General features: G+C 59.7%; 43 protein-coding genes (2 of these 43 cut by a window edge). 21 read left to right on the top strand and 22 right to left on the bottom strand.

The window, feature by feature from the left end; translation table 11 throughout:
* Positions 1–382 carry the 5' end (the start) of a glycosyltransferase gene (locus KGA88_RS02935; protein WP_223588825.1) on the bottom strand. Its footprint begins 911 nt before the window's first position, so the window shows 382 of its 1,293 coding nt (coding positions 1–382); it begins with the start codon at positions 380–382; its stop codon lies beyond the left edge, outside the window.
* Between the two features lie 73 nt (positions 383–455).
* Complete coding sequence (locus KGA88_RS02930; protein WP_110658436.1) at positions 456–818, bottom strand: response regulator; 363 nt, start codon at positions 816–818, stop codon at positions 456–458.
* A gap of 258 nt (positions 819–1,076) precedes the next feature.
* On the opposite strand from KGA88_RS02930, the gene KGA88_RS02925 reads away from it, so the two are divergent.
* The 5 genes from KGA88_RS02925 (at position 1,077) to KGA88_RS02905 (ending at position 7,621) form a co-directional block, all read left to right on the top strand.
* Complete coding sequence (locus KGA88_RS02925; protein ID WP_223588822.1) at positions 1,077–4,568, top strand: response regulator; 3,492 nt, start codon at positions 1,077–1,079, stop codon at positions 4,566–4,568.
* Entirely contained in the window at positions 4,568–5,401 is an 834-nt protein-coding gene (locus KGA88_RS02920) for a CheR family methyltransferase (RefSeq protein WP_223588820.1), read from the top strand. Before KGA88_RS02925 ends, KGA88_RS02920 begins: the two co-directional genes overlap by 1 nt.
* Positions 5,398–5,991 (top strand): chemotaxis protein CheB, encoded by a 594-nt coding sequence (locus KGA88_RS02915; RefSeq protein ID WP_110658433.1) that lies wholly within the window; start codon positions 5,398–5,400, stop codon positions 5,989–5,991. The genes KGA88_RS02920 and KGA88_RS02915 overlap by 4 nt, the downstream gene beginning before the upstream one ends.
* Positions 5,985–7,166 carry a hybrid sensor histidine kinase/response regulator gene (locus KGA88_RS02910; RefSeq protein WP_223588818.1) on the top strand — a complete coding sequence of 394 codons (1,182 nt, stop codon included), beginning with the start codon at positions 5,985–5,987 and terminating at the stop codon, positions 7,164–7,166. The genes KGA88_RS02915 and KGA88_RS02910 overlap by 7 nt, the downstream gene beginning before the upstream one ends.
* Positions 7,167–7,243: 77 nt before the next feature.
* Positions 7,244–7,621 (top strand): response regulator, encoded by a 378-nt coding sequence (locus KGA88_RS02905; RefSeq protein WP_110658431.1) that lies wholly within the window; start codon positions 7,244–7,246, stop codon positions 7,619–7,621.
* Between the two features lie 4 nt (positions 7,622–7,625).
* Here the strand turns inward: KGA88_RS02905 and KGA88_RS02900 are convergent, their stop codons facing one another.
* The 3 genes from KGA88_RS02900 to KGA88_RS02890 all read right to left on the bottom strand — a co-directional run bounded on the left by KGA88_RS02900 (position 7,626) and on the right by KGA88_RS02890 (position 11,964).
* The gene (locus KGA88_RS02900; RefSeq protein ID WP_223588816.1) at positions 7,626–9,296 is read right to left on the bottom strand and encodes a response regulator; all 1,671 of its coding nucleotides are present in this window, start codon (positions 9,294–9,296) and stop codon (positions 7,626–7,628) included.
* Positions 9,293–10,795: an ATPase domain-containing protein gene (locus KGA88_RS02895; protein ID WP_223588814.1), complete on the bottom strand. Its 1,503-nt coding sequence runs from the start codon at positions 10,793–10,795 to the stop codon at positions 9,293–9,295. Before KGA88_RS02895 ends, KGA88_RS02900 begins: the two co-directional genes overlap by 4 nt.
* 113 nt (positions 10,796–10,908) lie before the next feature.
* Positions 10,909–11,964, bottom strand: a complete 1,056-nt coding sequence (locus tag KGA88_RS02890; RefSeq protein ID WP_223588811.1) for a tetratricopeptide repeat protein — start codon at positions 11,962–11,964, stop codon at positions 10,909–10,911.
* Positions 11,965–12,160: 196 nt separating this feature from the next.
* Between KGA88_RS02890 and KGA88_RS02885 the strand changes: the two genes are divergently transcribed.
* The 4 genes from KGA88_RS02885 (at position 12,161) to KGA88_RS02870 (ending at position 19,825) form a co-directional block, all read left to right on the top strand.
* A complete protein-coding gene (locus tag KGA88_RS02885; RefSeq protein WP_223588809.1) occupies positions 12,161–16,459 on the top strand; it encodes a hypothetical protein in 4,299 nt (1,432 codons plus the stop codon).
* 88 nt (positions 16,460–16,547) lie between these two features.
* Positions 16,548–18,683 (top strand): FUSC family protein, encoded by a 2,136-nt coding sequence (locus KGA88_RS02880; protein WP_223588808.1) that lies wholly within the window; start codon positions 16,548–16,550, stop codon positions 18,681–18,683.
* Positions 18,673–18,873, top strand: a complete 201-nt coding sequence (locus KGA88_RS02875) for a DUF1656 domain-containing protein (protein WP_008001544.1) — start codon at positions 18,673–18,675, stop codon at positions 18,871–18,873. Before KGA88_RS02880 ends, KGA88_RS02875 begins: the two co-directional genes overlap by 11 nt.
* Positions 18,874–18,877: 4 nt before the next feature.
* Positions 18,878–19,825 carry an HlyD family secretion protein gene (locus KGA88_RS02870; protein ID WP_110658425.1) on the top strand — a complete coding sequence of 316 codons (948 nt, stop codon included), beginning with the start codon at positions 18,878–18,880 and terminating at the stop codon, positions 19,823–19,825.
* Positions 19,826–20,278: 453 nt separating this feature from the next.
* Here the strand turns inward: KGA88_RS02870 and KGA88_RS02865 are convergent, their stop codons facing one another.
* Genes KGA88_RS02865 through mexE form a run of 3 tightly spaced genes read right to left on the bottom strand, consistent with a single transcriptional unit; the run spans position 20,279 to position 26,145 of the window.
* Positions 20,279–21,700: an efflux transporter outer membrane subunit gene (locus KGA88_RS02865; RefSeq protein WP_223588806.1), complete on the bottom strand. Its 1,422-nt coding sequence runs from the start codon at positions 21,698–21,700 to the stop codon at positions 20,279–20,281.
* The gene (locus KGA88_RS02860; protein ID WP_223588804.1) at positions 21,700–24,879 is read right to left on the bottom strand and encodes an efflux RND transporter permease subunit; all 3,180 of its coding nucleotides are present in this window, start codon (positions 24,877–24,879) and stop codon (positions 21,700–21,702) included. Before KGA88_RS02860 ends, KGA88_RS02865 begins: the two co-directional genes overlap by 1 nt.
* 12 nt (positions 24,880–24,891) lie before the next feature.
* Positions 24,892–26,145 (bottom strand): multidrug efflux RND transporter periplasmic adaptor subunit MexE, encoded by a 1,254-nt coding sequence (mexE, locus tag KGA88_RS02855; RefSeq protein ID WP_110662490.1) that lies wholly within the window; start codon positions 26,143–26,145, stop codon positions 24,892–24,894.
* Between the two features lie 354 nt (positions 26,146–26,499).
* On the opposite strand from mexE, the gene KGA88_RS02850 reads away from it, so the two are divergent.
* Positions 26,500–27,507, top strand: a complete 1,008-nt coding sequence (locus KGA88_RS02850; RefSeq protein ID WP_223588801.1) for an Ldh family oxidoreductase — start codon at positions 26,500–26,502, stop codon at positions 27,505–27,507.
* Positions 27,508–27,619: 112 nt separating this feature from the next.
* Here KGA88_RS02850 and abaF read toward each other — a convergent pair whose 3' ends face one another.
* The 10 genes from abaF to KGA88_RS02800 form a co-directional block, all read right to left on the bottom strand.
* On the bottom strand, positions 27,620–29,014 hold the full coding sequence (gene abaF, locus KGA88_RS02845; RefSeq protein WP_223588799.1) for a fosfomycin efflux MFS transporter AbaF: 1,395 nt from the start codon (positions 29,012–29,014) through the stop codon (positions 27,620–27,622).
* 68 nt (positions 29,015–29,082) lie between these two features.
* Positions 29,083–30,000, bottom strand: coding sequence for a dihydrodipicolinate synthase family protein (locus KGA88_RS02840; protein WP_102701650.1), 918 nt, complete (start codon positions 29,998–30,000; stop codon positions 29,083–29,085).
* A gap of 126 nt (positions 30,001–30,126) precedes the next feature.
* Positions 30,127–31,155: a trans-3-hydroxy-L-proline dehydratase gene (locus KGA88_RS02835; protein WP_110662499.1), complete on the bottom strand. Its 1,029-nt coding sequence runs from the start codon at positions 31,153–31,155 to the stop codon at positions 30,127–30,129.
* Between the two features lie 137 nt (positions 31,156–31,292).
* Entirely contained in the window at positions 31,293–32,015 is a 723-nt protein-coding gene (locus KGA88_RS02830) for an amino acid ABC transporter ATP-binding protein (protein WP_223588796.1), read from the bottom strand.
* On the bottom strand, positions 32,008–32,658 hold the full coding sequence (locus KGA88_RS02825; protein ID WP_110659585.1) for an amino acid ABC transporter permease: 651 nt from the start codon (positions 32,656–32,658) through the stop codon (positions 32,008–32,010). Before KGA88_RS02825 ends, KGA88_RS02830 begins: the two co-directional genes overlap by 8 nt.
* 10 nt (positions 32,659–32,668) lie before the next feature.
* On the bottom strand, positions 32,669–33,334 hold the full coding sequence (locus tag KGA88_RS02820) for an amino acid ABC transporter permease (protein WP_110659584.1): 666 nt from the start codon (positions 33,332–33,334) through the stop codon (positions 32,669–32,671).
* Positions 33,327–35,105, bottom strand: a complete 1,779-nt coding sequence (locus KGA88_RS02815) for an aconitase X (RefSeq protein ID WP_223588793.1) — start codon at positions 35,103–35,105, stop codon at positions 33,327–33,329. Before KGA88_RS02815 ends, KGA88_RS02820 begins: the two co-directional genes overlap by 8 nt.
* A gap of 10 nt (positions 35,106–35,115) precedes the next feature.
* Entirely contained in the window at positions 35,116–35,934 is an 819-nt protein-coding gene (locus KGA88_RS02810) for a transporter substrate-binding domain-containing protein (RefSeq protein WP_110659583.1), read from the bottom strand.
* A gap of 360 nt (positions 35,935–36,294) precedes the next feature.
* On the bottom strand, positions 36,295–36,978 hold the full coding sequence (locus tag KGA88_RS02805; RefSeq protein WP_095942192.1) for a GntR family transcriptional regulator: 684 nt from the start codon (positions 36,976–36,978) through the stop codon (positions 36,295–36,297).
* Positions 36,979–37,084: 106 nt separating this feature from the next.
* Entirely contained in the window at positions 37,085–37,999 is a 915-nt protein-coding gene (locus tag KGA88_RS02800) for a LysR family transcriptional regulator (protein WP_095942189.1), read from the bottom strand.
* Between the two features lie 268 nt (positions 38,000–38,267).
* On the opposite strand from KGA88_RS02800, the gene KGA88_RS02795 reads away from it, so the two are divergent.
* The 4 genes from KGA88_RS02795 (at position 38,268) to pgm (ending at position 44,520) form a co-directional block, all read left to right on the top strand.
* Positions 38,268–39,290 carry a zinc-dependent alcohol dehydrogenase family protein gene (locus tag KGA88_RS02795; RefSeq protein ID WP_110659582.1) on the top strand — a complete coding sequence of 341 codons (1,023 nt, stop codon included), beginning with the start codon at positions 38,268–38,270 and terminating at the stop codon, positions 39,288–39,290.
* A gap of 553 nt (positions 39,291–39,843) precedes the next feature.
* A complete protein-coding gene (locus KGA88_RS02790) occupies positions 39,844–41,319 on the top strand; it encodes a hypothetical protein (RefSeq protein ID WP_110659581.1) in 1,476 nt (491 codons plus the stop codon).
* A gap of 40 nt (positions 41,320–41,359) precedes the next feature.
* Entirely contained in the window at positions 41,360–42,760 is a 1,401-nt protein-coding gene (locus KGA88_RS02785; protein ID WP_110659580.1) for a PLP-dependent aminotransferase family protein, read from the top strand.
* 113 nt (positions 42,761–42,873) lie between these two features.
* Positions 42,874–44,520, top strand: a complete 1,647-nt coding sequence (pgm, locus tag KGA88_RS02780; RefSeq protein ID WP_110659579.1) for a phosphoglucomutase (alpha-D-glucose-1,6-bisphosphate-dependent) — start codon at positions 42,874–42,876, stop codon at positions 44,518–44,520.
* Positions 44,521–44,750: 230 nt separating this feature from the next.
* Here the strand turns inward: pgm and KGA88_RS02775 are convergent, their stop codons facing one another.
* Positions 44,751–45,446, bottom strand: coding sequence for a pirin family protein (locus tag KGA88_RS02775; protein WP_110659578.1), 696 nt, complete (start codon positions 45,444–45,446; stop codon positions 44,751–44,753).
* A gap of 245 nt (positions 45,447–45,691) precedes the next feature.
* Here KGA88_RS02775 and KGA88_RS02770 point away from each other — a divergent pair, with 245 nt between their 5' ends.
* Entirely contained in the window at positions 45,692–48,166 is a 2,475-nt protein-coding gene (locus KGA88_RS02770; RefSeq protein WP_223588790.1) for a UvrD-helicase domain-containing protein, read from the top strand.
* A 430-nt stretch (positions 48,167–48,596) separates the two neighbouring features.
* Here the strand turns inward: KGA88_RS02770 and KGA88_RS02765 are convergent, their stop codons facing one another.
* Positions 48,597–48,869 (bottom strand): DUF1652 domain-containing protein, encoded by a 273-nt coding sequence (locus KGA88_RS02765; protein ID WP_008050083.1) that lies wholly within the window; start codon positions 48,867–48,869, stop codon positions 48,597–48,599.
* A gap of 265 nt (positions 48,870–49,134) precedes the next feature.
* Here KGA88_RS02765 and KGA88_RS02760 point away from each other — a divergent pair, with 265 nt between their 5' ends.
* From KGA88_RS02760 to KGA88_RS02745, 4 genes are all read left to right on the top strand, one after another.
* Positions 49,135–49,950 (top strand): helix-turn-helix transcriptional regulator, encoded by an 816-nt coding sequence (locus KGA88_RS02760; RefSeq protein WP_110659187.1) that lies wholly within the window; start codon positions 49,135–49,137, stop codon positions 49,948–49,950.
* Positions 49,951–50,000: 50 nt separating this feature from the next.
* A complete protein-coding gene (locus KGA88_RS02755; RefSeq protein WP_223588787.1) occupies positions 50,001–51,407 on the top strand; it encodes an NAD(P)/FAD-dependent oxidoreductase in 1,407 nt (468 codons plus the stop codon).
* Between the two features lie 43 nt (positions 51,408–51,450).
* Positions 51,451–51,792: a cupin domain-containing protein gene (locus tag KGA88_RS02750; protein ID WP_223588784.1), complete on the top strand. Its 342-nt coding sequence runs from the start codon at positions 51,451–51,453 to the stop codon at positions 51,790–51,792.
* Positions 51,793–51,863: 71 nt separating this feature from the next.
* Positions 51,864–52,949 (top strand): polyamine ABC transporter substrate-binding protein, encoded by a 1,086-nt coding sequence (locus KGA88_RS02745; protein WP_223588781.1) that lies wholly within the window; start codon positions 51,864–51,866, stop codon positions 52,947–52,949.
* Between the two features lie 45 nt (positions 52,950–52,994).
* On the opposite strand, the gene KGA88_RS02740 is transcribed toward KGA88_RS02745, so the two are convergent.
* Both KGA88_RS02740 and KGA88_RS02735 read right to left on the bottom strand, forming a co-directional pair.
* Entirely contained in the window at positions 52,995–53,654 is a 660-nt protein-coding gene (locus tag KGA88_RS02740) for an MliC family protein (RefSeq protein ID WP_223588778.1), read from the bottom strand.
* Between the two features lie 162 nt (positions 53,655–53,816).
* Positions 53,817–54,044 carry a YgdI/YgdR family lipoprotein gene (locus KGA88_RS02735; protein ID WP_223588773.1) on the bottom strand — a complete coding sequence of 76 codons (228 nt, stop codon included), beginning with the start codon at positions 54,042–54,044 and terminating at the stop codon, positions 53,817–53,819.
* 209 nt (positions 54,045–54,253) lie between these two features.
* Here KGA88_RS02735 and KGA88_RS02730 point away from each other — a divergent pair, with 209 nt between their 5' ends.
* Together KGA88_RS02730 and KGA88_RS02725 are read left to right on the top strand one after the other, a co-directional pair.
* Complete coding sequence (locus tag KGA88_RS02730) at positions 54,254–55,906, top strand: VRR-NUC domain-containing protein (protein WP_317851651.1); 1,653 nt, start codon at positions 54,254–54,256, stop codon at positions 55,904–55,906.
* Positions 55,903–57,671: the 5' portion of an ATP-dependent DNA helicase gene (locus tag KGA88_RS02725; RefSeq protein WP_223588770.1), read on the top strand. The gene runs 520 nt beyond the window's last position; only the first 1,769 of its 2,289 coding nucleotides appear in the window; its start codon is at positions 55,903–55,905; its stop codon lies off the right edge, out of view. The genes KGA88_RS02730 and KGA88_RS02725 overlap by 4 nt, the downstream gene beginning before the upstream one ends.

Below are 57,671 nucleotides of genomic sequence, written 5' to 3'. Positions count from 1 at the left end.
GGCGTTGATGCCGACCATGCCTGAGACTTTGCAGGTCGCAACTTTCGAGCACGCGCAAGGCATCGGGACACTGCTTCTCGACACGCCAGCCGAACTGTTCCTCCATCATGAATTGATCGAACAGCACGATGTCCGGCGCCAGTTCGCTGATGAACGTGTCGAAACTGCTGTTGTTCAGCTCGATGGGAACTTCGTGAATTCCCATCGCCGTCAGGTCTGCACGTTGCTCGCCGAAGCCCGCCGGGCTGCTGAACGTGACGTCCCAGCCCTGTTGCAGAAAAACCTCGAGAATTTGCATGACATGCCCGCTGGCCGCGGAAGAGCGGGGCTCGGGCCAGACGTAACCAATGACCAGGACTTTGGTTGCGTTGGGCTCAATCATGTACGGGAATTCCTTGAAGCGAAGACAGGGCAGGGACGAAAAAGGCGCGCATTAAACCACAGGGCGCACAGGGTCACCCGAGAATGCTTTTGACCTTGTCGCGCAACTGATCAATGGAGAAGGGTTTGCCGATCAGGTGCATGCCTTCAGGCACTTCAATGTTTTCGGCGTAGCCGCTGGCAAACAGGATGGGAAGGTTGGGGCGTATCGTGCGGGCGTGGGTGGCCAGTTCACGGCCGTCCATGTCCGGCAGGCCAACATCAGTCATCATCAGGTCGATGTCCTGGTTCACGTCCTTGAGCCTCAGCAGCGCCTCTTCGCTGCCATCGGCTTCCAGTACCTTGAACTCCAATTCCTCCAGTACGTCGACGATCAGCATGCGCACGATGGCATCGTCTTCGACGACCAGGATGATGGGGGCGTTGGCGGATGACATAGTGGAATTCCCGATAAAGATTGGTGTTGCCGGTCGTTGAAAATTGCCGGCTTATTGCATGAGTAAGTGGCGGATCCCGACAAGTTCCCAGGACGATGCAAAAAAGAACCTGGCGCAGGTCAGGCTAGGATAACCCGACGCTTTGCGCGGGCGCAGCGCAATGTAGGACCTTGCGCGAAAACATGTCAGAAAATTGGATCAATGTGCCAGTTTTGGGGCAAACTCCCTGCATCCTGACAGTTCGACAAGGCCTGCCCCATGACCTCTGTGTCCACGGTTGATGAGCAACGATTTCGTAAACTCCTGAGCCGCAACATCAGCCTGCCGTTGGGTCTGGGCGTCATCAGTGCCGTGTTCTTCGTGTCGCTGATCACCTATCTGCTGTCGACGATCCAGTGGGTGGAACACACCGACCGGGTGATCAATAACGCCAATGAAGCGGTCAAGCTGACCGTGGACCTGGAAACCGGGATGCGCGGTTTCCTGCTCAGTGGCGACGAACATTTCCTCGATCCCTACGAAACCGCCAAGCCGCGAGTTGCCGTGGCACTCAATACCTTGCTCGAGTTGACCGCCGATAACCCGGTGCAAACCGACCGCTTGCTGCGGTTGCAGGCGTTGCAGTTGGAGTGGACCAGCTATGCGCAGTCGATGATCGATTTGCAGCGCAGCAGCGGTGACTATCGCTCCGCGGTCAAGGCCGGGCGTGGCAAACGCCTGACCGATGAAATTCGCAAGCAGTTCGAGGAAGTGATCGACACCGAACAGCAACTACGCGCATCGCGCAATGATGAGGTGCGACGCACCACGGTCATGAGCATCAGCCTCTATCTGTTGCTCATCGCCGGCGTCAGCGGCTTGCTGGCGTATGTCGGGCGCCGCGATTTGCTCAATCTTTCGCAAAACTACAGCGTCAATCTCGCGGCCCAACAAGCCAGCGCCCATCGCCTGCAGCAACAGGCCTGGCTGCGCAACGGTCAGACCGAGCTCGCTGAGCAGGTACTGGGGCAGTTGAGCTTGAACCTGCTGGGACGCAACATCCTGCAATTCTGCGCGCAGTACCTCGGCACGGCCGTAGCGGCTATTTATGTGCGCGAAGATCACGGCGGCCTCAAGCGCATCGCCACCTACGGGTTTTCTCGTGAGCAAGAAGAGCGTGAACAGCAGATTTACAGCGACGAAGGCATTGTCGGCCAGGTGGCGCAGCAGGCACGACTGATTCGCCTGGACGAGGTTCCGGGGGATTATTTCAAGGTCAGCTCCGGCCTCGGTGACGGTTTGCCGCGCAGTGTGCTGGTGGTGCCGACCAGCGACGACGACCGGGTCAATGGCGTGATCGAGTTGGGCTTTCTGCGTCCACTGATGGACCGTGACATTGAATTGCTGGAACTGATTGCCGGCAACATCGGCACCTCGATCGAAGCTGCACGCTATCGCCAGCGTTTGCAGGATGTGTTGGCCGAAACCCAGCAACTCAATGAAGAATTGCAGGTACAGCAGGAAGAGCTCAAGACCGCCAACGAAGAGCTCGAAGAACAGTCGCGGGTTCTCAAGGAGTCTCAGGCGCACCTGGAGACCCAGCAGGTGGAACTGGAGCAGACCAACGAACAACTCGCCGAGCAGGCCTTGGCCCTGGCCGAACAACGCGACGCCATGGACCTGAAAAACACCGAGCTCAATCTGGCCCAGATCCAGCTTGAGGATCGCGCAGAAGAATTGCAGCGTTCGAGCAAGTACAAGTCGGAATTCCTCGCCAACATGTCCCACGAACTGCGCACGCCGCTGAACAGTTCGTTGATTCTGGCCAAGCTGCTGGCGGAAAACCCGGAGGGAAACCTCAGCGCCGAGCAGGTCAAGTTCGCCGATTCGATCTATTGCGCCGGCAATGACTTGCTCAACCTGATCAACGACATTCTGGACATTTCCAAGGTCGAGGCCGGCAAGCTGGAAATCCGTCCGGAGAACACCAGCGTCACGCGTCTGGTGGAGGGGCTGCGCGGAATGTTCCAGCCCCTGGCCACGGACAAACAGCTGGATTTCCAGCTCGATGTGCGGGACGGCGCGCCGCTGATGCTATTCACCGACCGCCAGCGCCTGGAGCAAGTGCTGAAGAACCTGCTGTCCAACGCCGTGAAATTCACTGAAAGCGGTATTGTCAGCCTGTCCGTCGCCACGGCGCCGAACGACGGCATTGCGTTCAGCATCCATGATTCCGGGATTGGCATAGAGCGGGATCAGCACGAAAGCATCTTTGAAGCGTTCCGGCAGGCCGATGGCACCACCAATCGGCGTTATGGCGGCACCGGGCTGGGTTTGTCGATTTCCCGTGATCTGGCCGCCTTGCTCGGCGGCTCCATCAGCGTGACCAGCACGCCGGGGCAGGGCAGTGCGTTCACCCTGGTGCTGCCTCAGCAGTACGTGGAACCGGGCGATGTGCCTGTCGAACCGATGCGCGCGGCTCCCGTGGCGGCTGCACCAAGTGTATTGCCACCCACGTTGTCGCCACTGATCGCCGACGTCGACATTCCGCGGTTTGACGACGATCGCAACAAGGGTCCGTTTACCGGCCGCTGCATTCTGGTGGTGGAGGATGAGTCGAACTTTGCGCACATCCTCTACGACCTTGCGCATGAACTGGGTTATCAGTGCCTGGTGGCCCACGGCGCCGATGAAGGTTATGACCTGGCCAAGGCGTTCATCCCCGATGCGATCCTGCTGGACATGCGCCTCCCGGATCATTCCGGCCTGACCGTGCTGCAGCGCCTGAAGGAACACGCCGAAACCCGGCACATCCCGGTGCACGTGATTTCCGTCGAAGACCGGGTCGAAGCGGCGATGCACATGGGTGCCATCGGCTATGCGGTCAAACCGACCACCCGCGAGGAACTCAAGGACGTGTTTGCGCGCCTTGAAGCCAAGCTGACCCAGAAGGTCAAGCGCGTGCTGCTGGTCGAGGACGACGACTTGCAGCGCGACAGCATTGCCCGCCTGATCGGCGACGATGACATAGAGATCACTGCCGTTGGCCTGGCTCAGGAGGCGCTGGACCTGCTGCGCACGTCCGTTTTCGATTGCATGATCATCGACCTCAAATTGCCGGACATGCTCGGCAACGATTTGCTCAAGCGCATGTCCACCGAAGACATCTGCTCCTTTCCGCCGGTCATCGTCTATACCGGGCGCAACCTGACCCGGGATGAAGAGGCCGAACTGCGCAAGTATTCGCGCTCGATCATCATCAAGGGTGCACGCTCGCCGGAGCGACTGCTGGACGAGGTGACACTTTTTCTGCACAAAGTCGAATCGCGGTTGTCCCATGAACGGCAGAAGATGCTCAAAGTCGCCCGCAGCCGCGACAAGGTCTTCGAGGGCCGCAGGGTGCTGCTGGTGGATGACGATGTACGCAACATTTTCGCCCTCACCAGCGCGCTGGAGCAAAAGGGCGCAGTCGTGGTCATTGGCCGCAACGGTCGCGAAGCGATTGAACGATTGAATGAGGTGGAAGACATCGATCTGGTGTTGATGGACGTGATGATGCCGGAGATGGATGGTTATGAAGCCACCGTTGAAATCCGCAAGGACCCGCGCTGGCGCAAGCTGCCGATCATTGCGGTGACGGCCAAGGCCATGAAGGACGATCAGGAGCGCTGCCTGCAGGCCGGCGCCAATGATTACCTGGCCAAGCCCATTGACCTGGATCGCCTGTTTTCACTGATTCGTGTGTGGTTACCGAAGATGGAACGTATCTAGTGGAGCGCAATTTTTCAGTGGAGCGAAACAGCGAAATCGAATTGCGGTTGTTGATCGAGGCGATCTACCTCAAGTACAGCTACGACTTTCGTGATTACTCCGGCGCATCGATCAAGCGCCGGGTCAACCATGCGTTGAGCCAGTTCGAGTGCAGCACCATCTCGGCGTTGCAGGAAAAAGTCCTGCACGACCCCACCGCGTTCATGCAACTGCTGCAATTGCTGACCATCCCGGTCAGCGAGATGTTCCGCGACCCCTCGCACTTCCTGGCCATCCGCAAGGAAGTGGTGCCGCTGCTGCGAACCTACCCTTCGATCAAGATCTGGATCGCCGGATGCAGCACCGGTGAAGAGGTCTATTCGATGGCCATTCTGCTGCGCGAGGAGGGCCTGCTCGACCGCACGATCATTTACGCCACCGACATCAATCCGCGTTCTCTGGAAAAAGCCAAGCAAGGGATTTTCTCGATGGAGAATGTCCGCGCCTACACTGCTAATTACCAGCAGACCGGTGGCCAGTGTTCGTTTGCCGACTACTATACGGCGGCCTATGGCTACGCGATTTTCGACAAGACGCTGCGCGAGAACGTCACTTTCGCCGATCACAGCCTGGCGACGGATAGCGTGTTTTCAGAAACTCAATTAATTTCGTGTCGTAACGTATTGATTTACTTCAATAAAAAACTTCAGGATCGGGCGTTCGGATTGTTTCATGAGTCCCTCTGCTATCGCGGGTTCCTGGTGTTGGGCAGCAAGGAAACCCCGGATTTCTCAGCCTTCGGCGATCAGTTCGAGCCGCTGGTCAAACAAGAACGGATTTACCGAAAATCATGAACAGTGCAACGGGTCTGCCAGCGATCGAAGCGATTGTAATCGGTGCCTCCGCCGGTGGCGTCGAGGCGCTGCTGAGCATCCTTGGGCCGCTGCGCGAAGGCTTCGCGCTGCCAATCATTGTCGTGCTGCACTTGCCGGATGAGCGCCGCAGCCATCTGGCGGACGTGTTTTCCCGTCGGGTTGCCCTGCCAGTGCTGGAGGCGTGCGACAAGACCCTGGTGGAAGCCGGCACGCTGTATTTTGCTGCACCGGGCTATCACTTGTCGGTGGAGCGGGACCGCAGCTTTTCCCTGAGCCTGGAGCCTCGAGTGCATCATTCGCGACCCGCCATCGATTACCTGTTCGAATCGGCCGCCGATGCGTATGGCGCCAATCTGGCCGCGGTATTGCTCACCGGCGCCAACCGCGACGGCGCACGCGGGCTGGCCCAGGTCAAACGGCACGGTGGCATGACCATCGTGCAAGACCCGCAAGAGGCTCAGGTCGCCACCATGCCCCAGGCTGCACTGGATCTGCACCAGCCAGACCACATACTTCCCGTACGCGGCATCGGCCGTCTGCTTGTCGAGCTGGAACGAATCGCATGCTAAGTCATATAAAGGCCAAACTGCTGATCGTCGACGATCTGCCGGAGAACCTGCTGGCGCTCGAAGCGCTGATCAAGCGTGAGGACCGGATCGTGTTCAAGGCGCTGTCCGCCGACGAAGCCTTGTCATTGCTGTTGCAACACGAATTCGCCATGGCCATCCTCGATGTGCAGATGCCGGGCATGAATGGCTTCGAACTGGCCGAATTGATGCGTGGCACGGAAAAAACCCGGAACATCCCGATCGTGTTCGTCAGTGCCGCCGGGCGTGAAATGAACTACGCGTTCAAGGGCTATGAAAGCGGCGCTGTGGACTTCCTGCACAAACCGCTGGACATCCACGCGGTCAAGAGCAAGGTCAATGTGTTCGTCGACCTGTATCGCCAGAGCAAGGCGATGAAGGAACAAGTGCTGGCCCTTGAGGAAAGTCGCCGCGATCAGGAAACCCTGCTCAAGCAACTGCAAAACACCCAGCTGGAACTGGAGCAGGCGGTGCGCATGCGCGATGACTTCATGTCCATCGTCGCCCACGAAGTGCGCACGCCGCTCAACGGCCTGATCCTTGAAACCCAGCTGCGCAAGATGCACCTGGCCCGGGATAACGCCGCGGCTTTCACCCTGGACAAGATGCACGCCATGGTCGACCGCGACGAGCGGCAGATCAAAAGCCTCATCCGCTTGATCGAAGACATGCTCGATGTTTCGCGCATTCGCATTGGAAAGTTGTCGATCCGGCCGACGCGGTTCGATCTTTCGACGCTGGTGCGCGATGTGCTGCACAACTTTTCCCAGCAGATCGACGCCGCCGAGACATCGGTCACCCTCGATGCCGAACAACCGGTGATCGGAAATTGGGACGAGTTTCGTATTGAACAGGTCATTTCTAACCTCCTGACCAACGCCTTGCGCTACGGGGCCAAGAGCCCGATCTCGGTGAAGGTATACAGTGAAGGCGGCCAGGCGCTGGTGGACGTGCAGGACCAGGGGATCGGCATTAGCGAAGAAAACCAGAAACGCATATTCCAGCAATTCGAACGCGTATCGGCCAAGCACGCCGTCGCCGGACTGGGCCTGGGTTTGTTTATTTCAGAACAAATTGTTGCCGCTCATGGCGGTACTATTACGGTCCAGAGCAGGATTGGCGAAGGCGCCTTGTTTCGCGTTTGTCTGCAGCTGTAGGAAAACAGCCAGATAAACGCAACCTCTGATCGACCTCACGGTCGTATCAGCAGCAATTGACCGAACAAAGGCTTCCCATGAGCGAAGATGCACAAGATGTAGTACTCGTCGTCGAGGACGACCCCTCGATTCTGATGGTGCTGTCCGCTTATCTGTCGGGCGAGGGTTACCGCGTATTGCAGGCCGAAAACGGCGAACAGGCTTTTGAGATCCTGGCGAGCAAACCGCACCTGGACATGATGATCACCGACTTCCGCTTGCCTGGCGGCATCTCCGGCGTGCAGATCGCCGAGCCCGCCGTGAAACTGCGACCGGAACTCAAGGTGATTTTCATCAGCGGCTACGCCCAGGAAATCCGTGACACCGACAGCCCGATCACCCGCAAGGCGCCGATCCTGGACAAACCGTTCGATCTGGATAAATTGCAGGAGCTGATGCAGGACATGCTTTCGTAAGCGTTCAGGCGCTGAGCATCTCCCTGACCTTCGCCGTCAACAGGTCGAAGGTAAATGGCTTGGTGATCATCTGCATGCCCGGATCGAGGAACCCGCCGCGCACCGCGGCATGCTCGGCGTAGCCGGTGATGAACAGCACCCGGAGGTCGGGCCGCAGTTGCCGGCCGATTTCCGCCAGTTGCCGGCCATTCATGCCGGGCAGGCCGACATCGCTGATCAGCAGGTCGATGCGCTGGGTCGAATCGAGGATCGGTACCGCGCTATCGCCATCACAGGCCTCGACGAAGGTATAACCCAGCTCGCTCAACACCGTGCTGACCAGCACCCGCACCGCCGGATCGTCCTCGACTATCAGCACCGTCTCGCCATTGTTGGCGAAGGGCGGGTATTCGACGTTGATCGGATGGTCCTGGGGCAGGTCACCCCCAAAGCGCGGCAGAAACAGGCTCACCGTGGTGCCTTCGCCCACGACGCTGTGGATGGCGACGTGACCTCCCGACTGCTTGCTGAAGCCATAGATCATGGATAAACCCAGCCCGGTGCCTTGGCCGATGGGCTTGGTGGTGAAGAACGGATCAAAGACGCGGTTGATGATGCTTTGCGGCATACCGCAGCCGGTATCGGTCACGCTGAGCACCACGTAATCCCCTGCATCGAGATTGCCTTGTGCTTGAGTGAAATCCTCGTCGAGGCATTGGTTCGAGGTGGAGACCACCAGTCTGCCGCCATTGGGCATGGCATCGCGAGCATTGATCACCAGGTTGAGCAGGGCGCTTTCCAGTTGATTGGGATCGGCTTTGGCCACCCACAGTTGCTCATCGAGTTGCATGTCCAGGTGAATGCTTTCGTTGATGCTGCGTTGCAGCAGTTCGCCCATGGAAATCACCAGGGTGTTCATCTCCACGGGTTTCGAATCCAACGACTGCCGCCGGGAAAACGCCAGCAGCCGGTGAGTCAGGCCCGCCGCGCGGTTGGCTGAAGTCACCCCCAGATCGATCAGGCTGTCGAGGTCTTCGGTTCGCCCCCGGGCCAGGCGTCGACGCAACAACTCGAGGCTGCCGATGATGCCGGTCAGCATGTTGTTGAAGTCGTGGGCGATACCGCCGGTGAGCTGGCCGACGGCTTCCATTTTCTGCGACTGGCGCAACGCTTCTTCGTTGTGGCGAAGTTGCGCAGTGCGCTCTTCCACTTGCTGTTCAAGGGTTTCAAGGGTGTTTTGCAGGCGCAGTTCGCTCTGGCTCAGGTCAATCAGCCGATCCCTGGCTTCGTACTGCCGTCGACGCCCGCGCAGGGCCGTGGTGACCAGGCTGATCAGCGTGACCGGGTGAAAAGGACGTTCGAGGAAGGTCACGTTGCCCAATTGCGGGCCGAAGCGTGATGCCGGGTTCTGTTGTGGGCCGCCATGGTGCGTCATCAATACGATCGGCAGGTCCGACCATGCGGGCTGCTGTTCGATCAAGCGGATCAGCGGTTCCAGATCACCACCGAGCAGTGCCTCGGAGGAGATCAGCAGCAGGCCGGCCCCCAGTTCCAGTTCGGCGCACAACCCTGGCAGGTCGCGACTGATCACCCCGTGAACCCCGGCCTCGTTGAGCATCATCAGGGCTAACTGGCTGTCGCGCCCTCGTGGTGCAAGGATGATTGCGTGTTCGGGCGTCGCTTGCATGACCGTCACCGGATCTCGTCCGCGAGCAACGGTTTGCTGGCCCCAAGATAGGTGGGGACGCCACGCAACACGCCCTGGAAGGCTTCCAGCGGTTCACCGATGGTCATGCCCTGGGCGCTGATGCGGTATTCCCGGATAGTCGATTCATGGCTGCCGGTACGTTTCTTGATGATCGAAATCGCCCGGCGCACCTTGCCCAGTGCTTCGAAATAACGCAGCAGAATGACCGTATCGGCCAGGTAAGTGATGTCGACCGGGGCCTGCATGTCACCGACCAGGCCATGCTGGGCAACCGTCATGAAGGTCGCGGCGCCCTTGCGATTGAGGTACAGCAGCAACTCGTGCATGTGCAGCACCAGGGCGTTCTCTTCCGGCATTGCCGCCTGGTAGCCATTGATGCTGTCGATCACCACGGTTTTGATATTACCGTCGTCGACACAGCGCCGGACCCGGTGGGAGAACTCGCCGGGAGAGAGTTCCGCCGCGTCCACTTGTTCGATCAGCAAATTGCCGCTGTCTTGCAGGACCTGCAAATCGATGCCGATGTTCTTCATGCGCTCGAACAGCAACCCCATCTCTTCATCGAAAATGAACAGTGCGGCTTTTTCACCCCGGGCCACGGCCGCGGCGGCGAACACCATGGAGATCAGCGATTTGCCGGTACCGGCCGGACCGAGAATCAAGGTGCTGGAACCGGTTTCGATCCCGCCGCCCAGCAGCGAATCCATTTCGCGGATGCCGCTGGTCAATTGCTGGCGCAGGTATTGACCGCGATGTTCGGCGGCCACCAGGCGCGGGAAGACATGTACGCCGTCGGCCATGATGGTGAAGTCATGAAAGCCGCCCCGGTATTTCTGGCCGCGGTACTTCACCACGCGGATGCGACGTCGTTCGGCGCCATAGTTTGGCGTCAACTCTTCCAGGCGAATCACGCCGTGGGCGACGCTGTGCACGGTTTTGTCCAGGGACTCGGTGGTCAGGTCATCGAGCAGCAGCACCGTGGCGTCGTACCGCACGAAATAGTGTTTGATCGCCAGGATCTGCCGGCGATAGCGCAGCGAGCTTTGCGCCAGCAGGCGAATCTCGGAAAGGCTGTCCAGCACAACCCGGGTCGGTTTGACCCGTTCGACCACTTCGAAGATCTGGCGGGTGGCTTCGCCCAATTCAAGGTCGGAGGAATAGAGCAGCGACTGCTGCTGTTCGGCATTGAGCAGGCTTTCCGGGGGCGTCAGCTCGAAGATATGGACGTTGTCATCCATCTCCCAGCCATGGGACAAGGCGCCCTGGCGCAGCTCGCGTTCGGTTTCGGACAGCGTGATGTACAACGAACGTTCACCGGCTTGCGCACCTGCCAACAGGAAATGCAACGCCACGGTGGTCTTGCCGGTGCCAGGTTCGCCTTCCAGCAAAAACACATGACCGCGAGACAGTCCGCCATTGAGGATATCGTCAAGACCTTCGATACCGGTGGCTGCCTTGGTAAAGTTCAATTCGTTGAATAGAGACAAATGAGTGTCCTCTCCTGGCCTGGGAACGAGGCAGCCATGGGAAACATGGCGTTAGGCTGCCTTTTCACTTGACCCTTGGCCGGGACGACGGTTCAACGAAATGTCAGTCGGGGTCAGAGCCCCTGTTGCAGCGCCGGATCATCGGGGTTCATTTGTTCGAGCTGGGCCGAGAGGATCTGCACGTTTTGCAGCTGCCCGCTTTCCTTCCAGTAATTGATCAGCAGCACCCGGGCCTTGCGATCGTTCGGATGGCGCTGAACGATTTCCTGCAACTGATTCTGCGCCGCTTCGAGCTCCTGCTCACCGTGCAACGTGGTCGCCAGGTCGTAGCGGTAATCGCGGTTGTTCGGCTCAAGTTCAACGGCTTTGGACAGGCCGAGCAGGGCGAATTCGCTTTGGTCGTGATGCAGCAGCCAGAGCCCCAGGGCATGTTGCAGATAGGCCGAGTCGGGTTGCGCCTGGAGTTGTTTGGCCAACAGCTGCCGGGCGGCGTCGTTTTGGCCCTGTTTATCCAGCACTTCGATTTGCAGCACCAGCGCCGGCAGGTTGTCCGGGGCCAGGCGCAGGGTGTTGTCCAGCGCCTGTTGCGCTTCCTTGAGCTCGGCGTTGTGCAGGTGCAGTCGGGCCAGTTGGTACTGATTGTCGGCGCTTTGCGGCTCGCTCTTGAGCACTTGTTCCCAGGCGTCGATGGCTTGCTCCAGCGGCCCGAAATACAACCCCAGGTCATCCGGGGACAACCCCAGCAGCGCGTTGATTGCGGCCAGTCGAACGCTTTGTTCGCTGTCATCGAGCAATGGCCCCAGCAACAGACTGCGCTGGCCGTTCGGTACCAGAGCGCTGATGCTCTTGATCGCGGCGATACGCACTTCGGGCGACTCGTTCTGCAAGTCGGCGTCCGCCAGTTTCAGGGCCACCGAGCTTGGATAATTCGGCAGTTCGGCATGCAGCCAGACGCGCCGCTTGGGCGACAGGTCCGGGCGACCCAATTGCTGATACAGCACCCGCGCGGCACCCGGTTGACCGGCCCGGGCAGCCGCCAGCGCTTCGCTGTAACCATGCTTGATGGCTTCGGGCACCGCCGGGGTGGTATCGCGCAGGGAATACCACGCAAGGCCGATGGCGAACAGGATAGAGAGACTGATGAGCAGGTTGCGGCGGGACTTGGGCATGCAGAATCCGGAAGCTGGCAAGCTTTGGCAAAGTTGCCAGCTTCGGTCAGGCAAGGCTGTGAGTCAAACGTTGAGTTGGGTGAATGCGACCTTGGCCGGTCCCCTGATAGAACGACTCAATAAGCGTTTTTTAAAAGTTGTGCCGGAGACGGGTGTTTAAGCTGGATGGAAATGTCCAGCACCCACGGAAAAAACAATGCCACCTTTTCGTAACGTAACCTCTGCCGCGGGCTCTTCGACTGCACATTTTCAGGTTAACGATAATCGACCCGAAACCCGACTCTCCCATGAGTTTTCAAGGGCCAGGAATAACCCTGAGATCCTGCGCTTATTACAAAACGCCACAAGATCGAATGCTGACTTGCCGCCACCGGTATTGGCAGGTCCGACATTCCAATCTTCTGCAGATTTTGCCAATCAGGCAGGTCTCGATCAGGCAGGTCTCGATCGGGCGTGGTCTGCGCTCACAGAGCATTTGAGAACGACAACGCTGTCGGAGCAGGAAATGCTGGACATTCTCAGCAGCGGTATCTTGCAAACAAAGACAGGCCAGGTCCTTGCCGGATTACTTGCTGACGCGATGTTGCGCTCGATTCGTCCGGTTGGGGAGCTGACAAAAAGTCGGCTGCAAGTCATCGTTAAAGTAATTTGCGATCTACCGCCGAGTCAGTGGCAAACAGCGTTGGGAGAAAATATCAGGTTTCCAAGTGGGCAAAACGGGGAGGGCGTGACCGGGTTCATCCAGTCCCATTTGAATCGTTCAAGTGCACAGCGGGATGAGCGGATTGCAAACAATGAGTTAGTGCAGGATGAGCTATGGGAAGCAATCAAGCAGATCGCCAAACAAGCCCGGACCTGTATTCGCCCAAGTGATGGCGCGCTTGATGGCAAACTGTTGATGCTTGAAGACCTGTCCAAGGTACGCCCCACGCCCCACAACGCGCACGAGGCATTGCGCGATTTCATTCACGAACTCAAGAATCCATCGCAAGTGGCGCGCGTTCGCTGGCCCGATGGGTTTGCGAAGACTGTCGAAGCTGTTCTCGCACAAATCAGCCCCGTCGAAGTCATTAAGCCGACTTGGTTCGAGTGGATCGTCGGCCCCAGTTGGCTCGATAGTTTTTCTCAGGGCGCCGGGACGTTATGGGCCCTGTTGAATCAGACAAAAGTGCAAGATGCGCGCGCCTCAGATGAGCGTGGGCCAACCCTGCTGTCGCACTTGCAGACCATTGAGCGCAACGCGGACTTTTACACAGCAGTCTCCACGAAAGGCCCGAGAGTGCCTGAAGGATTCGTTGGCAAGCTTTTATACGTGTGCAATGCGCTGAATACTGCCCGCCTACTGAGGCTGGACAGTAGCCACATTTCAACATCCCGTCCCAATCCTGAGCCCGGCAGTCACTCGAGGAGATCCGAACCGGGCGGCCACGCCTGGAAAAATGGTGCAACTGATCTTCCTTCCCGATCATTCACTCCAGCACCCGAGCATCCAGACGTTGTTACTCAAAGCCTCATGAACCAGATCTCGCCAGCGCAATTCGCCGCGCAAGTCGACGAGGTTGCAACCTGGCTCATCAACACCATCACGCCCTGGAATACCGCCTATGCCAGTGAGCTAGAGAAGGTTGTAGTCATGCTCGACCCACTGAAGATTCGGGTAGACAACCCAGCAGTCGAGCATTCTCACGCCAGTGCGATATGGAGCCGCACACCCGATATGGAGGCGCTGAGACAGCAACTGGGTGAGTGGCTCAGCAGGATGAGTGGGACTTTGATCAGCACGGGTGCTGCCGTAATAAGCCGAACGGGTGATTTGATCGAGCGCCATCCGCGTAGTGCCGTGGGCATCTTCGCGGCGTTCATGGGAATCAGCGGTCTTTACACCAACTGGTTTCAGCCTGTGCCTGAAATAATTGATCCTTCCCGGATAGGAGCACCCGAGCTTGAGGTCATGCCTGATGAAGCCGCGCTTATCTATGAAGCTATTCTTGAGGATGTAGAGGACCTATTTGAGGAACAACCAGATTTTGCGGCCGAGATTGCGCAGCGTGTCAGCCAGTCCGAGTACCTGGATCCGGTCGACGATCCACAATTGATAGAGGACGTAGAGGAGCTTCTACAACAATCCTTTCCGGATATGCCCGACATGACTTATCAGTCCATGCTCGCAGAAATGATGGAGCTATCGACTTCAGATGTTGAAGGCGAGTCGGAGGATGACCTGGATGATGAAAATGTTATGGAAGCACAGGTATTTGCCAACCCGTTTCGGGACAGCGAGGAAATGGCCGGCGTTCGTAATAAACGCGACGTAGAGGTCAACGTGGGGCCTAAGGGAGTATTTATACGCATTATCATAGCGAAAGCAGTCGTTGATGCGTCGAATCGACGGTTGCAGGAAGTCACTCCCGTGCAACAGCCTGATGAGGAAATTGCTCCGGGTGTAACAGTCGATCAAGCGGCGCAAAAAGTCATTGCCACATTTGAGGCTGCTCAGAAAATCTCGGACCCCTACAAGTTTCTCGCCGCCTCCATCAGCAATCTATTCGCTGAACACAGCTCTTTGCGGGATAAAGCGGCAGGAATTACAGCCAATACGTCTGTCAACGTTGTTTATACAAGCGTAAAACCATTTTCGCTTCCTCCGTTCAGTATTGAAGTAAAAAAATTCACTCTGGCGGAGGTGTGCATTGATGCTCATTTAAGGGGAAGTTCATTTAACGAACGGGTTGAGGTCGCGTGGCCGCAAGGTATGTCATCGGAATTAAAAGACGCCATTTCCTCGGCAAATTTCCAGGACGATTACAAAAAACTGATCAATGAGGTAATCAATCGTCCGGATGTCGCTGCGCTATGGAGGTTAAAAAAAGAAAAAGACGTGGAATTCGCGCTAGATAGCTACTTAAAGACTGAGACGCGTTCTGCGGAAGGCGCCACCATCGCGAATGATTTTTTGAGTGGCGATCTTCACGGGGAACTTGTCTTCGCGAACTCTAAGGAAAGAAGGGAGCGATGGCCATTGAGCGATGCGATTTATCTTTCTGGCAAATCTGGTTATGGGTTATTGGTTTTATTGAATGAACGCAAAGTTGTCGAGGTGCCGAAGAGCTGGGCAGAAGGTGAAGAAAAAGCCTTTGTTCCTAGTGATTTGAAGAAAGACATTGCGGATCGAATAAGGATTGAAGAAAGTTATGGTCGTGTGGATGCCGATTACGAACCACAGTGGGCCTTTAAAGAGGGGGGGCGTTATTATTGGTCTTATGAACCACTCGTACCAAGCGGCCATCCGGATGAAAATATTATTGAAACGCTCTATAAAGTGCAGGTTGATAAGGTTCTATCGGACGTGGACGCGTTGGTATCAACAGGTTGGGAGCGTTTAGCGGACGGAGCGCTGGATGCTGCGGGCAAGTTACTCGTTGCACTTTCCATCGCCGTAGGTTTCGTACCGGTTGCTGGAGTGCCTGTATCCGCGGCGACTCGTGCTGCGGGAGCTTTCCTTCTAGGCTTGCCATCAACAGGAACGGACGCCGTACGTGCCATCCTGGCTGATGATCCCGCAACCAGGGAACTTCATGAAAAAAATGCAATGAGGGGCGTGATTATGGACTTTGCCGGCCCCTTGGCGAGCAAATTATTAGGTAGCGCCTTTACCAAGGTGGCGAATTCGAAGATTACACATAAAGTTTTGGAAATACTGGACTTGAAGCGCATTCCTCGCAGCTTGGCTAAACAGTTTAACGATATACCGAAATGGATACCTGCCAAAGTGAGGAGTAGTTCAAAAATCCAGGCTTTGAGGGACCGAAAATTCCGAAATCATAACGTTATTGATAAATTGAATCACCTGGCTGATGGGCCGCGCGTAGCGGAAAAACTAGCGAAACAAACGGGCGTTAGATATTTCGCCAATCCTCAATCTGGTTATGTTCATGAGGGTTTTCTTTTGCGTGGTGAAAAGTTTCGCAACGGGATGCCTACTTTTAAAGAAAACGCGGAATATGCTTTTGAACATGGCTTCGAATTAACCCATCCGATTAAAAATGTGAAACAAGTGAACGGCATGAAGGGTGGTTTTGGCGGCGGAAAAAATCAAGCAGACTGGGATGGTCGAGGAATTTCAACATCTCCTTATCTTTCCGAAGGAGGCGCAGGCGCGCATCACTATGGTGCGGGGAGACCAGAGGGGGGAATCACATACGTTATCGATGCCAGGGGCACACCGGGTTTTGATTTGTATGCGAATCGTAACTACGCCGACCGACCGCCAATAGAATTGGGTTCTAAACCGTTGGAGATTAACTTTGGGGAAAAAATTCCAGGATCGAGAGTGCTGGGTGCTTATGACAAACTCAATAAGTTTTGGCCAAATCCGCATGCGTTGCAGGAAGCCATTCGTAACAGCGTTCCCATCATGGACGGCGCTGTCCACGGCTTGGTAAAACCGTTGGTAAGGTTTGTAAACGTCACTTCGGCGGCGAAACCAGCGGTGTAATTGCCGGCCAGGTTTTGAAGCCACTCAAACCTGTCGAGAGCCCAAAGCTGTGACTACGCTTGCATGAGATACCTCGACAGGCATTCCCATGCAAGCGTTGCTTCAATACTTCAAGGCGATCATCAACCCCGGCCCCGGGGTGCTGTTGTTTGCCTTGCGAACCATGGCGGCCGGGTTGTTGACCCTGTACCTGGCGTTTTTGTTCGACCTGGACCAGCCCAAGTGGTCGATCATGGCCGTGGTCATCATCAGCCAGCCACTGGGCGGCATGGTGCTGGCGCGCAGTTTTGGCCAAGTCATCGGTACCACCATGGGGGCGGTCGTAGCGGTGACCATCATGGCGATATTTCCGCAGGCGCCGTTGCCGTTCATCACCACCCTGGCCCTGTGGCTGGCATTGTGCACCGCCGGTGGCACGCTGTTGCGCTACACCAGTTCCGGGGCATTCGTGCTCAGTGGCTACACCGCCGTGGTCATCGCGTTGTTGGCGATTCCCGATCAGGACGGCACCTTTTTGCTGGCGGTGACCCGCGTCACCGAAACTTTGCTGGCGGTTGCCTGCGTGTGCGTGGTCAGCCTGCTCACCGCCAGGCCGGAAGCCGTGGCCCGGGACTACTTCGCCAGGATCGATCAGATCACCCGGTTGCTGGCCACCCATGCCAGCGCGGTCATTCGCACCGAAGAGAGCGAGGCCGATTTCCAACAGCGGCAAATGCAGCTGTTGGGCCAGATCAGCGGCCTGGAGGGCGTTCGCCGGCACATGTACTACGATGCCCCGCGCTTGCGCAGTGCCAACGGTCTGGTGCAACTGTTAGGCAATCAATTGGTGCTGTTGACCGCGCGATTGACTGCCTTGCGCCATCAGCGGTTGCTGTTGACCGAGCGCTGGGAGGGCGAGTTGCCTGAGGAAATTCAACAGATACGCGCCGAAGAACTGGCGTTTCTTGATGAATTGGCGCAGCAGGGGCGCTCGCTGTCCAGCGAAAGGCGTCACTATTTCACGGTGCTGCAACAACGCTTCGATGCACTGGCCTACAGGGCCGAACAATTGACCGAGCCGCTGCCGGCCACCTTGCGCTCGCTGGCCTGGTCGCTGCGCTGGGAGCAGGCGCGCCTGCTGCAGCAACTCGAACAGATTCTGGAACTGAGTGATGCGATCCAGAGCGGCCGACCTGCCAGCAGCGTGTTTCGCGGGCGGGAAAACCCGCTGCACCTGGACTTCACCCTGGCGACCATGAATGCCATCCGGGCCTTTTCCGCGTTGTTGATCGCTGGCTTGATCTGGATCGAAACCGGTTGGGACGGTGCGCGAGGCGGGATGGTGCTGGTGGGCATCCTTTGCTCGCTGATGTCGACCTTTCCCCGGCCGTTGCTGGCCGTGCAAAGCTATGCCAGGGGATTTGGGCTGGCGCTGGTGGTCTCGGCGCTGCTGCAGTTCATGTTTGTGCCGATGATCAGCAATTTCGAGATGCTTGCCTTGCTGCTGGCGCCCTTGCTGTATGCCGTGGCGGTAGGGTTGGCCAACCCAGCCACGACGGGAACCGGCATTGGCCTGGGGCTCACGACCTTTCTGTTGCTCGGCCCGTTGAACGTGGGAATCGGTCAAAACACCGCCATCCAGTGGTTCGAGTTTGCCGGGGCTTATACCTGTGCGACGGTGCTGGCGCTGAGTGTCTATGCACTGATCTTTCCGTTCAGGCCGGATCTGCGCATGCGCAGGCTCTACAAGGAGAACTGCGAGCAGGTGTACGCCTTGCTGAAGACCTCGGCGACCGACGAACAGCAGTTTGCTTTCGAGAGCCGCATGGTTGATCGCCTGACCATGATGTTGGGGCTGCTGCCAGCGACCCAAGAGCCGCAATCGCGTGAACTGTTTCAAGTCAGCCTGGGCTGTATGGCACTGGGAATTGCCCTGAATCAGCTCAGGCAGCAGGGACAGAACAACGCCTTGTTGAATCCCGATCTGCAAAGCCGCCTGTTTTCGACAGTCCGGGAAACGGGAAGGCTGGTCGCCGCTCGGCCCGGGGTCGAAGTGGCGCAGGTGCTGGATAACCTGCACAGCCTGGGCGACGAACTGGATGCCTTGCATACCAATGTCCATGAGCACTTGTGGTCAGTGTTCCGTATGCGTGTGGCGCTGCTGATCGTGGTGTCGTTCGTCGAGCGTTATCGCGGTTACTTTCAACCCGCAGGCCTTGAAGGAGACCCTGTCCTTGCCCATTGATCTGGAAGTAGGGGGGGCCTATCTGCCCCCGATTGCCCAGGCGCTGCTGCTGGGTTTGCCGATTTTCCTGTTGCTGGACTGGACGTTGCGGCGCCTTGGCGTGCTGCAGTTCGTCTGGCATGAAGCGTTGTTCGAAGGCGCGCTGTATGTCTGTGTCTGCGCCACGTTGATCCTGGTGATGGGAGCCTGATGCCTTGAAGAACATCCTTTCCCGACTCACGACCGTCGCGGTGGTGCTGCTGGCCGTCATCCTGGGTTGGTTCGCCTGGGAGCACTACACCCGCGCCCCCTGGACCCGGGATGCCCGGGTGCGTGCCGATGTGGTGACCTTGTCCGCCGATGTTTCAGGGCGAATCGTCAGCCTGTCCGTGCAGGACAACCAACACGTGGACAAAGGCCAGGCGCTGCTGCAGATCGATCCGGCGCGTTACACCCTGGCGGTGGAGCATGCCAAGCGTGCCGTTGAAGTATCGAAAGCCTCGCTCGGACAAGCCCAGGCGGCCATTAGCGCCAGCGAAGCGTTGCTCAAGCAACGCCAGAGTGAGGAGCAACGGCGGCGCACGCTCAAGGATCGTTCGGCGATTTCCGGCGAAGAATGGGAGAAAGCCAACACCGATGTGTCGGTTGCCCAGGCTGACTTGCTGCGCAATCAGGCCAATCTGGTGTTGGCCCAGGCCAACGTGCAATTGGCCATCGCGGCCTTGACCCAGTCCGAGCTCGATTTGCAGCGTACCCATGTCGTCTCCCCGGTGACCGGCTTTGTCACCAATCTGCTGACCCGGGAGGGCGACTACGCTTCGGCCGGCGGCCCGTTGCTGGCGCTGGTGGACAGCGACTCGTTCTATGTCAGCGGTTACTTTGAAGAAACCAAGTTGCCGCGGATCGAGGAGGGTGACCGGGTCAAGATCGAGTTGATGAGTGGCGAGACGTTCGGCGGCAAAGTGCAGAGCATTGCCTTCGCCATTGCCGACCGGGAAAACCTGCCGGGCGGTCGCCTGCTGGCCAACATCAATCCCAGTTACACCTGGATCAAACTGGCGCAACGAGTGCCGGTGCGGATCGAGATCGATGCCGACTATGCCGGTAAGAAAAACCTCAGGGCGGGGACCACGGCCACTGTGACCGTCCAGGAAAACCGCTAACCCTTGTAGGAGCCGACTTGCTGGCGATGGGCTCAAGGGCGCCGCGTTTATCCAGTTTGCACACGTCATCGTTGACGACCATCGCTGGCAAGCCAGCTCCTACAACGGGCAGCAGGTCGCGCAATACCTGTAGGAGCCGGCTTGCTGGCGATGGGCTCAAGGGCGCCGCGTTTATCCAGTTTGCACGCGTTATCGTTGACGACCATCGCTGGCAAGCCAGCTCCTACAAGGCAGGCCGCGCAATACCTGTAGGAGCCGGCTTGCTGGCGATGGGCTCAAGGGCGCCGCGTTTATCCAGTTTGCACGCGTTATCGTTGACGTCCATCGCGAGCAGGCTCGCTCCTACAGGGACCGGGCAAGTTTCGGGCAAAAAAAGCCCCGCGACCGAATGAGACGCAGGGCTAAAAAATTGGTTGGTTACGGCCAACCAAAGGAGCGCTTTAAAACTTCAAGTCAGTTGCTCGCAACCGTCTCCGGCTGCCAGCCGCCACCGAGGGCCTTGTAGATCGCGACGATGCCGCGATACAGGTCGACCTCGGCCTGGGCCTGGGTGTCTTCGGCGGCCAGGCGTTCACGCTGGGCGTCGAGCAGCACGAGGAAATCGGTGTTGCCTTCGCGGTAGCGGATCTCTGCGAGGTCGGCGGCCGAGCGGCTGGACTCGCTCTGGCGAATCAACGAGATCAGGCGCTGCTGGCGTTTGCCGTAGTCGCTGAAAGCGTTTTCCGACTCTTCCAAAGCCAGCAATACTTGCTGCTCATAGGTCGCAAGGGCGCCTTCGGCATCGGCGTCGGCGCCGCGCAAACGGGCCTTCACACTACCCAGGTCAAACGCCGCCCAGGTGATGCTCGGGCCGAGTGCCCAGGCGTTGGCCGCCGAAGAGCCGATCTGCGAGCCGCGCCCGGCCGTAAAGCCAAGGAAGCCGCTGAGGCTGACACGCGGGAACAAATCCGCCTTGGCCACGCCGATACGCGCGGTGGCCGAGGCCAGCTTGCGTTCGGCACTGCGAATGTCCGGACGGCGCTGCAGCAGTTCACCCGGATCACCGATCGGCAGGGCCTTGGCGATCGCCGGCAGGTCTTTCGGGCTCAGGTCCACGGTCAGCTTGTCCGGACGTTCACCCAGCAGGGTGGCGATGCGGTTTTTCTGCCGAACCTGTTCAGCCTGCAACTGCGGCACGCTGGCTTCGACCGAGGCCAAACGGGCATCGGCACGCTCGACATCGAGCTGATCGCCAACGCCGGCATCTCGCAGGCTGATGGTGATCTTGCGCGACTCCTGCTGGTTCTGCAGGTTGGCCAGGGCGATCTTCTCCCGCAACTGCGCACCGCGCAGTTGACCGTAGGAGTCCACCAGTTCGGCAATCATGCTGACTTGCAGTTGGTACAGATCGGCTTCAAACGCCTGTTGCTCGGCGTTGGCAGACTCCAGGTTGCGCTGGATACGGCCGAACAGGTCGATCTCCCAAGCCATGTCCAGGCCCAGGTCGTAGCGTTCGCTGTTGACCCGGTCGGTGGTCTGGCCCGGAATCTGGCCTTTGCCCAGGTCACTGCTGACGCGGCTGGTGATGGTCGGCATGGCGTCGTTGCTGACGTCATCGCGGATCGCCCGCGCCGCTTTCCAGCGGGCGAAGGCGACGCGCAGATCGCGGTTGCCTTGCAGCGATTGCATCACCAACTGGTTGAGGGTCGGGTCTTCGAACTGCTGCCACCAGATGCCTTCGAAACGTGAACGGTCAAAGTTCTTCTGGCCGGCCGCACCATCGGTGGCGGTGGTGATGTTGGCCGGTTCAAGGGCTTCGGTCTTGTAGTCCGGACCCACGGCACAGGCGCTCAGGGCCAGTACCAGCAGGCTCGGCAGGAAGGCTTTCAAACTCATCAATGCGACTCCAGCTTCAGGGTGGCCTTGGCAGCTTTGCGCTTCTCGCCGCGCTCGACAAAGTTACGAATCAGGACGTAGAACACCGGCGTCAGCAATAGACCGAAGAAGGTCACCCCGAGCATCCCGGAGAACACCGCTACACCCATGGCGTGGCGCATTTCTGCGCCGGCACCGCTGGAGAACACCAGTGGCACTACACCCATGATGAACGCGAAGGAAGTCATCAGGATCGGGCGCAGACGCAGGCGGCAAGCTTCCAGGACCGCTGCCAGCGGGTTCATGCCTTCAAGCTGTTTATCCTTGGCAAACTCGACGATCAGAATCGCGTTCTTACAGGCAAGCCCCACCAACACGATCAAACCGATCTGGGTAAAGATGTTGTTGTCGCCACCGGAGGCAATCACGCCGGTAATGGCCGACAGCAGGGTCATCGGTACGATCAGGATCACCGCCAGTGGCAGGCTCCAGCTTTCGTATTGAGCCGCCAGTACCAGGAACGCCAGCAGCACACAGAGCGGGAACACGAACAGCGCGGTGTTGCCGGACAGAATCTGCTGGTAGGTCAGGTCGGTCCATTCGTAGGTCATGCCGTTGGGCAGTTCTTCCTTGAGCAGTTTCTCGATGGCTTTTTCGGCCTGGCCGGAGCTGTAGCCGGGGGCTGCCGCACCGTTGATTTCAGCGGTGATGAAGCCGTTGTAGTGCATCACGCGGTCCGGCCCCGAGGTATCGCTGACCTTGATGAAGGTCGCCAGCGGGATCATCTCGCCTTTGTTGTTGCGCACTTTCAACTGGCCGATCTGGTCTGATTCGAGGCGGAACTGCTGCTCGGCCTGAACGTTGACCTGATAGGTGCGACCGAAACGGTTGAAGTCGTTGGCATACAGCGAACCCAGGTAGATCTGCAGGGTGTCGAAGATGTCGCTGACGGCCACGCCGTGGGTCTTGGCTTTCTCGCGGTCGATGGCGGCATCGACCTGGGGCACGTTGACTGTGTAGCTGGTGAACAGGCCGGCCAGTTCCGGCACGTTGTGGCTCTTGTTGATGATGTTCATGGTTTCCTTATACAGCTCTTCGTAGCCCAGGTTGCCCCGGTCCTCGATCTGCAGGCGGAAACCACCGATGGTGCCCAGGCCTTGTACCGGCGGCGGCGGGAAGATCGCCATGTAGGCTTCCTGGATGTTCGCGTACTGGCCGTTCAAGGCCCCGGCAATGGCCCCTGCGGACATGCTCGGGTCTTTACGTTCGTCGAACGGCTTCAGGGTCACGAACACAATGCCGGCGTTCGGGCTATTGGTGAAACCATTGATCGACAGGCCAGGAAAGGCCACTGCGCTTTCCACGCCAGGCTGTTTCAGCGCCAGCTCGGACATGCGCTTGATCACGTCTTCGGTACGGTCAAGGCTGGAGGCGTCCGGCAGTTGCGCGAAGGCCACCAGGTATTGCTTGTCCTGGCCGGGTACGAAACCGGTCGGGGTGCTAGAGAAACCGAAGAAGGTCAGGACCATCAGGCCGGCGTACAGCAGCAGGGCGATACCGCTGGAGCGGATTACACGGGCAACGGTGCCGACATAACCATGGCTGGCCTTTTCAAAGAAGCGGTTGAACGGACGGAACAACCAGCCGCCAAACATCTTGTCCAGAATCCTCGAGAAGCGGTCCTTCGGTGCGTCGTGGCCTTTGAGCAACACCGCAGCCAGTGCCGGCGACAGGGTCAGCGAGTTGAAGGCCGAGATCACCGTCGAAATCGCAATGGTCAGGGCGAACTGCTTGTAGAACTGCCCCGTCAGGCCGGAGATGAACGCAGCAGGTACGAACACCGCACACAGCACCAGTGCCGTGGCGATGATCGGGCCGGTGACCTCGCCCATGGCTTTTTTGGTCGCTTCGACCGGCGTCAGTCCGAGTTCAATGTTCCGTTCGACGTTCTCCACCACCACGATCGCGTCGTCCACCACGATACCGATCGCCAATACCAGGCCGAACAGCGACAGGGCGTTGAGCGAGAAGCCGAACAGGTGCATCACGGCAAAGGTACCGATCAGCGAGACCGGCACAGCGACCAGCGGAATGATCGAGGCGCGCCAGGTTTGCAGGAACAGGATCACCACCAGCACCACGAGGATCAGCGCTTCGAAGAGGGTGTGAACCACCGCCTCGATGGAGCCGCGCACGAAGATCGTCGGGTCATAGACGATGCTGAAGTCCATGCCTTCAGGGAAGCTCTTCTTCAGTTCGGCCATTTTGGCCCGCACTTCGTTGGAGATCTCGATGGCGTTGGAGCCGGGGCGCTGGAAGATCGGGATCGCCACCGCCGGCTGGTTGTTCAGCAGCGAACGCAGGGCGTACTGGCTGGAGCCGAGTTCAACCCGGGCGATGTCCTTGAGGCGAGTGATTTCACCGTTGTCGCCGGAGCGAATGATGATGTTCTCGAACTCTTCCTCAGACACCAGACGGCCCTGGGTGTTGACCGACAACTGGAAGCTCTGGGCATTCGGGGCAGGGGGCGCGCCCAGTGCACCGGCGGCCACCTGACGGTTCTGTTCACGAATGGCGGTGACAACGTCAGTTGCGGTCAGGTTGCGCGAAGCGGTCTTGTTCGGATCGAGCCAGACACGCAGCGAGTAGTCGCCCATGCCGAACAGTTGCACGTCACCCACACCGCCCAGCCGCGCCAGTTCATCCTTGATGTTGAGGATCGCATAGTTGGACAGGTAGAGCATGTCGTAGCGTTTGTCCGGCGAGGTCAAGTGCACAACCATGGTCAGGTCGGGCGACGCCTTGTCCACGGTGATACCGATGCGCGTCACTTCCTCGGGAAGTTTCGGCTCGGTCCGGGTCACGCGGTTCTGCACCTGCACCTGTGCGTTGTCCAGGTCGGTACCCAGGGCGAAGGTGATGGTCAGGGTGATCTTGCCGTCGGCGGTCGACTGCGAGGACATGTACAGCATGTTCTCGACACCGGTAATGGCTTGCTCCAGTGGAGCGGCCACGGTTTCACCGATGACTTTCGGGTTGGCACCCGGGAAGTTGGCGCGGACCACTACGGTCGGCGGCACCACTTCCGGGTACTCGCTGATCGGCAGCTGGAACAGCGAGATCGCACCGGCGATCAGGATCAACAGCGAGAGAACCGCTGCGAAGATCGGCCGCGAAATGAAGAATTGGGAAAAATTCATCGTAAAAATCCCTTAACCGCGTGGGGTCGTGGCAGCCAGTTTCACAGCCGTGCCCGGTGCAACCCTGGCAGGCGCGACTTGGGGCAGGTTGCTGGCTTCCAGCGCTTGGCGTTGTTGTGCGAGTGCCGCGAGGGTCTGTTCACTGGCCATCGGAATCACTTCAGGGGTGACCGGTGAACCCGGGCGTACCCGTTGCAGACCCTTGACGATGATCGTGTCGTCCTTGTTCAGGCCGCTGCGCACGATGCGCAAGCCTTCGATCTTCGGACCCAGTTCCACTGCGCGGTAGGCAGTCTTGTTGTCGGCATCCATCACCAGCACGAACTTCTTGCCCAGGTCGGTGCCGACGGCTTCGTCGTTGATCAGCATGGCGCTGTAGGTGCCGCTGCCCACCAGTTTCAGGCGTGCATAGAGGCCCGGGGTGTAGCTGCCATCGCTGTTGTCGAACACGGCGCGACCACGGATGGTGCCGGTCTTCGGGTTGACCTGGTTGTCGACGAAGTTCATCACGCCCTGGTGCGGGTTGCCGTCCTCGTTGGACAGGCCCATGTAGACCGGGGTGGTGGCGCCGCGTTTGCCCTGGCGAGCGAGCTCGGTGTACTTGAGGAACACACGTTCGTCCGCGTCGAAGTAGGCGTACACCTTGTCGGTGGAGACCACGCTGGTCAGCGGGGTAGTGTCCGCGGTCACCAGGTTGCCGGCGGTGATTTCCGCACGGCTGACGCGGCCGCTGATCGGTGCAGTGACGCGGGTGAAACTCAGGTTCAGCTTGGCCAGATCAAGCTGTGCTTGCAGGGCACCAACAGCGGCGCGGGCTTCCTGGGCGGCGCTGGTACGCGAATCGGCCAGCTCGGCGGAAATGGCGTTGCTGGTACGCAGGCGTTCACCGCGCTGGGCTTCGTTTTCGCTGCGGGTGGCATTGGCGCGCGATTGGGCGACCAGTGCTTCGAGGCGGCGGACCTCAGCCTGGAACGGACGCGGGTCGATCTGGAACAGCAGGTCGCCTTTCTTGACCAGTGCACCTTCAGTGAACGCCACCTCATCGATCTGGCCGGAGACCCGTGGACGAATCTCGACAGTTTCCGGGGCTTCGAGGCGCCCGGTGAATTCGTCCCACTCGTTGACCGGTTGTTCCAGCACCTTGGCCACGCTGACCTTGGCTGCTGGCATCGTGGCGGCGGTTTCCGGGACCTTGCCGCAAGCGCTGAGCACCACTACGGCCAACAGAGCCAACGGGAAGCGCAAATGTTTGAGTGACTGTTCCATGGATGCATCCGCCAATGTGTTGAGATTGGCGAATGATGCGCGGCGGGTTTGTATCTCACGAATCGAATGGGGCGAAGGTAACTATCATTCGGAATGATATAAGAGCCGAGCCAGCCCTCTAGCATGCACCTTTGATTAGCGGGCTATCAATCAGATCGATGGAATTTCTGTGTTGCTGAAAAAGCATCAATAGGACTTGAGACCGAGGTGCGGCCATCGCGAGCAGGCTCGCTCCTACAGTGGATCTCGTCAGCCACCTGCGCTGTGCCGGTTTCGTCACCGCCGATGCCCAAACCCATCAAGCCATGACGCCTCGGATAGACCACGCTGACCGGTCTTTCCAAGGAGATGACCATGATCCGACTGACCCTGATCGAAGCCCGCGAGTTGGCCGAATCGATCCTGTTGCACAACGGTTTTAATCTGGCCCATGCACAAGCGGTGGCGGCGACGGTGGTTGTCGGCGAGCGTGATGGCTGTGCCTCCCACGGTTTGTACCGGATTCTGGGGTGTGTGAATTCCCTGCGGGCCGGCAAGGTGTCAGCCGATGCCGAGCCACAGGTGATCGACCAGGCGCCGTCGATTGTGCGGGTGGATGCTGGCGGTGGCTTTTCGCAGTTGGCGTTTCAGGCTGGATTGCCGTTGTTGGCGCACAAAGCCCGGGCCAACGGCATTGCGGCGTTGGCAATCAACCGCTGTGTCCATTTCTCGGCGCTGTGGGTGGAGATCGAGCAGTTGACGGCTGCCGGCCTGGTGGCACTGGCGTGTAATCCGAGCCACGCCTGGGTGGCGCCGGCGGGAGGACGACTGCCGGTGTTCGGTACCAATCCCATTGCCTTCGGTTGGCCGCGTGCGGGGCAGGATCCGTTTGTGTTCGACTTCGCCACCAGCGCGATTGCCCGTGGCGAGATCGAACTGCACCGGCGTGCTGGCAAGGCGATTCCCGAAGGTTGGGGCGTGGACGCCCAGGGCCGGCCGAGCACCGACGCCAACGTGGTGCTCGACAGCGGCGCGATGCTGACGTTCGGCGGGCACAAGGGTTCGGCGCTGGCCGCGATGGTGGAATTGATCGCCGGGCCGCTGATCGGTGACCTGACCAGTGCCGAGTCGTTGGCTTACGACGGGGGCAGCAAGTCGTCGCCGTACCATGGCGAGTTGATCATCGCCCTGGACCCTCGGCGCTTTCTCGGGGACGCCACAGAAGAACATCTGGCCCGGGCCGAAGCCTTGTTCCAGGGCATTGAGGGGCAGGGGGCGCGCTTGCCGTCGCAACGACGTTACGCGGCGCGGGTACGCAGCCTGGTGGAAGGCGTGCAAATTCCCGAGGCGCTGTACAACGACCTCAAGGCCTTGCTCGCCTGATTCAGTAGGAGCGAGCTTGCTCGCGAAAAACGCAAGGACAACGTTTCCATTCAGGCAACACGCGTTATCGTTGACGTCCATCGCGAGCAAGCTCGCTCCTACAGGGATTTACTCAGGCCACAGAATCGGCCCGGCGTGGGCTGGTCGGGGCTGGGTCCAGTGCAGCAATCCGCGCCTGCGACTCGGCATCCACCTGGCGCAACGACTTGCCACGGGTCTCGCGGGTCAGGCCGACAGCCACCACGGATATCAGCGCGGCGCCTACCAGATACCAGGCGATCGGAGTCGAGCTGTGGTACTTGTTGAGCAAGGTGATGGCGATCAGCGGTGCCAGGGAACCGGCGAAGATCGGCGCCACCTGGTAGCACAGGGACAGAGCGGTGTAGCGTACGTGGGTCGGGAACAGTTCAGCCATCAGCGCCGAGTAGGGCGCATAAGTCATCGACTCGATGGCCAGGCCCAGGGTGATGGCGGCCATGATCAGCCAGTTGTTGCCGGTGTCCATCATCGGGAAACCGATGAACCCCCAGAACGCTGTCAGCACCGCGCCGGTCAGGTACACCGGCTTGCGCCCGATGATGTCCGACAGATAGCCCATCAACGGGATCAGGAAAAAGTGCACCAGGTGCGCGCCGAACATCAGCAGCAGAATTTGCGACGTGTCCTTGTGCACCACCAGTTTCAGATAAGTAATCGAGAACGTCACCACGGTGTAGTAGAGGATGTTCTCGGCAAAGCGTGCGCCGATTCCCACCAGCACCGAACGCCAGTGATGACGCAGCACCTCCACCACACCGAGCTGTTGCTGTTTGGTCTGTGCCTGACGGGCCTGGGCTTCCTTGAAGATCGGCGCGTCGTCTACGCTGGTGCGAATCCAGTAACCGATCAACACGACTACCGCCGAGAACCAGAACGCCACGCGCCAGCCCCAGGCAAGGAACTGCTGCTCTGACAGGTTCGACGACAACAGCAGCAGGGCGACCGTGGCCACCAGGTTGCCGGCCGGCACCCCGGCTTGCGGCCAACTGGCCCAGAAGCCCCGACGATTGTCCGGGCAGTGTTCGGACACCAGTAGAATCGCGCCGCCCCATTCGCCACCGAAAGCGAAGCCCTGGATCAACCGCAACAGCACCAGTAGCACCGGCGCTGCATAACCGATCTGGTCGAAGCCAGGCAGGCAACCCATCAGGAAGGTGGTGATGCCGACCACTACCAGGCTCAGTTGCAGCAGGCGCTTGCGGCCGAATTTGTCACCGTAGTGACCGAATACCAAACCGCCCAACGGCCGGGCGAGAAAGCCGACCGCGTACAAGGCGAAGGCGGCGATGATGCCGTCGATGGGGCTGTCGGTCTGGCGGAAGAACAGCTGGCCGAAAACCAATGCCGAGGCGGTGCCGTAGAGAAAGAACTCATACCATTCAGCGACGGTGCCAGCCATGGCGGCGGCCACTACGCGTTTGAGTCCCGAGGGTGTGGTTGCGCTTTGCGTGTGTTGAGGATTCGACATGCTGACGTACCTTGTTAAGGCGCAGAAAAATGGGCAGCCGGGCCGGTAAGGGCCTGCCCGGCAATCACTCAGAGACCGACGTCCGGCAGTTCCGGGCGGTTGGCCAACGCCTTGGCCATGATCTGCTCGACGAATACGCGGTCGGCTTCCGGCAGGGCCAGGCGTGGCGGACGGGTCAAGGCGCTGCCGCGACCGGCAATGGCTTCACACAGCTTGATGCACTGCACCAGGTCGGCACGGGCATCGAGGTGCAGGATCGGCATCAGCCATTCGTAGATCGGCATGGCTTCGGCGAAACGACCGGCCTTGGCCAGGCGGAAGATGGTTTCGCCTTCTTTCGGGAATACGTTCGACATGCCCGAGACCCAGCCTTCGGCACCCACGGCGATGCTTTCCAGCACCACGTCGTCGAGGCCGGCGAACAACACGAAACGGTCACCGACTTCGTTGCGCACGTCAATGAAGCGACGGGTGTCGCCGGAGGAATCCTTGAAGCACACCACGTTGTCGCAGTCGGCCAGGGAAATCAGGATGTCCGGGGTGACGTCGTTTTTATAGATAGGCGGGTTGTTGTAGACCATCAGCGGCACGTCGGCGTTTTTCGCCACGTAGCGGTAATGCTCGGCGGTCTCGAACGGCTTGGAACCGTAGACCAGCGCCGGCATCAGCATCACGCCATCGACGCCGACCCGGCGTACGGCATTGGCGACCTTGGCCGCTTGCAGGCTGGTAAACTCGGCCACGCCGCAAATCACCGGTACGCGACCACGGGCGGCATCGACAGCGACCTCGGTCACGGCGATTTTCTCTTCGGCGCTCAGCGAGGTGTTTTCACCCACCGAGCCGCAGACCACCAGGCCTGACACGCCGTCGCGGATCACGTTGGAAATCACCTGATGGGTTTTTTCCAGGTTGATGGAAAAGTCATCGTTGAATTGAGTGGTCACCGCTGGGAAGACGCCACTCCAGTTAATGCGCTTGCTCATTGTTGTCTCCGCTTGGTTAATAGTATTTCGTATACGCTGTTAAAAATGACAATGCTCGACCAGTGCTTGTTTTGCTTTTCAGGGGGTTTTACTGGCCGTTGACATGGGGGTTCAGGGATGGCGTGATCAGGCACCGGGCCAAGTGTCGGACAGGCGATAGCCTTGTGGCCACGGATCGCTTGGGTCGAGCAGCAATTGATGGGTGCCGGTGATCCACGCCCGGCCGGAAATGCACGGGTAAATCGCGGCGCGGCCGGCGACTTCGGTCAGCGAATCAATGCGGCAGTGGAACTCGGAGCCGATAATCGAACGGCCGACAAAGCGCTCGCCAACCTGCATCAAGCCTTTGGCCTGCAACACCGCCATGCGCGCCGAGCAACCCGTGCCGGTGGGGGATCGGTCGATCTTGCCCGGTTGAATCACCACCGCATTGGCGCCGGTGGCGATGCCGTTCTCATGGACGATGGGCGCGGCGATCTGGCAGAAGGAAATGTGCGACCACTCGGGATTCAGCGGATGCACGAAGCCCAGTTGTTCGTTGGCCGCTCGAGTGATTTTCAGCCCGACCGCGACCAGATCGGCCGCTTCATCCGGGCGGATGGAGAAACCCAGGCCTTTGGCATCGGCAATCACGAAACTGTCGCCACCATAGGCGGTGTCAACCTGCAGCGAGCCGATGCCTTCGACTTCAATCCACGCATCCAGTCGATCAGCGAAGGACGGCACGTTTTTCACTTCCACCCGTTGCACCTTGCCATCCCGGCAGTCGGCCACGGCTTCGATCAGGCCACCGGGCGCTTCCAGCACCAGGCGGGTTTGCGGCTCGGTCATGGGCAGGATGCCGCTGTCGAGCAATACCGTGGCAACGCACAACGAGTTGGAGCCGGACATCGGCGGGGTGTCAGCCGGTTCCATGATGATCCAGGCCATCTGCGCACGTGGGTCCTTGGCCGGAACCAGCAGGTTGACGTGGCGGAACACGCCGCCGCGGGGTTCGTTGAGGACGAAGTTGCGCAGGGTTTCGTCCCGGGCGATCCAGCGCGACTGCTCCCACACGGTGGCGCCGGGCGGCGGGGCGACGCCGCCGACGATCACATCGCCGACTTCGCCTTCGGCGTGGCAGCTGACTACATGAATGACTTTTGAAGAACGCATGGTTTGCTCCTTGTTTCGCCTGTGAAGGCCCTTTCGCGAGCAAGCCCGCTCCCACATTGGATTTCCTGTGTGCCACAGATCTTGAATGCACCGAAGCGCAAATGTGGGAGCGGGCTTGCTCGCGAAGGGGCCAGTGGTTATTTCACCGAACTCAGAAACGCCGCCGTCTCCGCATGCAGCGGATTACCAATGACTTGGTCAGGCGTCCCGATCTCATGCACCAGGCCATTGCGGAAAAACGCCACACGGTCGGACACGTCCCGGGCAAAGCGGATTTCGTGGGTCACCAAGACCATGGTCATGCCGTCTTCGGCGAGCATGCGCATGGTGTCCAGCACTTCACCGACCAACTGCGGGTCGAGGGCCGAGGTGGCTTCGTCAAACAGCATGTAGTCCGGTGACATGGCCAGGGCGCGGGCGATGGCCATGCGTTGTTGCTGTCCACCGGACAGTTTGCCGGGGAAGGTCTTGAGCTTGTCGCCCAGACCGACGTGGGTCAGTTGCTTTACGGCCAGCTCTTCGGCTTCAGCCTTGCTTTTGCCCAGCACCTTGCGCGGCGCGAGCATGACGTTTTCCAGCACCGTCAGGTGCGGGAAGGCATTCCATTGCTGGAACACGATGCCGATTTTCTGCCGCAGGCGATTGAGGTCGGTGGCGCTGTGATGGACCTCGACGCCGTCAACGCGGATGTTGCCTTTCTGGATCGGTTCCAGGCCGTTGATGCACATCAGCAAGGTCGATTTGCCGGAGCCGGAGCCGCCGATGATCGACACCACTTCGCCCTTGTTCACCGTCAAGTTGACGCCCTTGACCACTTCGAGGTTGCCGAAGGATTTATGTACGTTGTCGATCTCAATCATTTTCTTGCCACCTTCTTTCCAGACGAGCGCCCAGGCGTGCGACCACCAGGCTCATGACGTAGTAGATAAGGCCCGCGATGCACAGCACCAGCAACGGTTCCTGGATGCGGGTGACGATGGTTTGCGAGGCGCGCAGCAGTTCGACGATGCCGATCCACATCACCAGCGCGGTGTCTTTCATGACACCGAGCACCAGGTTCAGCCAGCCGGGGAACGCTACCCGGGTGGCCATCGGCAGGACGATCCAGCGCAAGTCCTGCAAGAAGCTCAGCCCCAGCGAACGGCTGGCCCGGCGCACGGTGAACGGCACCGCCAGCACGCCAGCACGCACGATCTCGGTGAAGTACGCCGCGGCGTAAACCCCCAACACAATGCAGCCGACGCTGAAGGCGCTGATGTCCAGGCCGACGATGCTTTTGAGTGAGTTGAACAGCACGAACTGGATCAGCAACGGCACGCTGCGAAACACGTCCAGCACCCAGGCCAACGGCAGGCTCGCCCGTGGCAACAAGGCCCGCAGCAGGCCGAAGAACAACCCGGCCAGGGAGCCGAGGATGATCGACCAGAACGTCAGTTGCATCGTGACCCACGCACCGTTGAGGAGGAACATCAGGTCATTCGAGGAAAAATCGGTGGAAAACATGGACAGCTCCTCAGTAACGGAACAACCGCCAGGCCATCAGCCGGGCTGCCGCGACGATCGCCTTGGCAATCAAGTAATACAGCGCCGCTGCAATGGCGAAATACTCGAAGGTGCGGAAGGTTTTGACGTTGTATTCCTGGGTCACACCGGTCAGGTCATTGTTCAGCCCGACGATCACCCCCAGCGACGTCATCAACACCGCCCAGACCATCTGGTTGGTCAGCGGGTAGAACACGATCCGCAGCAGTTGCGGGACGATGATCATGCGGTAGGCCTGGAAGGCACTCATGCCGAGGGAACGCGCCGCACGCACCTGCGTGTTCGGCACGGCCTTGAGGCCGCCGCGAAAGTTCTCCGCCAGGTACCCGGCATTGTTGAAGGTGATCCCGGCCAGCAGGGCGAACCACGAACTGACGTGCAGGTTAAGCGAGCCGAGGCCGAAGTAGAGGATGTAGATCTGGAACAGCGACGGGGTGTTGCGGGCAATCGATACCCAACCGTTGCCGAACCCGCGCAGCAACGGGTGTTTGGCCTCGCGCATCACCGTCAGGGCCAGGGCGATCAGCACGCCGAATATCATCGACAGCGCGGCGGTTTCGAAGGTGACAATGGCACCGGCAAGCATGTCCGGCAGGGCGCGCAGGGCGGAGCGCCATTGGAAGCTGTAGTCAAACATGCGCAGGGCTCTCCAGTAGGGCAGCAGGTTGTAACCAGGCCGGCAAACGTCCGCTGGCCGTTGCGGTGCAGGCCGCGTCGACGCATTCGGCAAGGCTGGCGAAGTGCACCTTGCGGCCGACCAGGCCTGGTGCGTAGTGGGCGTATTTGCCCGAGTTGGTCATCAGCGTTTCAGCCGCCAGGGGGATGACGGGTTCGCCGAGCATGCACCAGCAGGTATCGGTGACCAGGGTCGCGCCAAACGCTTCGAGCACGGCGATGTGCCCGGCCTCGCGGGCCTGCTCCAACACGGCACGCCCGCAAGTGATGGCAAGCACCACCTGCGGGTGTCTGTGTCGTCCCCGGCACAGTCGCGCCAGGTGAGCGAACTCGCTGAGGGAAAAGTGCGGGTTACCCAGCGACACCACATCCACCCGGTGATCGCGAGCACTGTTGAGTTCGCGCCAACTCGACAGCAGGTCCTTCAGGCGGATTTTTTCCACGGCAATGCAAGTGTCCGCATCCAGCACCTGCGCCGGGTCAATGGCCTCCGGGGTGACCCCGGCGATGTGGAACAGTGGCGCCGCAGAGGTGGTGGCGAAGGCCGCGCCAAAGGCTTTGAGGTCGTCCAGGCTCGGCTTGCGTTGTTCCAGTCCCAGCACCAGTGGCACGCGACTGCCGGCCAGGGCACCAACGTGGTAACCGAGCAGCGGGTAGAAGGCATCGTCCAGTTCACCGAGGGCCGGCAACTCGATCTGCAACCGGGCCTTGCGTTGCGCGTCCAGGTGGCAGCCGATCAGCGGGGCGCGACCGGTGAGGGCGATGGCGATGTCCAGGTAATCCGGGTATTTCAGGGTGCGTGCAGCGAGCACGCTGTTGGCGTAGACCACTGCGTTGGATTCCGCCCAGACGATTTGCTCGCCAGCCTTCGGTGCAGTGTCGAGCAGGTAGGGCGCGCAGGTGAAACTGAGCTGTGCGCCCATCGCCATATAGGCATCGCCCAAGGCACTGGCCGGTTCACCCAGTGCCGGGTCGATACCCAGTTCGCGCCAACGGCGCTGGTCGACGGAAATTGAATTGAGGGTGGTGGGCACTCGCACTTTTGCGCCCCATTGCACCAGTTGCTCGGCAAAGCGCAGGCTCGCAGGTCCGGTGTAAATGCAGCCGTCGATGTGTGCTTGAGTGACATCCACCAAGTGCTCGGCACCCTGCAGTTCGGCCATACGCAGGACGATCTGCATGGCCATTTGCGCGGCCTTGCCATGCCGGCCATCGAGCAGCGCCCGATCGTGCTCGGTGAGCCTGATCGAGGCAGTGCTGTCAGTGTTTGCCAATGGGCTGTCGAGCGCCTGCCAGGCGTCGCCCGGCAGGTGATCGAACAGGCTCAGCGTTGTATTTTCGACCCGGGCGAAGGCTTGGCCGCGCAAGGCGGCGAAGGCCTCCCGACCGATGCACAGCACCGGCAGGGAACGGGCAAAAATGGTCTGCGCCACCAGCACGCCCAAGGTCAGGATCTCGTCGGCTTCGGCCAGCACCAATGCCTCTGGTGCATGGCCGTTGCTGATCAGCTCCATCAACACGCTGCTGCCGGTGCACGAGCCGCGACCACTGGGAATCGCCAGCACGCGGCCGGCCAGGTGTTGGCCGCTGAGCGGGTGATGGCGGTCGATGACTTCACCCGTGCAGGGATCGACGCCGCCCCAGAAGCTCAAGCCGACATCGGCGAACAGCAAGGCGCCCTGCGCGGCACCCGCGACCAGGCTGCGCCCGGTCAGAGACATTGGCCCAGGCATGCCGGACATCTCAGTAGTAGACCTGAGGCACGGTCAGGTTGGTCGGCGGGATCTCGGTGCCGACCCATTTAACGAACAGCTCCTTGTAGCGACCGGTACGCACCTGTTGGTTGACGAACAGGTTGAGGTAGTTGAGCAGGCCGAACTCGCTGCGCTTGGCACCCAGGGACACGTAGTCGATGACGTACGGGGCGTTACCGGCGACTTTGAGGTTTTTGTATTTGCCCGACTTGAGGGTGGCGGCGGCCACGGTATTGGTGACCACGGTGGCATCGATGTGGCCTTGGGCGATGGCCAGCAGGGTATCGCTCTGCGACTGGTAGGCCCGGAAACTGCCGGAGCCCCAGTTCTTCACGTCTTTCTCCAGGGCGATGGCCTCATAGGTGCCGCTGGTGTTGCCCACTGCCTTGCCCTTGAGGTCGTCGAAGCCGTTGATACCGGTGTCGTCGCGGGTCAGCACCACCATCTGGAAAGCAAAGTAGGGCACGGTGAGGCCAACGGTCTTGGCGCGTTCGAGGGTGTCGGAGGTGGACGCGACGATCACATCAGCCCGCCCGGAGACCAGTGCCGGAATGCGATCCGGGAACGGCGTTTCCACCACTTCGGCCTCGACGCCGAGGATCTTCGCCAGGTCGCGGCAATAGTCCACATCGAAGCCGGCGGGCGAGTTGCTGGCATCGCGAAAGCCCATGGGCGGGAAGTCCAGGGTCACGGCGCAACGCAGCTTGCCCGAACCGATGATGTCGTCGAGCTTGTCGGCCTGGGCTGTGGCGATAAAGGAAGTACTGAGAACAGCGCTGAGGGCTACGGCAAATGCGGGGTTTTTCATAGAGGCCTCGTTGATGTGAAGTGCTGTTGAATATCGTATTGGGGATTTCGTATACGATATTAACAATAGCAATCAACGTGCCCGATTCCAGTACTGACCGTGAATAAATCGTCAGGCCTTGAAGTAGAGGTCTTGCGGGGGAGCAACGGGCGGGAGAGAGGAAGCCTGGGCAAGCGAAGGCAGTGTTACAGATGGGAGCAATGGGTGTGTGGGCGCACCTTTAGGGAACACTGGCAGGTGCTCCCACAATTGACCGCGTGCGCAAGGTAAATGCGTTCCCCTGTGGGAGCGAGCTTGCTCGCGATGAGGCCCGGAAGAAGACTCTTCATCTCCTGCCTAACGGCACGGCATCCGCAGCGGTCAGTGGGTGTGCGGCAGGTGCTCGAACAGGGTCGTGCAGACGCCGGCAATGTGCTCGTCCAGAAGCTTCACCGCCAGGTCCACATCCCCGGCGCGGCAGGCTGCCAGGATCTCGCGGTGTTCATGATCGGCCCGTTCCTTACCCGCCGACAAGCTCATCTGCATGCGTAGATAACGCTCCAGCTTGTCATTGACCGAACGGATCAGACTCACCAGAAACGGCCGCTGCGCCGGCTCGTACAGGCAGGAATGCAGCTCCCAGTTGAGCTCGGCCCAGCGCCCCACATCGTCCTCGCCGATGAACTCCTGGCAGATGCGCTCGGCACGGGCGAAGGTCTCTTCTGTCATGTTCGGAATGGCCAGGCGCAGAATCTTGTCCTCCAGCAACATCCGCACTTCGAACATCTGCGCCAGTTCCGCATCGGAAACCCGCGTGACCATCGCCCCGCGATTGCGCTGGAACATCACCAACCCTTCGGCCTCCAACCGCTTGAGGGCTTCGCGCACCGGGATCTTGCTGACATTGAACTGGCGGGCGATGTCGTCCTGGCGGATCGGCTCATCCTCGGCAAAATGCCCGGCGACAATCGCATCCCGCAGATGGCGGGTGATGATCTCCGACGTCGAAGGCGTGTTACCAAGGTCGGGGGCGTTGAGTTTGGTCAGGTTCACGGCGGCGGTCATTTGGAGTGAGATAGCGCTAGGGTATACGAAATTCTTTTGCTGATCCGCTACAACAAAACGGGCGCCTGTAAAGGCGCCCGTTTTCATTCAGGCCTGCGCCGTCTTCTCAGAGGCTATCCGGATCCCCGAAGAACATCTGAATCCGCGAGCGCAACCAGCGTTCACCCGGATCGTTATCCTGCGACCCGCGCCAGGCCATGTGCAGTTCGAAGCTGCGCACCGGCAACGGCGGATCTTCCGCGCGCACACCGCCGGCGGCGGTCAACGCATCGGCCGTGTAGTCCGGCACCGTAGCCACGATGTCGGTGCCGGCGAGCAGAGTGCTCAGCCCGTTGAACTGCGGCACGGCCAATACGACATGGCGCTTGCGCCCGAGCTTTTCCAGCTCTTCATCAATGAAGCCGCTGAGATCGCCAGCGAACGACACCAGCGCGTGGGGGCGCGCGCAGTAATCATCCAGGCTCAATGGCCCTGGCACGGTGTCGGCACGCAACAGCTTCGGCTGGCTGCGGCGCAGTACCTTGCGCTTGGCATTGGCTGGCAGGTCGGTGGTGTAACTGACGCCGATGGATATCTCGCCGGACGCCAGCAATCCCGGCATCAGGATGTAGTTGACCCGGCGCACCACCAGGACGATCCCCGGCGATTCGGCGCGCAGGCGCTTGAGCAGCATCGGCAGCAAGGCAAACTCGACATCGTCCGAAAGGCCGATGCGGAACACCGCGGTACTTGTGGCAGGATCAAACTCGGCCGCACGGCTGACCGCAGTGGAAATCGAGTCCAGCGCCGGAGAGAGCAGGGCGAAGATCTCGACTGCCCTGGCGGACGGCTCCATGCTGCGGCCGGTACGCACGAACAACGGGTCATCGAACAACCCGCGCAGGCGCGAGAGCGCCGCACTGATGGCTGGCTGGCCGAGGAACAGTTTTTCCGCAGCACGGGTCACGCTGCGTTCGTGCATCAATGTTTCGAATACGATCAACAGGTTCAGGTCGACACGACGCAGGTCATTACGATTCATCTGGAGTCCTGGCAGAGTCAGCAAACTTGACGTGAGCGGCCATATGAGAACAATGGCCAGCAGGAATATTACGGGGAAAGGCTGGTACTCTGCACCGGGTAATTCAGATTTCCTGCAAGGCGGCTTCGGTTTCTCGCGGCATTTGACGATGTTGCCGCCGTTATGGAATCAATGACAGGCATGTCGACTATTAATAGCCACAGATAGTGTTGGGTTGAAAGCCCAGCTAGAGTTCAAGGCATTAGAGGTTCAATTGGCGAGGTTTGCGATGTCCCGCACGATTCGTTTTCACAAGTTTGGTCCAGCCGAGGTGCTCAAATGCGAAGAGCATGCGGCGGCTCTGCCTGCACCGGGCGAAGTGCAGGTGCGCGTCGAGGCGATCGGCATCAGTTGGTACGACACTCTGTGGCGCCAGAACCTGGCTTCGTCCCATGCCCGACTGCCTTCGGGCCTTGGTCAGGAGATGGCCGGTATCGTCACCGCTGTCGGTGAGGGCGTAGATGACCTGGCGGTCGGTGACAAGGTTGCCAGCTTTCCGGCCCAAAGCCCGAACGACTACCCGGTTTACGGCGAGCAGATCGTATTGCCTCGCTCGGCGGTCACCCGTTATCCGGATATCCTCAGCCCGATTCAAGCCAGCGTGCACTACACGCCGTTGTTGATTGCCTATTTCGCCTATGCGGATCTGGCACGGGTCAAGCCCGGGCAGTTTGCCTTGGTGACCGACGCCAGCCATTGCGCCGGACCTTCGTTCGTACAGCTGGGCAAGGCCCTGGGCGTTCGAGTGATCGCCGCGACCAAGTCAGCCGAGGAACGTGAGTACCTGCTGACGCTGGGTGCCGAGAAAGTCATCGTTACCGAGGAAGAAGATCTGCTGATGCGGATCAACAAAATCACCGATAACCGTGGCGTGGATGTGGTCTTCGATGGTTTGGGCGGTCCACAGATGTCGTTGCTGGGCGATGTGCTGGCGCCTCGCGGCAGCCTGGTGCTGTACGGCCTGCAAGGTGGCAACCAGACGCCTTTCCCGGCCTGCGCAGCGTTCCAGAAGAACATTCAGTTCTTCGTACACTGCATCGGCAACTTCACGGGCAAGCCGGAACTGGGCATCATCCAGGACCAGGTCGCACTGCAACGTGCCTTGCGCGACATCAACCAGCTGACCGCCGATCGCGTTCTGCTGCCGCTCAAGACTCGGGTCTTCCCGTTTGCCGAGTTTGTCGAGGCACACCGCTACATGGACGAATGCCCGTGTCGCGAAAGGGTCGCGCTCCAGGTCGAGCCGGCATAACAACCGCCGCAATAGCCCACCCAAGAGTCCGTGCCCGCACGGACTCTTTCGTTTCAGCCCCAGAAACCCATCGATCCGCAGACCAGTCCAGCAACTGAACTGGTTTTTGCCCGTAATCTGTAGCTTCTAATCAGCCACTAAGCCCTGATAATTGAATGATTACTTTCATCTCAAGGAATGAGTCATGGCTGGTAGTCAGGCTAGAACTTTTCAATGCGCACCCTTGGTGCACCTCTATAAATTAATTAGTTGCTGTGTAGTTGCCAAAAAGACAGAGACAACTTCCTTCTTTATTTCTTGTGTTAAGTGTCTGTGGGACGTTGTCGGACGTTTCCTAGGACTCCGCTTTCAATTGAACAAACCCTTGCCAGCCGGGCGCTATAGCCTCGTCGTTGGCGTTCGCTAGCAAAGCTGTTGCGATCGTTTCAAATGATTTCAAGAAAATTCAAGTGCTAGCATTTGGCAATAAAGTCCATGACTCCATTCGTGCAGGTAGCCCAGCGAAATGTGCTGTCTGCGCGATATTGAACTTACGAGTACCAGGTAAATAAAGATGACCAGCATCCATGACCAAGCGATGAACTATGTCTATCAACAAGTACTGCAGCGATTGCTGGGTTTCTTCTCCCGTGCCGAACGCACTGCATTGCAATTGTTGATTCAGCGCCTGGCGGTCGCGGCGGGGGGCATGGAGCGCATTGGCGATTACAAGGTGTTGGCGATCCAGTCTGGGGCCCGTGACAACTGCTACTCCCTGGCATTGTTGCGTGCCGCGCAGTTGACCATCGCCACGCGGTCGCCGGCGACATTCCAGTTGCGCATTGCCTCGTTGCGATTGAACGGGACAAGCGCGGCGGCCGTGGAAAACATGCACCGGACCAACAGCGCATTGTTTGTCTATGACGATCCCCGGGTCGAGATGTTGATGGTCGATGATCGGGAGGTCTTGCCGTTCAACCACCTGACGCTGATCTCCGACGCCGGGCGCGAGTCCAGCCGCCTGAACCAGCTGATGATCGGCCATCGCCGGGAATGGCGCGGCGGGTTCGACCTGTGGGATGACGGTTATCTGGCCACGGGAGAGTTCTACGGGCAAATCGCCCGCTGGGATGGTGGCGTCGACGCTTTGCTCATCGGTGACACGCCGCGTCAGCAGAAGCAGTTCATCGACGGTTTGAAGCGTGCCGCCACCAAGGCCGGGCTCAAGCCTTCGCACGCAGGCGAGGCCGGTTTTGCCGGGTTATTCGCTTTGCTCGATGAATTGGGTAGCGATTGTTATCACGCATTCTATGCAGATTACGGCCAGGCTCGATGGCGTCCACAAGAGCGCTTTGAGACCTGTCGTCGTACGGCCTGCATCGACATTCACGACCTGCTGGTCGGCAACCTGGAAGAGCGCTGGACATTGCTGACTGAATTCCTTGGGTTCCAGCCTGACGAACTGTCTGCGCAGATCAGCGACAACGAATTCGTCAGTCCGTCAATCTCGGCGCACGTCCGGGGGTTGCACGCGTGCTTCGTGCAGGGCCGCGATTACGAGGCCGGCGTTGCGCAATACCTGCAACACGCCTTGGTGATGATGCGCCGCAAACACTTGCCCGAGCGCTTGTGCGAGCAGGCCATGGAGGTGTTCGGCAACCCGGCGACATTCAAAGGGCAACGCGCCCGGGCGACGGCCGAGGCGCAAAAGAACCTGGGCCTGAGCGAGGCACAACTGGTGTGCCTGCTTTTCTCGCCTTTTATCGAAAAAGGTGCAGGGCTTGAGCGTTTTCTGCGCCAGTGCCATCCGGGCATGCTCGTGGCCATGCCCGAGTTGCACCGGGCCATGCAGGGGCATCCGGTCGCCGAGCAGATCATGCAATGGATGATGGATGTCAGCGGATTGCCCGTCAGCCTGATTGGCCAGCTTTATCGCATGGAGTGGACCCCGGGAGTCGATAGCGGGGCGCCTGAAGCACTCATCCAAACGGCTGTGGGCGATCCTGACGCTGGCATCACTCTGGTTGATGAATGGAAAGCGGGTCACTGAGCGTGGGCGGATTTTCAGCCCGTGCGGTCGGTCTTCACCCATGAAAGGTCCACGAGAAACGGATTTCGCCTATCAGGCGGTTTATCGATACCTGGCCAGCCTGATCATCGAGTCCGAAGGGGATGCGCGCATCCGCCTGCCGTCGCTGCGGCAGCTGGCGGATCGCCTCAATGTGTCGATCTCGACCATTCAGTACGCCTATTCGCTGCTGGAGAAAGAAGGGCGCGTCTATTCGGTGGCCAAGTCCGGTTACTACGCGTTGCCAGTGTCCTCGATCAACCCCCAGGACAGCGGCAGCGACCTGTTGGAAGCGGTCTACGTCAATGCCAGGCGCCCGGGGATGCTGGTCCTGAGCGCCGATGATCCGGCGTTGCTGCAGCCGCTCGACAGTCCACTGTTACTGCTGGAGCGAGAATTGCTGCGCCAGTATCCCCGACAGCCGCAGTCGCCTTCGCAACCCTGCGGCGAGCTCGAATTGCGCACGGCCCTGGCGGCACGCTACACCACGTCGCCCATGCGTTACTGGCATGCCGATGATGTCTACATCGGCGCCGACCTTCGCGGCGTACTGGAAATCCTGATCGCCGTGCTGGGTTTGAAAGACGCCACGGTGGTGGTTGAGTCGCCGTGCGACTGGGCGATCCTGCGTTTGCTTCAGGCCGCCTGCGTGCGCGTGATCGAGTTGCCCGTGCAAGCCGATGGCGGCCTCGATCCGCAATGGTTGAAAGTGCTGCTGGCGACCGAACCGGTGCGCCTGGTGATGCTGTCATCGGCCCTGAACATGCCCCGTGGCAGCCTGGCGCCTGACGAAAACAGGCAAGCCATTGCGCGGGTATTAGCCGCGCATGACTGTTGGGTGCTGGAAAACGACTGTTATGGCGAGCTCGGATTCGACCCGGGCGGCGTGCGTTTTCGCGACTTGCTGGACCCTGAACGGCTGATGGTGTTTTCCACGTTCGAGAAAACCATTGGGCCGGAAGCACCTTACGGTTACCTGCTTTCAAGGCATTGGAGTGCTGAGTTGCAACGGCACTTCCTGTTGCGCTCCTTTCGTCTCTCACCGATACGTCAGAAAGCCATCGCCCGCTTGTACAGCAGCGGCCGCATCGATCAACACCTGCTGGTGCTGCGACGGCTGCTGAAGGAGCGCAAGAGTCAAATGACCCAGTTGCTGCAGGAGCGGCTGGGAGATGCCTTGCATTTCGTCGAGCCGCAAGGCGGGGCAACGATTTGGCTGCGCTCGTTGCGTCGAGTCAATGTCCGCCGTGTGTTCCAGCGCCTGCTGGTGCATCAGGTGGTCATCGCGCCGGGCGAACTGTTCAGCCTGCACGGTCTGCACGGGCAGCATTTGCGCCTGAGTCATACCTTCGGTGGCGATCACAACCTGGCGGCCGCACTGGGATTGCTGGGGGATGCCCTGCGCCTGGAATCGATCGAGTGACTGAGACAAAAACTAACATCCTTGACTCTGATGGATCGATCCCATCGCGTTGCGGTCAAACTGCCAGTAAACTGCGACCCAATTCCTGAACCACTCTATTCCAGAGGTTTTGCATGACACTCAGTCCTTTTGCGGGTAAACCGGCACCGGCAGAATTGTTGGTCGATATCCCGCGACTGGTAACGGCCTATTACACCGGCCAGCCTGATGCCGCCATTTCGACCCAGCGCGTTGCCTTTGGCACCTCGGGGCACCGCGGTAGCTCGTTTGACTTGAGTTTCAACGAATGGCACGTGCTGGCGATCAGTCAGGCAATCTGCCTGTATCGCGAAGCTCAAGGCATCGATGGCCCGCTGTTTGTCGGTATCGACACCCACGCGCTGTCCACGCCGGCCGGCGCCAGTGCCCTTGAAGTGCTGGCCGCCAACGGCGTGACCGTAATGATCGCCGCGGGTGACGAGTACACGCCGACGCCGGCAATTTCCCATGCGATTCTCTGCTACAACCGCGGGCGCACGACGGGCCTGGCGGACGGCATCGTCATTACGCCGTCCCACAACCCGCCGCAAAGCGGTGGCTACAAGTACAACCCAACCAACGGCGGTCCGGCCGATACCCACATCACCAAGTGGATCGAAGCCAAGGCCAACGAACTGCTGGCCAATAAGCTCGCCGGGGTCAAGCGCATCAGCTACGAGCAGGCACTGAAGGCCAGCACGACTCATCGTCACGATTACATCAACACCTATGTCGCCGACCTGATCAACGTGATCGACTTCGACGCCATCCGCGATGCCAAGCTGCGCCTGGGTGTCGATCCGCTGGGTGGAGCGGGGGTGCGCTACTGGTCGGCGATTGCCGAGCACTACCGCCTGGACCTGGATGTGGTGAACAAAGCGGTCGACCCGACTTTCCGCTTCATGACCGTCGACTGGGACGGCCAGATCCGCATGGACCCATCGTCCAGCCACGCGATGCAAGGCTTGATCGGCCTGAAAGAACGCTTTGACGTCGCATTTGCCTGTGATCCGGACCACGATCGCCATGGAATCGTCACGCCGTCCGGTGGCCTGCTGGCGCCGAACAACTACCTCGCCGTTGCCATCGACTACCTGTTCCAGAACCGTCCGCAATGGCGCGCCGATGCCGCCGTGGGTAAAACCGTGGTCAGCAGCGGCTTGATCGATCGCGTGGCCAAGCGCCTGGGTCGTCGCCTGTACGAAGTGCCGGTTGGCTTCAAATGGTTTGCCGATGGCCTGTTCGATGGCTCCCTGGGTTTCGGCGGTGAAGAAAGCGCCGGCGCCTCGTTCCTGCGCAAGGACGGCGGTGTCTGGAGCACCGACAAGGACGGTTTGATCCCGGCCCTGCTGGCTGCCGAGATGACTGCCCGGACCGGTCGCGACCCGAGCCAGGCGTATCGTGCCTTGACCGACGAACTGGGTGAACCGTTCTCGGTGCGAGTCGACGCCAAGGCCAACCCGGAGCAGAAAGCGCTGTTGAGCAAGCTGTCGCCACAACAGGTCACCTCGACCCAGCTGGCCGGCGAACCGATCCAGAGCATCCTCAGCCACGCACCGGGCAATGACCAGGCCATTGGCGGTCTCAAGGTCATGACCGAAAACGGCTGGTTCGCGGCGCGTCCGTCGGGCACGGAGGACATCTACAAGATCTACGCCGAAAGCTTCGTCAGCGACGACCACCTCAAGCAACTGGTGGCCGAAGCGCAAACGCTGGTGGATGGCGCCATTTCCGCGAAATAAACACAGACTTTTGTGGTGAGCGACACTGTGGCGAGGGGGCTTGCCCCCGTTCGGCTGCGAAGCAGTCGTAAATCCAGACGATGCGGTGCTTCAGGAAAACCGCGTTTGCCGGTTTCAGGGTCGCTTCGCAACCCAACGGGGGCAAGCCCCCTCGCCACAAAGGATTTCGCAGCAAGTAAAAAAGGGGCGACCAACACGGTCTCCCCTTTTTTGCGATTGCGCTCAGCGAATCAAGCCAGGTCCACCAGAACGATCTCGCTGTCCTCGATGGCCGTCACACGTAGAACCTGCTCATCGACAACCGCGACACCGTCTCGAGCTTGTGCACGCAAGCCATTGACTTCAATGATTCCGGTGGCCGGCACCAGGTAAGCACGACGCCCCTTGTCCAACGGGTATTCGGCAGTCTCACCGGCCTTCAGGTTGGCCGCTACCAGCCGGGCATCGGCGCGGATGCGCAGGCTCTGTTCGTCGCCTTCCTTGCCGCTGGCCAGGGTGACAAAACCTTCGCGTTCGCCTTTCGGGAACGGCTTGGCGCCCCAGGAAGGGGCCAGGCCGGACTCGTTCGGGATGATCCAGATCTGGAAAATCCTGGTCGGCGTCGCTTCCAGGTTGTACTCGCTGTGGGCGATCCCGGTACCGGCACTCATGACCTGGACGTCACCGGCTTCGGTACGACCCTTATTGCCCAGGTTGTCCTGGTGGCTAATGGCGCCTTCGCGGACGTAGGTGATGATCTCCATGTCGCGGTGCGGGTGTTGCGGGAAACCGGTGCCGGGCGCGATCACGTCGTCGTTCCAGACCCGCAGGTTGCCCCAGTTCATGCGCTTGGGATCGTAGTATTCGGCGAACGAAAAATGGTGGTGAGCATCCAACCAGCCGTGGTTAGCACCGCCGAGCGAGTTGAAAGGCCTGAGTTCGAGCATGATCGTCTCCTGAAAAGCTTCGTCGGTGAGTGATGACGGCCATCATCCAACAGGCAACAATCGATAAAAAGCGTAAAAAATGCAGCATTCCCATCGAATCGATAGATATGAAATTATCTCGAAATTTTCTCATCCAACCTTCAATTCATCGCATAAGCCAATGAGTCATAAGCAATTGACTAGAACTCAAGGGCAAATGCAGACACCATAGCGCCCAACAGCCTCACACCCTGGAGTCAGTCCGCGTGCCGCAACACACCCCCGATCTTCCTCCTGAACTTCGTCCCCTGGCCGAGATGCCGCTGATCAAGCGATTGCTCGCCCGGTTCTTCGGCTACAGCCTGACCCGCCTGCACGCACAGCACCGTGCGTCGTGGTTGCACGGCCAGGCTGATGGTTTTCGCAGCGGACACAGCGCCGGGGTCGATTACGGCTACAAGGAAGGCAAGCTCGAAGGGCTGGAGGAGGGTCGGCAGGTCCTGCTGATCCGCGACTCGCGCTCAACTGAACACCGACCACCGAATGTCGATGAGCTGTTGTTCGATGATTGGCGCCTGCCGTTGAGTGCCGAGTTGAAAAAGCGCATGAAGGCTGATGTCGCCCGGTTGTTGCCGGCCCATGCCCAGCCGAGCGCCGCCCAATGGAAAATGATCTTCAGCGACACGCCATCCACCTCGGTGATCGCCGGTGCCGGTGCAGGCAAGTCGACCACGCTGGTGCTGCGCATCCTGCTGCTCACCCATTACCTGGGTTTCGAGCTGGGTTCGATGACCGTGGTCACCTTCACCCGCGAGTCGCGCAAGGACTTCATCAACAAGCTGATCGAACTGTTTGCGCTCTGGGGCCGCGCGATCAGTTTCAAGGAAGCGCGGGACCTGGTGCGCACCTTTCACTCGCGGATCCTGCCGATGGTGCGCAGCCTTCCGGGGTTCGAGCGTTTGCAGGCTTTCGAGAACCTCAGCCTGCGGGCGGCACAGGGGGACGATGAGGTCGACAGCAATCCGTTCGACCTGCGCATCAACGACGCTCAACGCCAGCAACTCAACGCCTGCTTTCACCGTCTGCACAGTTGCGATGAGCGTTTTCGCGAGCTGATCAAGCCGTTGTCCCGGCATGCCCTGCAACTCAAGGAGCTGGAGCGCGATCATCCGGATGTACAGAAGCGCATGGGTGTGACCGAACTGGCGGCCAAGCGCGATGAAGAGTTGTGCGACACCCTTGAGGACTTGTGGATTCGCGCCGGTGCCTGGCCGATCAAGGGTATCGAGCCGAATCGCCAGTCGTTCGATATCAATGGCGCGAAATTCCAGTGTCACGGCTACATTCCATCCCTGGATGCCTGGGTGGTGCTGGGGTTCGATCCTCGGGAAAGCCCGCAGTTGGCCCGGCCAAACGCCAAGCTGTCGGTGCGCGCAGAGTGGGCGGTAAAACGCACCCTGTTTCAAGCTTTCTGTCGTAAGCCATTGATATGGCTGGATAGTTACGAATCATCAAAACGTGTCCTGGCTTCGCTTGCCGGCGATGCCAGCGCCGGGCCGGGCTTCGATTACAAGGTCAAGGGCGAGCTCGCATCCGCGCCGTTGCTCGATTGCTTTGTCGCTGCCGCCGGATTCATTGAAAACCTCGGCCTGGATGTGCCGGGCGCGGTGGGTCAGATGAGTTTCGCCAAGGACGATCCCGACCGGTTCTTCTTCGAAGCCTTGAGCCTTTACTGGCGGGCGCTGGAAGATCATTTGCTCGACCAGAAACCGCCGATCATGACCTACAACCGGATGTTCGCCCTGTTCAGCGAGCATTCGCCGGAGAATCTGAAACTGCTCGGCGATGAACTGCTACGTCCGCTGTCGCACCTGATGATCGACGAATTCCAGGATGTCTCGCCGCAAATCGTCTCCTGGATCAGGGCCAGCCTGGCAGAGATCCGCAGTCGCGGCCCGGCCATGCACGTCGGGCGGGGCGCCCAGCGTTCCTCGCTGCTTTGCGTGGGGGATGACTGGCAATCCATCTATGGTTGGCGCGGCAGTTCGCCGACCTACTTCATGGAATTCAACAAGGAGTTCCCGTCGCCGAGCACCACCAAGGTCATGCTCAGTGACAACTACCGCAGCCACCAGCACATCATCGATGCCGCCGAACACATCGTGCGTGCAGCACCGGCGATTGCCGGGAAGAAAGCCAAGGCCAGCGGTGAACCCAAGGCATTGCTGCCAGTTAACGTGCTTGACCGTGATGACCAGGGCATGGCACAGCGTCTGATGGAGCATTACCGAAAGGGCGATTCGATCTTGATGCTTTATCGAAAAAGTAGCGATAAGTCATTGATAGAAGAGCATATTAAGTCTGTAGTTAATGTTGATTCTAGCTTGCCGCATGAGGCTCGCAGGCTCAAGCAACTGACTTATCACAGTGCCAAGGGCCTCCAGGCCGATGCGGTGTTCCTGCTCGGCGACTGCCAGCACTTGACCAGCTCGCCTTACAAGAATCAGGTTTACCGCATGGCGGGCCTGGGCAAGGCCGGTGACAGCGAACCCTACGACAACGCCCAGAAGGACGAGATCCTGCGACTGGCGTACGTCGGGATTACCCGCGCCGTCAGCCATTGCTACTGGTACGTCGATGCGCAAGACACCCAGGCTGCGAACCTGCCCAAGGCATCCGACCGGATCGGCAAGGGCAAGGCGTTCTTTGTCGATCATCGTAAAAGCCAAACCACCGCCTGAATCGAGACCCTGTAGGAGCCGGCTTGCTGGCAATGGACTCAAATACGCCGCGTTTATCCGATTCATGTGCGTCATCGTTAACGACCATCGCTGGCAAGCCAGCTCCTACAGGTGTTCGCGTACTTCCCGGGTAACTGTAGGAGCCGGCTTGCTGGCGATGGACTCAAGTGCGCCGCGTTTATCCGGTTCATGCGCGTTATCGTTAACGACCATCGCTGGCAAGCCAGCTCCTACAAGGGACCGTGTCCTGGCCGAAATGATTTGGACGCCAAACTGTAGGAGCCGGCTTGCTGGCGATGGACTCAAGTGCGCCGCGAATATCCAGTTCATACGCGTCATCGTTAACGTCCATCGCGAGCAAGCTCGCTCCTGCAAGGAATTGCGCTCAACAAAAAGCCCACTCGAAGTGGGCCTTTTAATGACTGAACCTTCAGGCATAACTTCTGAGGGCTTGGGGTGGAACGAAGGCTTCAAGCTCATCCTCTACCGCTTCGATTATTCGTTCTACATCCGCGGCATTCATGACGGTGGCGCACGGAATGCCGGCAATGGCGATCATGGTCTCGCCAGTGGCACGATCAAAAAGACGGGCAATCATGCTGCCCGGCGCGTCCATGCTCGCCTCGAAACCCATGGGATGAAAATGCCAGCGCATCAGCTGGCAGGCGTTTGGAAACGTGACCTTACTGAACCCTTTATTCATGTGTTGCCCGCCTTCATTATCGAGCGCTTCCTTTAGCTCATGGTAGGAGGGAAGAACCTTCAATGGCTCAACCAGTGACAGTCTTTAAAAGTAGCACCCGGATGTGAAAAGAATGTGGATTTTTCAGGCCATTTGGCGATTGCCGCCATTTTTTTGATTCAGGTCACGCTTCATTCGCATTTGCAGCCAAAGGCCGTCATCCGTTTAGTCGTTGAAGACAAAACGGAAGTTGGGCAAGCTCGGTCTTTTCCCGTTGAGATTTTCCATGCACGCCGATGATGATGGCCCCTTGCAAACCCAGGCCACGGGCGAGACGGTCATGCGCTATCACTTGCGCTGGAAGCACCGGGACCTGGACGGCGTCATGGCGCTCTATCACCCTGAAGTCCAGTACAACGACTTTTTCCAGAACCGGGTCATGGGCCTGGCCGAACTGCGCGAATACGTGCGCAGCAGCATGCCCCGGGACCCGGATGAGGCGCTGGAGCACTCCGACCGCATTCGCCTGGACGGCAATACCGCCTTCATCCAGTACCGCATCACCTTGCGCGGCGGTGAGGGGCTGGTGTCGTTCCGCGCCAGTGAAGCGATTACGGTCAAGGACGGGCTGATCTGGCGGGTCAACGAATACGCCTCATTGGTGCATGAGCAAGCCGCAAGCAAAGCTTCCGGCAATCAGCGCCCGGCCGTCAGCCGGCTCGGCCTGTCGCCACGTCAATTGAGCTTCATGGCCGAGGACCTGCAACAGTATTTCCAGCGCCAACAACCGTATCTCGACCCGGAGCTTGATCTGCAACGCGTGGCAAAGGAATGCGGCTACAGCCGCAACCAGATTTCCTATCTGTTGAACCAGGTGCTGGGGCAAAGCTTCTACCGCTACGTCAACCAGGCGCGCCTGCAACATCTGCTGGCTGCGCTGGATGCCGCCACGCCACCGTTGCGTATCGATGAGCTGGCCTTCGCTGCCGGATTCAATTCGCTGTCGGCGTTCTACAGCTGTTTCCGCCAGCACACCGGCCAGTCACCCAAGGCCTACGTCAAACAAATTTCTTTGCGTGCACGCGCGCAAGACAGCGCCTGAGCCCACGCACTAGGATCGACGCCATCGAAGTTTGAGTGGCGGAGTCTTGCATGCCGGCGTGGCGCACTATCAGTTTGTGGATGGACCAGCTCGACGAGCCTCTATTGGCGCGTCCGGCGCTGGAGCGGGACCTGGATGTCGACGTGGCGATTATCGGCGCGGGTTACACCGGTCTCTGGAGCGCGTACTACCTCAAGCGGCAGAAACCTGACCTGAACATCGCCATTGTCGAAGCGCAAACCGCCGGTTTCGGCGCGTCTGGGCGCAATGGCGGCTGGTTGATGGGCAATTTGCTGGGTGAAGATCGCCTGCTGGCCGATCTGCCGACGCAAGAGCGCCGTGCTTCCTACAACTTGTTGCACAGCATTCCGGATGAAGTGGCGATCGTCCTCGAACGCGAGGGCATCGACTGCGATTACCGTAAAGGCGGGGTGCTGTATTGCGCTGCGCGCTATCCGGAGCAGGAGGCCAGCCTGCGTCACTATCTGGACGATCTCCATCGCCAGGGCCTCGACGACAGCCACTATCGCTGGCTCAGCCCGGAACAACTGGCGCAACAGATCAGGGTCGCCAAACCCTATGGCGGTATCTACGCGCCGCACGTGGCGACCATCCACCCGGCCAAGCTGGTACGCGGGCTGGCCCGGGCTGTAGAGCGCCTGGGGGTGAAAATCTACGAAAACAGCCCGGTCACCCATTGGCAGTCAGGCAGCCTACGCACGGCAAAGGCGTCGGTGCGCAGTCGTTGGGTAGTGCCGGCGGTTGAAGGGTACTCCGTCACCTTGCCGCCATTGGGTCGTTACCAGATGCCGGTGCAGAGCCTGATCGTCGCGACCGAGCCCTTGTCGGCGGCCACCTGGGACGAAATCGGCCTGAGCCGCGGCCAGGCGTTCAGCGAGGCCAGTCGCCAGGTGACCTACGGCCAGCGCACCGCAGACAACCGTTTGATCTTTGGCGCACGTGGCGGCTATCAGTTTGCCGGCAAGCTGCGCCACGACTTCGACCTGACCACGGATGAAAAAGAGCTGCGGCGCTATCTGTTCGGCGAGCTGTTCCCGCAGCTGAAGAACGTGCAGATCACTCATTCCTGGGGCGGCAACCTGGGCATGTCCCGGCACTTCCAGCCACACATGCTTTGCGATCAGGCCAGCGGCATCGCCTTGTCTGGCGGTTATGGCGGGGAGGGAGTCGGCGCCAGCAACCTGGGGGGGCGCACGCTGGCCGACCTGATCCTCGGCCGCGACAGCGATCTGGTGCGCCAGCCGTGGGTCATCCCGCAGCGCGGGCTCGACGCGCTCCGGGCGTGGGAGCCGGAACCGATCCGCTGGCTCGGCTACAACGCAATCATCCGCAGCTTTGTCCATGAGGACCAGACCCTGGCCAACCCGGCTACCGCGCCCTGGCGGCGCAAGCTGGCCAGCGGGGTGGCTGGCTTCATGGAAGGTTTCATGCACTAAACGGCGCGCTCTTCATCTACAGGCTACATCGACAGGTATTCCCATGAGCATCACGCAATTCAAGAACACCGCAACCCTGAAACTGGACGAATCCAATCCGGTCGCCGTGCCCCTGGGTACGCCCGTGGCCGTGGCGTCGACCACCAGCATCGAACGCGACGACGGCGTCGAGACCGGCGTCTGGGAATGCACCCCCGGGCGCTGGCGGCGGCAGATCGTCGCCCAGGAATTCTGTCACTTCATCCAGGGCCGTTGCACCTTCACGCCCGACGGCGGCGAACCGCTGCACATCGAAGCTGGCGACGCGCTGATGCTGCCAGCCAATAGCCTCGGGATCTGGGACATCCAGGAAACCGTGCGCAAGACCTACGTTTTGATTTTTTGAATGCTTTTGACATTTGAAAGCTGATCTTTTGATTGCCTGCCAATAACAACAACCCCTACAGGAATCGACTCATGATCCGAAAGACCCTGACGCTGGCTCCGCTGATGCTGGTTGCATCCATCAGCCAGGCGGCCGAAACCGTCAAAATCTACAACTGGTCGGATTACATCGCGCCAGACACCACGAAAAACTTCCAGAAAGAAACCGGCATCGGCTTCACCTACGACGTCTACGACAGCAACGAGACCCTCGATGGCAAGCTGATGACCGGCAAATCGGGGTACGACGTGGTGTTCCCGTCCAACCACTTCATGGCCCGGCAGATTGAAGGCGGCGCCCTGAAGAAGCTCGACAAGAGTCAGTTGCCGAACTGGAAGAACCTCAATCCCGTGTTGCTCAAGGCCTTGCAGACCAACGACCCGGGCAACGAGCACGGCTTCCCGTACCTGTGGGGCAGTACCGGAATCGGCTACAACATTGCCAAGGTCAAGGCCGTGCTGGGCGACAACGCCCCCGTGGATTCCTGGGACCTGATCTTCAAGCCCGAGAACATGCAGAAGTTGCAGAAGTGTGGCGTGGCCATCCTCGACAACGGCCCCGAACTGCTGCCGGCGGCGTTGAACTACCTCGGTTTGCCCCATCACAGCAAGAACCCGGAAGACTACAAGAAGGCTGAAGCCTTGCTGCTGAAAGTGCGGCCGTATGTCAGCTACTTCCACTCGTCCAAGTACACCAGTGACCTGGCCAATGGCGATATCTGCGTGGCGGTCGGGTTCTCCGGCGACATCCTGCAGGCGGAAAACCGTGCCAGGGAAGCCAACAATGGCATCGACATCGGTTATGCGATTCCCAAGGAAGGCGCCGCGATCTGGTTCGACATGGTCGCCATGCCGGCCGATGCTCCGGATGAAAAGGCCGGCTACGCCTTCATGGACTACCTGCTGCGTCCGGACGTCATGGCCGGCGTCAGCAACTACGTGCATTACGCCAATGGCAACGAGAAGGCCGACAGCCTGATCGACCCTGCGATCAAGAACGACACCAAGGTTTACCCCAGTCCTGAAATGATGGGCAAACTGTTTGCGCTGGAGGCCATGCCACTGAGCATCGATCGGGTACGTACCCGGGTCTGGAACAAGATTCGCACCGGCAGCTGAAACATCGAGCGGTCATCGGGACAGGATGTCCCGATGTCATCGGTCTCAGCCGACCGGCTCGGCTGCGCAAGTCATCTGTCCTGAGCCGGGTATCTGCAAGAACACGTCATTGCCGATTTGCCAGAAGCTGTAGGTGCCTTTGTAGTCCTTGCCCGTGTACTGGGTTCCGGAACTGCTCGGCACCTGGCTCAGGGTGACGGAGGTGTTCGCCCACTTCAGGAACACAACGCCCGGTTCGACGGTATAGAACGTGGCGGCAATCAGCGGGCTGAAGCCGGCGCAATGGTAGGCAAGGGGGCCTTCGGTGCGTCGGCTGGGGTCCTTGGTCCTGGCAATGGCCGAGCCCTGGCGCAGTTGATGCGCGCGTTCGGCATAACTGCGAATGACGCAAGCCTTGGCTTGCGGGTCGCTGCCACACTGATTGCGGGCGGCGATCCAGAACCGCTGGTCAACCTCGACCTTGTCCGGGCGCGGCACGGCATGGTCATCGGTGAGCACCAGCAGATAAAGGCGATTGAGTTCCAGGTCCATCTGCGCCAGTTGGGCGTCGTGGCAGATGAGCTTTTCGACGGGCGCCTGGTTGCCGCTGCAGTCGAAGCTGGTTTTGTAGGTGGGTGAAGGCTTGGTGGCGGCCGAGCAAAGACTGGCTGTCACGCACGCGCTGGCAGCAAGGATCGAGACCAAAAGTGGCGTGACCATGTTCATTTCGGCTTCACCTGAATCATGACGTGATGCCCCTGTTGCAGCGGACTCCATCATAGCGCTGCGTAGTCATTCGGTCGCCCCGGGTCTACGCAGTGTAAGGCAGTGTTGGAAACCTGCCACCGAGGGGGAAGGTGAAGCATCGAGTCGCATCAAGTGGTGCTCTCAGTCATCTTCCGTGCGAATCGTCGCCACTTCGTCGGCCCTGACTCTCACGGTCGCACCGGAAATGTCCTCGAACTCGAAGAACCCGTCCTTGGTTTTGGTCTTCGGCATGTCTTTTGTCAGGTACTGGGTGCCGTTCTGCAGCGTCACAACCGTTGGTGTCGAGCAACCGGCCAGCGTCAGCATGGCCGCTATCGCCAGGGGCAAACCCAAAGTCTTGATGTCCATTATCACCTCCACGCGTTCTGAAGCAGTGCCTTCAGCTTGAGGCTGGCACTGCACATCTATGGCGGTTGGTGCCGCCAGGGGGCAGAAAGTTCTACTGCCCGGGAAATATTCCGTACAGCGCCGCCTTTTATCCTTTTCCCATTGCACCGGACAGGGTGGAACTGGTATCTGTACGCATAACCAGTACTCGCTCGCCATGGCCCATTTCTGTGACTGCAAATCCCCTCGACGATCCGTTCTATTACCTCAACAACTTCATGCAAGTGCTTGATTGGCTTGAGCAACGCTGTGCCGATGTGCTGAGCGTCGACGAGCAGTGTTTCATACAAGAGTTTAAGCTGTTGCCCGGTGAATCGCAGGCTCTTCTGGTCAGAATGGTCATGCGCAAAGGCGTTCATTTCAGGGCGAGCAAGCTGCATTACGACGAAATCGGCGATATCGTCAGCGCCGCCGGCCCGTTGTTGAAGCTCGGTTGGGTCGATGAGCGAATGCCGCTGGCGATCGAAACGCTGTTCGACCTGTTGCTCAAGGAAGAAATCCTCCAGGCCTTTGGCCCTGTCATCGATCAACCCAAGGGCAAGAAGGCCGATTGGTTGCCAGCGCTGTGCGAACAATTTCCTCAGGTGCAAAGCTTCAACGACTGGTGTCCGATGCTGGATGAGCGCTTGCTCAGCCTGACCATCATGGAGTTGTGCGATCGCCTGCGCCTGATGTTCTTCGGCAACCTGTATCAGGACTGGTCGGAGTTCGTGCTGGCCGATCTCGGCATTTATACCTACGAAAAAGTCGAGTTCTGCGCCGAGTCCCGGGGTTTGCGCAGTCGCGAAGACGTGGACGCCTATCTCCTCCTGCACGCGTACCAGCAACAATTCGAGGCCGGTGAAGCACTGGAAGAGGTGGCCGAACGGATCAACGGGCTGGCGCTGGACAACCCATGGTTGCAACGGCGGCGCGGCAAACTGTTGTTCCAGATGGGCCAATATTGCGAACGCATCGCCGATTTCGCCATGGCCCTGAACCTCTACCGCGAATGTGCCTATCCGGGCGCGCGTGCGCGGCTGATCCGCGTGCTGGAGCGCAGTGGCGAGTTTGAGCTGGCGATGGAACTGGCCGCACTCGCCGAACAATCCCCGGAAAGTGCCGCCGAACATCAGCAGTTGCTCCGCGTACTGCCACGCCTGCGACGCAAGCTCGGCGGGCCGCCCATCAAGCGGGCTGCGCCTCGGCAAATGCAGCGTCTGGACCTGCAATTGCCCAGAACGGATCAGGCGTTATCAGTGGAGTCTTACGTACAGGTACATTTGGCAGAAGAGTCGGCACCGGTGCACTACGTCGAGAACAGCCTGGTCAATTCACTGTTTGGCCTGCTGTGCTGGCCGGCGATTTTCGCGCCGTTGCCGGGTGCCTTTTTTCACCCGTTCCAGCGCGGGCCGGTGGATTTGCTCAGCGAAGACTTCCATGCCCGCCGGGCCGAACTGTTCCAGGCCTGCCTGGCCGAGCTCGACGACGGGCGCTACCGGCAGACCATCCGCGAACGTTATGCCGCCAAGTGGGGCGTGCAGTCGCCGTTCGTGTTCTGGAGCGTGCTCAGCGAAGAGCTGCTGGAACAAGCCCTGGATTGCCTGCCGGCCGAGCACCTCAGGCACTGGTTCAACCGCCTCTTGCTGGACATCAAGGCCAATCGCGCCGGCATGCCGGACCTGATCCAGTTCTGGCCGCAGCAAAAGACCTACCGCATGATCGAGGTCAAGGGCCCGGGCGACCGCCTGCAAGACAACCAGTTGCGCTGGCTCGAGTTCTGCCATGAGCACCAGATGCCGATTGCCGTGTGCTATGTGCAATGGGCGGAGCAGGACGCTTGAGCTACAGCATTGCAGTGCGGGCGCTGTGTGAGTTCACCGCCAAGGTCGGCGACCTCGACCTGCGCTTCACCCCGTCACCGACCGCGCTGGAAGGCATCGCCGGGCACCGCACGGTGGCGTCGCGGCGCAGCGAGGGCTACCAGAGCGAAGTCGCCCTTGAAGGCCAGTATCAAACCCTGACGGTCAAGGGCAGGGCGGATGGTTATGACCCCGGGCAAAACTGCCTGGAGGAGGTCAAGACCTATCGGGGCGACTTGAGCAAGCAACCGGCCAACCACCGTCAGTTGCATTGGGCCCAGGCGAAAATCTACGGCTGGTTGATGTGCCGCAAGCTGGATCTTGGGCAAATCAATCTGGCGCTGGTGTATTTCGACATCGTCAGCGAAAAGGAAACCTGCCTGGTCGAGTCATTCGAGGCCGCGCAACTGCAAGGGTTCTTCGAACAGCATTGCGCGCGTTTCCTGCAATGGGCCGAACAGGAAGTCGTCCATCGTGACGGGCGCAATCTGGCGGCGCAGCGCCTGGCTTTTCCCCATGCCGACTTTCGGCCGGGGCAGCGCCACCTGGCCGAGTCGGTGTTCAAGGCCGTCAGCACGGGGCGCTGCCTGATGGCCCAGGCGCCCACGGGAATCGGCAAGACCCTGGGCACCTTGTTCCCCATGCTCAAGGCGCTGGCACCGCAGCAACTGGACAAGGTGTTCTTCCTTACGGCGAAAACCCCGGGACGCAAACTCGCCCTGGACGCTGCGCAAGTGCTTCTCGCCAGCACCGCTGCGCCGCCGTTGCGGGTGCTGGAGATGATCGCCCGGGACAAGGCCTGCGAACACCCGGACAAAGCCTGCCACGGCGAGTCGTGCCCGCTGGCCCGGGGATTCTACGATCGCCTGCCCGCGGCGCGTCAGGCGGCCAGCCAACTGAGCCTGTTGCACCAGGGTGCCCTGCGCGAGGTCGCCCTGGCGCATGACGTCTGTCCGTATTACCTGAGCCAGGAAATGGCACGCTGGGCCGACGTGGTGGTGGCCGACTACAACTATTACTTCGACTTCAGCGCGCTGCTGTTCGGTCTGGCCCAGGCCAACAACTGGAAAGTCGCGGTGCTGGTCGACGAAGCCCATAACCTGGTGGAACGCGGCCGGCAGATGTACAGCGCGAGACTTGACCAGGCGACCTTCAACGGCGTGCGCAAAACCGCGCCTGAGGTGCTGAAAAAGTCGATGCAGCGGGTCAACCGCGAGTGGAATGCCTTGAATGGTACGCAAACCGGAGCCTACCAAGCCTATGACAAGGCGCCGGAAAAGCTCCTTCAGGCACTGTCTTCGTGCAGCGCCAGCATCGGTGACTACCTGAACGATCACCCGCAAGGCCTGGATAGCGCACTGCAGGGTTTCTACTTCGACATGCTGCATTTTTGCCGGGTGGCCGAACTGTTCGATGAGCAGTTCCTGTTCGACATCAGCAAGCGCGACCTCGAACGCAAGCGCAGCCTCTCGCAGTTGTGCCTGCGCAACGTGGTTCCCGCCGGGTTCATCCGCCCGCGCCTGACCGCCGCGCGCAGTACGGTGCTGTTTTCCGCGACCCTCAGCCCCCGGCACTATTACGCCGATTTACTGGGGACACCGGCGGACACGGTTTGCATCGACGTCGAGTCGCCGTTCCATGCCGATCAACTGCAAGTGCACATCGTCAACCAGATCTCCACGCGGTTCGTGCATCGCCAGTCCTCCCTCGAACCGATCGTGGAGTTGATTGCCAAACAGTTCTGCGC

It is taken from the genome of Pseudomonas sp. A-R-19 (assembly GCF_019956575.1).
Classification (GTDB): domain Bacteria; phylum Pseudomonadota; class Gammaproteobacteria; order Pseudomonadales; family Pseudomonadaceae; genus Aquipseudomonas.
Note: the sequence above shows the minus strand (reverse complement) of the source record. Positions and strands in the feature narration are given on the sequence as shown.

What these genes read in the sequence shown, in the direction of transcription:
- KGA88_RS02930 (WP_110658436.1), bottom strand. Translation starts at nt 818, where the DNA reads ATGTCATCCGCCAACGCCCCCATCATCCTGGTCGTCGAAGACGATGCC.
- KGA88_RS02925 (WP_223588822.1), top strand. Translation starts at nt 1,077, where the DNA reads ATGACCTCTGTGTCCACGGTTGATGAGCAACGATTTCGTAAACTCCTG.
- KGA88_RS02915 (WP_110658433.1), top strand. Translation starts at nt 5,398, where the DNA reads ATGAACAGTGCAACGGGTCTGCCAGCGATCGAAGCGATTGTAATCGGT.
- KGA88_RS02910 (WP_223588818.1), top strand. Translation starts at nt 5,985, where the DNA reads ATGCTAAGTCATATAAAGGCCAAACTGCTGATCGTCGACGATCTGCCG.
- KGA88_RS02905 (WP_110658431.1), top strand. Translation starts at nt 7,244, where the DNA reads ATGAGCGAAGATGCACAAGATGTAGTACTCGTCGTCGAGGACGACCCC.
- KGA88_RS02890 (WP_223588811.1), bottom strand. Translation starts at nt 11,964, where the DNA reads ATGCCCAAGTCCCGCCGCAACCTGCTCATCAGTCTCTCTATCCTGTTC.
- KGA88_RS02885 (WP_223588809.1), top strand. Translation starts at nt 12,161, where the DNA reads ATGCCACCTTTTCGTAACGTAACCTCTGCCGCGGGCTCTTCGACTGCA.
- KGA88_RS02880 (WP_223588808.1), top strand. Translation starts at nt 16,548, where the DNA reads ATGCAAGCGTTGCTTCAATACTTCAAGGCGATCATCAACCCCGGCCCC.
- KGA88_RS02865 (WP_223588806.1), bottom strand. Translation starts at nt 21,700, where the DNA reads ATGAGTTTGAAAGCCTTCCTGCCGAGCCTGCTGGTACTGGCCCTGAGC.
- KGA88_RS02860 (WP_223588804.1), bottom strand. Translation starts at nt 24,879, where the DNA reads ATGAATTTTTCCCAATTCTTCATTTCGCGGCCGATCTTCGCAGCGGTT.
- mexE (WP_110662490.1), bottom strand. Translation starts at nt 26,145, where the DNA reads ATGGAACAGTCACTCAAACATTTGCGCTTCCCGTTGGCTCTGTTGGCC.
- KGA88_RS02850 (WP_223588801.1), top strand. Translation starts at nt 26,500, where the DNA reads ATGATCCGACTGACCCTGATCGAAGCCCGCGAGTTGGCCGAATCGATC.
- abaF (WP_223588799.1), bottom strand. Translation starts at nt 29,014, where the DNA reads ATGTCGAATCCTCAACACACGCAAAGCGCAACCACACCCTCGGGACTC.
- KGA88_RS02840 (WP_102701650.1), bottom strand. Translation starts at nt 30,000, where the DNA reads ATGAGCAAGCGCATTAACTGGAGTGGCGTCTTCCCAGCGGTGACCACT.
- KGA88_RS02835 (WP_110662499.1), bottom strand. Translation starts at nt 31,155, where the DNA reads ATGCGTTCTTCAAAAGTCATTCATGTAGTCAGCTGCCACGCCGAAGGC.
- KGA88_RS02830 (WP_223588796.1), bottom strand. Translation starts at nt 32,015, where the DNA reads ATGATTGAGATCGACAACGTACATAAATCCTTCGGCAACCTCGAAGTG.
- KGA88_RS02825 (WP_110659585.1), bottom strand. Translation starts at nt 32,658, where the DNA reads ATGTTTTCCACCGATTTTTCCTCGAATGACCTGATGTTCCTCCTCAAC.
- KGA88_RS02820 (WP_110659584.1), bottom strand. Translation starts at nt 33,334, where the DNA reads ATGTTTGACTACAGCTTCCAATGGCGCTCCGCCCTGCGCGCCCTGCCG.
- KGA88_RS02815 (WP_223588793.1), bottom strand. Translation starts at nt 35,105, where the DNA reads ATGCCTGGGCCAATGTCTCTGACCGGGCGCAGCCTGGTCGCGGGTGCC.
- KGA88_RS02810 (WP_110659583.1), bottom strand. Translation starts at nt 35,934, where the DNA reads ATGAAAAACCCCGCATTTGCCGTAGCCCTCAGCGCTGTTCTCAGTACT.
- KGA88_RS02805 (WP_095942192.1), bottom strand. Translation starts at nt 36,978, where the DNA reads ATGACCGCCGCCGTGAACCTGACCAAACTCAACGCCCCCGACCTTGGT.
- KGA88_RS02800 (WP_095942189.1), bottom strand. Translation starts at nt 37,999, where the DNA reads ATGAATCGTAATGACCTGCGTCGTGTCGACCTGAACCTGTTGATCGTA.
- KGA88_RS02795 (WP_110659582.1), top strand. Translation starts at nt 38,268, where the DNA reads ATGTCCCGCACGATTCGTTTTCACAAGTTTGGTCCAGCCGAGGTGCTC.
- KGA88_RS02790 (WP_110659581.1), top strand. Translation starts at nt 39,844, where the DNA reads ATGACCAGCATCCATGACCAAGCGATGAACTATGTCTATCAACAAGTA.
- KGA88_RS02785 (WP_110659580.1), top strand. Translation starts at nt 41,360, where the DNA reads ATGAAAGGTCCACGAGAAACGGATTTCGCCTATCAGGCGGTTTATCGA.
- pgm (WP_110659579.1), top strand. Translation starts at nt 42,874, where the DNA reads ATGACACTCAGTCCTTTTGCGGGTAAACCGGCACCGGCAGAATTGTTG.
- KGA88_RS02775 (WP_110659578.1), bottom strand. Translation starts at nt 45,446, where the DNA reads ATGCTCGAACTCAGGCCTTTCAACTCGCTCGGCGGTGCTAACCACGGC.
- KGA88_RS02765 (WP_008050083.1), bottom strand. Translation starts at nt 48,869, where the DNA reads ATGAATAAAGGGTTCAGTAAGGTCACGTTTCCAAACGCCTGCCAGCTG.
- KGA88_RS02760 (WP_110659187.1), top strand. Translation starts at nt 49,135, where the DNA reads ATGCACGCCGATGATGATGGCCCCTTGCAAACCCAGGCCACGGGCGAG.
- KGA88_RS02755 (WP_223588787.1), top strand. Translation starts at nt 50,001, where the DNA reads ATGCCGGCGTGGCGCACTATCAGTTTGTGGATGGACCAGCTCGACGAG.
- KGA88_RS02750 (WP_223588784.1), top strand. Translation starts at nt 51,451, where the DNA reads ATGAGCATCACGCAATTCAAGAACACCGCAACCCTGAAACTGGACGAA.
- KGA88_RS02745 (WP_223588781.1), top strand. Translation starts at nt 51,864, where the DNA reads ATGATCCGAAAGACCCTGACGCTGGCTCCGCTGATGCTGGTTGCATCC.
- KGA88_RS02740 (WP_223588778.1), bottom strand. Translation starts at nt 53,654, where the DNA reads ATGAACATGGTCACGCCACTTTTGGTCTCGATCCTTGCTGCCAGCGCG.
- KGA88_RS02735 (WP_223588773.1), bottom strand. Translation starts at nt 54,044, where the DNA reads ATGGACATCAAGACTTTGGGTTTGCCCCTGGCGATAGCGGCCATGCTG.